49 protein-coding genes, 2 rRNA genes and 1 riboswitch (1 of these 52 only partly in view) are annotated in these 46658 nt (G+C 47.8%); of the genes, 41 read left to right on the top strand and 10 right to left on the bottom strand.

The features are described 5' to 3' along the window. The 5 genes from ACU1JV_RS09475 to ACU1JV_RS09455 all read left to right on the top strand — a co-directional run. Positions 1–212: ribosomal RNA gene (locus ACU1JV_RS09475) — 23S ribosomal RNA — on the top strand; the annotation flags it as partial. A gap of 78 nt (positions 213–290) precedes the next feature. Continuing rightward, positions 291–407, top strand: a 5S ribosomal RNA gene (rrf, locus tag ACU1JV_RS09470). 216 nt (positions 408–623) lie between these two features. Beyond that, the gene (locus tag ACU1JV_RS09465; RefSeq protein WP_013369459.1) at positions 624–1616 is read left to right on the top strand and encodes a ketoacyl-ACP synthase III; all 993 of its coding nucleotides are present in this window, start codon (positions 624–626) and stop codon (positions 1614–1616) included. 126 nt (positions 1617–1742) lie between these two features. Next, on the top strand, positions 1743–3878 hold the full coding sequence (locus ACU1JV_RS09460; RefSeq protein ID WP_413985581.1) for a DNA topoisomerase III: 2136 nt from the start codon (positions 1743–1745) through the stop codon (positions 3876–3878). 99 nt (positions 3879–3977) lie between these two features. Further along, on the top strand, positions 3978–4115 hold the full coding sequence (locus ACU1JV_RS09455) for a hypothetical protein (RefSeq protein WP_016819760.1): 138 nt from the start codon (positions 3978–3980) through the stop codon (positions 4113–4115). A gap of 185 nt (positions 4116–4300) precedes the next feature. On the opposite strand, the gene ACU1JV_RS09450 is transcribed toward ACU1JV_RS09455, so the two are convergent. Together ACU1JV_RS09450 and ACU1JV_RS09445 are read right to left on the bottom strand one after the other, a co-directional pair. Next, positions 4301–5461, bottom strand: coding sequence for a type II asparaginase (locus tag ACU1JV_RS09450; protein ID WP_413985582.1), 1161 nt, complete (start codon positions 5459–5461; stop codon positions 4301–4303). Positions 5462–5826: 365 nt separating this feature from the next. Beyond that, complete coding sequence (locus tag ACU1JV_RS09445; RefSeq protein ID WP_013369463.1) at positions 5827–5955, bottom strand: DUF4023 family protein; 129 nt, start codon at positions 5953–5955, stop codon at positions 5827–5829. A gap of 194 nt (positions 5956–6149) precedes the next feature. On the opposite strand from ACU1JV_RS09445, the gene ACU1JV_RS09440 reads away from it, so the two are divergent. The 21 genes from ACU1JV_RS09440 to ACU1JV_RS09340 all read left to right on the top strand — a co-directional run bounded on the left by ACU1JV_RS09440 (position 6150) and on the right by ACU1JV_RS09340 (position 25674). Next, positions 6150–6413: a DUF1294 domain-containing protein gene (locus tag ACU1JV_RS09440; RefSeq protein WP_013369464.1), complete on the top strand. Its 264-nt coding sequence runs from the start codon at positions 6150–6152 to the stop codon at positions 6411–6413. Positions 6414–6563: 150 nt separating this feature from the next. Next, on the top strand, positions 6564–6998 hold the full coding sequence (locus ACU1JV_RS09435) for a universal stress protein (protein WP_013369465.1): 435 nt from the start codon (positions 6564–6566) through the stop codon (positions 6996–6998). Between the two features lie 350 nt (positions 6999–7348). Further along, positions 7349–7450, top strand: a riboswitch (purine riboswitch). Between the two features lie 148 nt (positions 7451–7598). Next, the gene (gene purE / locus ACU1JV_RS09430; protein ID WP_013369467.1) at positions 7599–8084 is read left to right on the top strand and encodes a 5-(carboxyamino)imidazole ribonucleotide mutase; all 486 of its coding nucleotides are present in this window, start codon (positions 7599–7601) and stop codon (positions 8082–8084) included. Then, positions 8081–9256, top strand: coding sequence for a 5-(carboxyamino)imidazole ribonucleotide synthase (purK, locus tag ACU1JV_RS09425; RefSeq protein ID WP_413985583.1), 1176 nt, complete (start codon positions 8081–8083; stop codon positions 9254–9256). The genes purE and purK overlap by 4 nt, the downstream gene beginning before the upstream one ends. A 2-nt stretch (positions 9257–9258) precedes the next feature. Next, positions 9259–10557, top strand: coding sequence for an adenylosuccinate lyase (gene purB / locus ACU1JV_RS09420; protein ID WP_137077873.1), 1299 nt, complete (start codon positions 9259–9261; stop codon positions 10555–10557). A 35-nt stretch (positions 10558–10592) separates the two neighbouring features. Continuing rightward, positions 10593–10772, top strand: coding sequence for a hypothetical protein (locus ACU1JV_RS09415; protein WP_446724541.1), 180 nt, complete (start codon positions 10593–10595; stop codon positions 10770–10772). A gap of 18 nt (positions 10773–10790) precedes the next feature. Continuing rightward, positions 10791–11036, top strand: coding sequence for a hypothetical protein (locus ACU1JV_RS09410; RefSeq protein WP_413985584.1), 246 nt, complete (start codon positions 10791–10793; stop codon positions 11034–11036). 118 nt (positions 11037–11154) lie between these two features. Next, positions 11155–12036: a phosphoribosylaminoimidazolesuccinocarboxamide synthase gene (locus tag ACU1JV_RS09405; protein ID WP_040102117.1), complete on the top strand. Its 882-nt coding sequence runs from the start codon at positions 11155–11157 to the stop codon at positions 12034–12036. 58 nt (positions 12037–12094) lie between these two features. Further along, positions 12095–12340: a phosphoribosylformylglycinamidine synthase subunit PurS gene (gene purS, locus ACU1JV_RS09400; protein WP_013308797.1), complete on the top strand. Its 246-nt coding sequence runs from the start codon at positions 12095–12097 to the stop codon at positions 12338–12340. A 4-nt stretch (positions 12341–12344) separates the two neighbouring features. Beyond that, positions 12345–13034 carry a phosphoribosylformylglycinamidine synthase subunit PurQ gene (gene purQ, locus ACU1JV_RS09395; protein ID WP_413985585.1) on the top strand — a complete coding sequence of 230 codons (690 nt, stop codon included), beginning with the start codon at positions 12345–12347 and terminating at the stop codon, positions 13032–13034. Next, positions 13012–15255: a phosphoribosylformylglycinamidine synthase subunit PurL gene (gene purL / locus ACU1JV_RS09390; protein WP_413985586.1), complete on the top strand. Its 2244-nt coding sequence runs from the start codon at positions 13012–13014 to the stop codon at positions 15253–15255. Before purQ ends, purL begins: the two co-directional genes overlap by 23 nt. Next, on the top strand, positions 15240–16721 hold the full coding sequence (gene purF, locus ACU1JV_RS09385) for an amidophosphoribosyltransferase (protein WP_013369475.1): 1482 nt from the start codon (positions 15240–15242) through the stop codon (positions 16719–16721). The genes purL and purF overlap by 16 nt, the downstream gene beginning before the upstream one ends. 558 nt (positions 16722–17279) lie before the next feature. After that, complete coding sequence (purM, locus tag ACU1JV_RS09380) at positions 17280–18320, top strand: phosphoribosylformylglycinamidine cyclo-ligase (protein WP_025675375.1); 1041 nt, start codon at positions 17280–17282, stop codon at positions 18318–18320. Continuing rightward, on the top strand, positions 18320–18934 hold the full coding sequence (gene purN / locus ACU1JV_RS09375; protein WP_413985587.1) for a phosphoribosylglycinamide formyltransferase: 615 nt from the start codon (positions 18320–18322) through the stop codon (positions 18932–18934). The genes purM and purN overlap by 1 nt, the downstream gene beginning before the upstream one ends. 130 nt (positions 18935–19064) lie before the next feature. Beyond that, on the top strand, positions 19065–20609 hold the full coding sequence (gene purH / locus ACU1JV_RS09370; protein WP_013369480.1) for a bifunctional phosphoribosylaminoimidazolecarboxamide formyltransferase/IMP cyclohydrolase: 1545 nt from the start codon (positions 19065–19067) through the stop codon (positions 20607–20609). 64 nt (positions 20610–20673) lie between these two features. Continuing rightward, complete coding sequence (gene purD / locus ACU1JV_RS09365; RefSeq protein WP_013369481.1) at positions 20674–21939, top strand: phosphoribosylamine--glycine ligase; 1266 nt, start codon at positions 20674–20676, stop codon at positions 21937–21939. 125 nt (positions 21940–22064) lie between these two features. Then, positions 22065–22742 (top strand): TetR/AcrR family transcriptional regulator, encoded by a 678-nt coding sequence (locus ACU1JV_RS09360; RefSeq protein ID WP_413985588.1) that lies wholly within the window; start codon positions 22065–22067, stop codon positions 22740–22742. Between the two features lie 97 nt (positions 22743–22839). Further along, complete coding sequence (locus ACU1JV_RS09355) at positions 22840–23697, top strand: transporter substrate-binding domain-containing protein (RefSeq protein WP_040102110.1); 858 nt, start codon at positions 22840–22842, stop codon at positions 23695–23697. An 85-nt stretch (positions 23698–23782) separates the two neighbouring features. Next, positions 23783–24430 (top strand): amino acid ABC transporter permease, encoded by a 648-nt coding sequence (locus ACU1JV_RS09350; RefSeq protein ID WP_069291124.1) that lies wholly within the window; start codon positions 23783–23785, stop codon positions 24428–24430. A 14-nt stretch (positions 24431–24444) separates the two neighbouring features. Continuing rightward, positions 24445–25194, top strand: a complete 750-nt coding sequence (locus ACU1JV_RS09345) for an amino acid ABC transporter ATP-binding protein (RefSeq protein WP_013308809.1) — start codon at positions 24445–24447, stop codon at positions 25192–25194. Between the two features lie 54 nt (positions 25195–25248). After that, positions 25249–25674: an OsmC family protein gene (locus ACU1JV_RS09340; protein ID WP_023987060.1), complete on the top strand. Its 426-nt coding sequence runs from the start codon at positions 25249–25251 to the stop codon at positions 25672–25674. 149 nt (positions 25675–25823) lie between these two features. Here ACU1JV_RS09340 and ACU1JV_RS09335 read toward each other — a convergent pair whose 3' ends face one another. The 5 genes from ACU1JV_RS09335 to ACU1JV_RS09315 all read right to left on the bottom strand — a co-directional run bounded on the left by ACU1JV_RS09335 (position 25824) and on the right by ACU1JV_RS09315 (position 31390). Beyond that, on the bottom strand, positions 25824–26801 hold the full coding sequence (locus ACU1JV_RS09335) for a FecCD family ABC transporter permease (protein ID WP_413985589.1): 978 nt from the start codon (positions 26799–26801) through the stop codon (positions 25824–25826). Beyond that, positions 26798–27802, bottom strand: a complete 1005-nt coding sequence (locus ACU1JV_RS09330) for a FecCD family ABC transporter permease (RefSeq protein WP_413985590.1) — start codon at positions 27800–27802, stop codon at positions 26798–26800. Before ACU1JV_RS09330 ends, ACU1JV_RS09335 begins: the two co-directional genes overlap by 4 nt. Continuing rightward, positions 27799–28785 carry an ABC transporter substrate-binding protein gene (locus ACU1JV_RS09325; protein ID WP_064962587.1) on the bottom strand — a complete coding sequence of 329 codons (987 nt, stop codon included), beginning with the start codon at positions 28783–28785 and terminating at the stop codon, positions 27799–27801. Before ACU1JV_RS09325 ends, ACU1JV_RS09330 begins: the two co-directional genes overlap by 4 nt. A 207-nt stretch (positions 28786–28992) precedes the next feature. After that, complete coding sequence (locus ACU1JV_RS09320; protein ID WP_013369490.1) at positions 28993–29721, bottom strand: response regulator; 729 nt, start codon at positions 29719–29721, stop codon at positions 28993–28995. Then, positions 29714–31390, bottom strand: a complete 1677-nt coding sequence (locus tag ACU1JV_RS09315; protein ID WP_413985591.1) for an ATP-binding protein — start codon at positions 31388–31390, stop codon at positions 29714–29716. Before ACU1JV_RS09315 ends, ACU1JV_RS09320 begins: the two co-directional genes overlap by 8 nt. A 161-nt stretch (positions 31391–31551) precedes the next feature. On the opposite strand from ACU1JV_RS09315, the gene ACU1JV_RS09310 reads away from it, so the two are divergent. Together ACU1JV_RS09310 and ACU1JV_RS09305 are read left to right on the top strand one after the other, a co-directional pair. Continuing rightward, the gene (locus ACU1JV_RS09310) at positions 31552–31845 is read left to right on the top strand and encodes a putative quinol monooxygenase (protein WP_058710748.1); all 294 of its coding nucleotides are present in this window, start codon (positions 31552–31554) and stop codon (positions 31843–31845) included. 45 nt (positions 31846–31890) lie between these two features. Continuing rightward, entirely contained in the window at positions 31891–32715 is an 825-nt protein-coding gene (locus tag ACU1JV_RS09305) for an aldo/keto reductase (RefSeq protein ID WP_013369493.1), read from the top strand. A gap of 91 nt (positions 32716–32806) precedes the next feature. Here ACU1JV_RS09305 and ACU1JV_RS09300 read toward each other — a convergent pair whose 3' ends face one another. Together ACU1JV_RS09300 and ACU1JV_RS09295 are read right to left on the bottom strand one after the other, a co-directional pair. Beyond that, a complete protein-coding gene (locus ACU1JV_RS09300; protein ID WP_064962584.1) occupies positions 32807–33460 on the bottom strand; it encodes an SdpI family protein in 654 nt (217 codons plus the stop codon). After that, a complete protein-coding gene (locus ACU1JV_RS09295) occupies positions 33457–33768 on the bottom strand; it encodes an autorepressor SdpR family transcription factor (protein WP_025676831.1) in 312 nt (103 codons plus the stop codon). The genes ACU1JV_RS09300 and ACU1JV_RS09295 overlap by 4 nt, the downstream gene beginning before the upstream one ends. A 213-nt stretch (positions 33769–33981) precedes the next feature. Here ACU1JV_RS09295 and ACU1JV_RS09290 point away from each other — a divergent pair, with 213 nt between their 5' ends. The 10 genes from ACU1JV_RS09290 (at position 33982) to ACU1JV_RS09245 (ending at position 44311) form a co-directional block, all read left to right on the top strand. Continuing rightward, positions 33982–34593: an alpha/beta hydrolase gene (locus ACU1JV_RS09290; RefSeq protein WP_413985592.1), complete on the top strand. Its 612-nt coding sequence runs from the start codon at positions 33982–33984 to the stop codon at positions 34591–34593. A gap of 73 nt (positions 34594–34666) precedes the next feature. Further along, positions 34667–34891 carry a small acid-soluble spore protein Tlp gene (gene tlp / locus ACU1JV_RS09285; protein ID WP_013369497.1) on the top strand — a complete coding sequence of 75 codons (225 nt, stop codon included), beginning with the start codon at positions 34667–34669 and terminating at the stop codon, positions 34889–34891. A 237-nt stretch (positions 34892–35128) separates the two neighbouring features. Further along, complete coding sequence (locus ACU1JV_RS09280) at positions 35129–36421, top strand: ABC transporter substrate-binding protein (protein ID WP_413985593.1); 1293 nt, start codon at positions 35129–35131, stop codon at positions 36419–36421. A gap of 27 nt (positions 36422–36448) precedes the next feature. Beyond that, positions 36449–37411, top strand: coding sequence for a carbohydrate ABC transporter permease (locus tag ACU1JV_RS09275; protein ID WP_013369499.1), 963 nt, complete (start codon positions 36449–36451; stop codon positions 37409–37411). A 3-nt stretch (positions 37412–37414) separates the two neighbouring features. Beyond that, positions 37415–38254, top strand: a complete 840-nt coding sequence (locus ACU1JV_RS09270) for a carbohydrate ABC transporter permease (RefSeq protein ID WP_013369500.1) — start codon at positions 37415–37417, stop codon at positions 38252–38254. Between the two features lie 211 nt (positions 38255–38465). After that, a complete protein-coding gene (gene ilvA / locus ACU1JV_RS09265; RefSeq protein ID WP_413985594.1) occupies positions 38466–39752 on the top strand; it encodes a threonine ammonia-lyase IlvA in 1287 nt (428 codons plus the stop codon). A gap of 196 nt (positions 39753–39948) precedes the next feature. After that, positions 39949–40923: a glycoside hydrolase family 43 protein gene (locus tag ACU1JV_RS09260; RefSeq protein ID WP_040102102.1), complete on the top strand. Its 975-nt coding sequence runs from the start codon at positions 39949–39951 to the stop codon at positions 40921–40923. 201 nt (positions 40924–41124) lie between these two features. Beyond that, complete coding sequence (locus ACU1JV_RS09255) at positions 41125–42210, top strand: FecCD family ABC transporter permease (RefSeq protein ID WP_013369504.1); 1086 nt, start codon at positions 41125–41127, stop codon at positions 42208–42210. Continuing rightward, positions 42210–43235, top strand: coding sequence for a FecCD family ABC transporter permease (locus ACU1JV_RS09250; protein WP_058710745.1), 1026 nt, complete (start codon positions 42210–42212; stop codon positions 43233–43235). The genes ACU1JV_RS09255 and ACU1JV_RS09250 overlap by 1 nt, the downstream gene beginning before the upstream one ends. Before the next feature lie 128 nt (positions 43236–43363). Further along, positions 43364–44311 carry an ABC transporter substrate-binding protein gene (locus ACU1JV_RS09245; protein ID WP_413985595.1) on the top strand — a complete coding sequence of 316 codons (948 nt, stop codon included), beginning with the start codon at positions 43364–43366 and terminating at the stop codon, positions 44309–44311. Positions 44312–44473: 162 nt separating this feature from the next. Here ACU1JV_RS09245 and ACU1JV_RS09240 read toward each other — a convergent pair whose 3' ends face one another. Beyond that, on the bottom strand, positions 44474–44905 hold the full coding sequence (locus ACU1JV_RS09240) for a hypothetical protein (RefSeq protein ID WP_029514841.1): 432 nt from the start codon (positions 44903–44905) through the stop codon (positions 44474–44476). Positions 44906–45100: 195 nt separating this feature from the next. Between ACU1JV_RS09240 and ACU1JV_RS09235 the strand changes: the two genes are divergently transcribed. The 3 genes from ACU1JV_RS09235 to ACU1JV_RS09225 all read left to right on the top strand — a co-directional run. Beyond that, on the top strand, positions 45101–45400 hold the full coding sequence (locus tag ACU1JV_RS09235) for a hypothetical protein (RefSeq protein ID WP_025364061.1): 300 nt from the start codon (positions 45101–45103) through the stop codon (positions 45398–45400). A 274-nt stretch (positions 45401–45674) separates the two neighbouring features. Beyond that, positions 45675–46499 (top strand): alpha/beta hydrolase, encoded by an 825-nt coding sequence (locus tag ACU1JV_RS09230; protein ID WP_016819801.1) that lies wholly within the window; start codon positions 45675–45677, stop codon positions 46497–46499. Positions 46500–46591: 92 nt separating this feature from the next. After that, positions 46592–46658 carry the start of a dioxygenase family protein gene (locus ACU1JV_RS09225; protein ID WP_013369511.1) on the top strand. It continues 725 nt past the right edge of the window, so the window shows 67 of its 792 coding nt (coding positions 1–67); the start codon lies at positions 46592–46594; its stop codon lies off the right edge, out of view.

Here is a 46658-nt window from a genome sequence, read left to right as displayed (position 1 = left end):
CCGCTGGTGTACCAGTTGTTCCGCCAGGAGCACCGCTGGGTAGCTATGTACGGAAGGGATAAGCGCTGAAAGCATCTAAGCGTGAAGCCCCCCTCAAGATGAGATTTCCCAGTATGTAAGACCCCTTGAAGACGACGAGGTAGATAGGTTGGGGGTGGAAGTGCAGTAATGCATGGAGCTGACCAATACTAATCGGTCGAGGGCTTATCCTAAAGATAAGACGCAAGGAAGTTTCGGATCCAGTTTTCAGGGTGTAACCTTGAAGTTAGAATTTGCGAGGCAAATTCATGTTTGGTGGCGATAGCGGAGGGGTTCCACACGTACCCATCCCGAACACGACCGTTAAGCCCTCCAGCGCCGATGGTACTTGGACCGCAGGGTCCTGGGAGAGTAGGACGTTGCCAAGCAACAAGTAAAAAAGATCATGATCTCACTGAGATCATGATCTTTTTTTTGTGTTAAATTTCAGTAGTATTTTTTATTAGAGTAAGTTAGTTATAAGTTCGACTGAATCTGTGGATATTAGCTAGTAAATAGATAGACATTTTTTTAAGAAAATTAGTACCAGGTATTAGTATCTGGTGTTATAATATGAATAAGGATTATAAAGGAGAGTGATCAGAATGTTGAATTCAAAAGCAAAGTTAACGGCCCTTGGCACTTATGTACCTGAACGGATTTTAACGAACGCCGACTTGGAGAAGCTTGTGGAAACTAGTGACGAGTGGATTGTACAACGAACGGGTATGCGGGAACGACGAATCGCGGCTGAAGATCAGTACGTATCTGATTTATGTATACAAGCTATTAAACGTATGGTTAACCTTTATAACGTAAATGTGAACGATGTTGACATGATCATTGTAGCGACAAGTACACCTGATTACTATTTTCCAAGTACGGCTTCCCGTATTCAGGCTTATTTTAATATTCCAAATACAGGATCAATGGATGTTAGTGCTGCATGCGCAGGCTTTGCCTATGGACTTCATTTGGCAAATGGTCTTATTACGGGTGGTCTACATCGTAAGGTTCTAGTGATTGGAGCAGAGACATTATCCAAAATTACAGATTATACCGACCGGACGACATGTGTTCTTTTTGGAGATGGAGCAGGAGTCGCACTTGTTGAATATGACGAGGATGAAGGATCATTTTTGACCGCAGATATAGGAACCTTTGGGCAAGGTGGAGCACATCTTTACCGCGCAGGATTATCTAACTATTTGGATGGAGAGAAGCTGCAAGATAATGGTTTTATTGCTCAAAATGGACGTGAGGTTTATAAATGGGCTGTACGCTCTGTTCCAGCTGGCATCGAAAGATTAATGGATAAGGCAAATATGGAGAAGGAAGATCTTGACTGGTTTGTACCTCATAGCGCTAATCTGAGAATGATTGAGTCCATATGTGAAAAAAGTACAGTACCTTTAGAAAAGACGCTGACAAGTGTAGAGTTTTATGGCAATACCTCGGCGGCGTCCATTCCGTTGGCTTTACAGTGTGGATTGGATGATGGGCGTTTAAGATATGGACAACATGTGGTGTTATATGGATTCGGGGGAGGCCTGACGTATGCGGGTCTGCTAATAAAATGGAGTGTGCCTGATTTGTAAGTTGGTCTAATTAACGCATAAGAAATAGTAATAGTAAGGAAAGATCATGTAAATAGACGTTCGCATTAGATTTATCGTAAGATGGCAGGATGGTATAATTAACATTAAGAGAGAAAGGAGCGTAACATGAAGGTATTGGTATTGGCAGAAAAACCATCCGTGGCCAGAGAGATTGCACGAGTGATGGGCAGCCGTGAGAAACATAAAAGTTATATAGAAGGCCCAAAGTATGTAGTGACATGGGCACTGGGTCATTTGGTCGGCTTAGCAGAGCCTGAGGATTACGATTCTAAGTATGCGAATTGGAACTTGGAGGACTTGCCCATTCTTCCGAAGAACGCCAAGTTAAAGGTATTACGGGAGAGCAATCATCAGTTCAAAGCTGTACAACAGCTGATGAAACGACAGGATATCGGGGAACTTATCGTGGCAACAGATGCTGCTCGTGAAGGCGAACTGTTGGCGCGTTGGATTATACAAATGGCAAACTGGAGAAAGCCTTTCCGACGCTTATGGATTTCCTCGCAGACGGATAAGGCTATCAAGGCAGGTTTTGCAAAATTATTGCCTGGTCAGCAGTTTGATCGTCTATATGAATCGGCTCGCTGTAGGGCTGAAGCAGATTGGATGATTGGTCTCAATGTAACTCGTGCGTTGACGGTTCGTTACAACGCCCAGCTTTCTGCTGGAAGGGTACAGACACCAACACTGGGAATGATCATGGAACGTGAGAAGGAGATCACCCAGTTTCGTTCTCAGGAATATGATACTTTGACGGCGGATTTTGGCCATTTTCAAGCAACTTGGCGGGCAGAAAACGGGGATTCGCGCATGTTTGACCGTACTCAGGCAGAGACTTTGCGCCACAGGCTTGAGGGGGCCAAAGGTACAGTTGTGAGTGTTAAAAAGAGTGAAAAAAACGAGCCTCACCCGCTGGCGTATGACTTAACTGAGCTGCAACGAGATGCTAACCAGCGCTACGGCTTCTCAGCCAAACAGACGTCCAATGTTCTTCAGCGTCTGTATGAGCAGCATAAGCTGGTGACCTATCCGCGTACAGATAGCCGTTATCTTACCTCCGATATGGTGGATTCACTTAAGGAAAGACTCAGTAGCGTAGCAGTGGGTCCGTATGCTTCCTTAGCACGTCCGCTATTGCGTAACAAATTGCCAATCACAAAGCGAGTTGTGGATGATAGTAAAGTCACAGATCACCATGCGATTATACCTACTGAGCAGACATTATTGCTTAATCAGTTAAGCCCAGAGGAACGTAAGCTGTATGATCTGATTGCACGCCGTTTTATCAGTCTGTTCTACCCACCTGCACGTTATGATGCTGTAGCTGTATCGGTCATGGTGGGGCAGGAAACATTTCAGGTCAAAGGTACAACCATAAAAGATAGCGGTTGGCGTGCTGTATATGACGAAAGTCATTATGAATTGGACGATGAAGAGATAGATGATCGTGAAAATAATGGACGGGGCGTTATTTTGCCTGAGCTGAAAAAAGGAGACTCCGTCCAATTGCAGCGTTGTATTGTACGAGCTGGACGAACGTTGCCGCCGAAGCGTTATACAGAAGCAGCCCTGCTCGCTCAGATGGAAAAGCATGGCTTGGGTACACCAGCTACTCGTGCAGATCTGATCGAGAAACTCGTCAGCTCTGATACGATAGAGCGCCAGGGGAACGTGATGCATCCAACTGGCAAAGGCAAGCAACTGATCGAATTGGCGGCTCCACAGCTACGAACGCCCGAATTGACGGCACGTTGGGAAGCGGAGTTGGAACGGATTGCCCGTGGTCAAGGACAACCTGAGCCATTTTTGAATTCTATCCGTGCTATGGCGAAAGAATTGGTTTCTACTGTGAAAAATAGCAGCGCGGAGTACAAACCCCATAACGTAACGAATAGCCATTGTCCGGATTGTGGTACAAAGTTGTTGGAGAAAAAAGGGAAGAAAGGCAAGTTCCTTGTATGTCCAAGTGCGGATTGTGGTTACCGTCGTTCAGGGGAAAAACGCTTGTCCAATCGACGTTGTCCACAGTGTCATAAAAAAATGGAAATGAAAGAGGGCAAAGCAGGTCTGTATGTAAGATGCTTACCCTGCGGCATTACGGAGACGCTGGATAAGGACAAGCAACGGGTAAACAAATGGGAACAGCAAAAGCTAGTAAAACAGTTTGAAAAGAAGGATTCCTTTGGCTCCAGTTTGGGGGATTTGTTAAAAGCAGCAATGGAGCAAAAGCAGGGCGAATAAAGATTGGCCAGAACGTGCTATAAGCTACACAATTAGCAGGCGTATGTCGGTATAAAAAAGCTTACTCCTTGGCATGGTAATCCGAGGAGGTGAGTATTTATGCCCAAGCATAAGCCGCTTAAAATCAATAATCAGCAAAATAAATCAAGTATACTGGAGGAAGAAATCGCTGCTCATCCAGAGAAGCAAGCTAAATATCCTCCAAGCTTGAATGGGATTCCCAAACAGCAGTCTTGATGCTGCCTGTAAGGGAAAACGAATGGCTGTATAAGACCAGAACGATTGGAAACCAGATAAATTAGTTATCGGTCCCAGACTCTATTTTCTTGCATAAAAGAAGCAGCAGTACGGCGGTCAACCGTAACTGCTGCTTCTTTTTCATAATAAGGAAGTTGTATTTATTTGACTTGGAATGACTGCTCTTAGTATTCATTAAAGAAAGATTGAATTTGGTTCACATCGTGCGTTTGGGTCAAAGCGAGCATGAGCAAAATCCGTGCTTTTTGCGGATTGAGCGAATCAGTGGACACAAAGTTCGAAGCTGCGTCTTTTGTCGACGGGGACACAACTCCACTTCCTACGCGGGTAGAGCGGGCAATAATAACTCCTTTTTTACCTGCGGCCTCTGCGCCTTCTGAGGAGGTTTTGGACAAGGAGCCATTACCGGAACCAGCGACCACTATGCCCTTGGCACCAGCTGCTACGGCTGCATCATACAGGTAGCGACCGTTGTTTTGATATTCGTATAAAATATCTACTTGTGGTAGCTGGGTGAGATTAGAGATATCGAATACAGAAGAAGTCGTGTGCTTATGAGTAGATTTGTTGTAGTAGTATACCTGATCGCCTACTACAGCTCCAAGGTATCCCTGCTCTACAGACTTGAACGTATCGACTGCTGTTGTATTCGTTTTTGTGATATATCTTGCTGCACCGATGCGATCGTTCAGCCATACGAGTACACCCTGGCCTTTGGAGGCCGAAGCTCCGGCAACTTTTACAGCATTATAAAGGTTGAATGGACCATCGGCACTGATGGCAGTAGCGGGGCGCATAGAGCCAACAACAACTACAGGCTTATCGCTCTTAACGACAAGATTGAGGAAGTATGCCGTTTCTTCCAATGTATCTGTACCATGGGTAATGACAATACCGTCCACATCGTCTCTGGCAAGCAGTTCGTTGGTGCGTTTGGCAAGTTTTAAGAGGATTTCATTATTAACATCGGGGCTACCTACGTTAACCACTTGCTCACCACTGACATTTGCAATACTTTTCATCTCAGGAACGGCATTGATCAAGGTTTCAACACCTAATGCACCTGCTTTGTAGCCGGTTGTATCTGTGTTGACGGAGGATGACCCTGCAATGGTTCCTCCTGTGGCCAGTATTTTAATATTGGGCAAGTGATTAGTTTGTGGCTTATCAGATTTGTCCAAAGTTGTAGTGCTAGAAGTAGATAACGTTGTACTGGTTGTAGCTGCTGACGCTACGTTGGCGGTAACTCCACCACTCCATAAGGTACTTCCGAGAATAAAGCTGGCCAACAGGGGAATCATTGTCATTTTTTTCATGTTAGTCATATAAAGCTCCTCTCCAATCTGAAACCTCAAAATATTAATGATAGATTAGCTGACAAATATTTTGTCGAATAACGTTAATATCACGCATTATAGAGTGCTAAATCACCTTTAGTCAATATATATGTTAGATAATATGACTCTAAAACTCATCTTTATTATATGTAATCGCTTTAATTATACCTGGATGGAAAAGATTTGAAAACAAAAGCAACAAGCAGAAATCTCATAAGGAGTCTGCTTGTTGCTTTTGATAAAAGGTGAACAACTGAGTTTACCTACCTTTAATTTCATTGAATGAGAGTGACACGGTGAGTTGATGTCTTACGGTATTTACATGGTTCTACAGTTGAATACAGATCTCATGATCAGGGGTTTTTGCTATGCTGTTTTGTTGGCAAGCTGGCGCTGGGAGTTCCTTTTCCTTGTTTACGGTTACGTTCTGCCTTTTTTGCATTTTCTCGCAGCTTTTCAACGTACTCATGGGTGCTTTCCATCGTAGTTCCTCCTTTAAGACAAAATAGATGCACTCGGGAATTGCCCTCATACACCGTTACTATTTCCGCAAAAACGTTTTCCCAGTCAGGGAAGGCGTTGTTTCTATAAAAGGGGTGAGGTTATAATGAAGGAGAGAGCTCTATATAAGTCCTAATACCTGAAACTGGTACGGTGTGCAAAAGGAGGGGAGACATTGCAGACAGGCTTGTTGGTATGGCTGCTGTTCATCAATGCAGTAGGCTATCTGGTAATGTCGGAAGATAAAAAGAGAGCACGTAAACACCGTGATCGTGTACCTGAACGGACGTTGTTTTTGCTGGCCCTGATCGGGGGCGCATTGGGTGTACTCATTGCGATGTACCGCAAGCGCCATAAAACACGGCATATGACCTTCAGATTAGGTATTCCTGCGTTGCTATTCATTAACGCATTGCTCTATGGGTATTTTTTACGGTAAGGCTGGAAGTTTAGCTTCCCATAGGGAAGTTTAATGATGATTGAGAAGACTATTCTCAGCCATTACATGGTGTAATGAAAGTGAACAACTACAGGAATACATAATTTCAGGCTTTGATTTAACAAACTGAATTCGGAAGAGGTGCGTATTATGCTATTTTCAAAAGTATTGCTTGCTTATGACGGTTCGGATGCATCCAACAAAGCTTTATTGAAGGCGGCTGAATTGGTGAAGGCATCACCCTCCTCGAAGCTTGAGGTCGTAACAGCATTCGATTTCCCGCGGATTTTTATGGGCGAAGGCTTGGCTCCAATTCCAGCTTCGGTGAATAAAGAGTATTATGATTTGGCTGAGCAAACTACGGATGAAGTTAAAAAGCGGCTTGCTGAGCAAGGTGTAGATGCCAAGGTGGAACTGATTCAAGGTTCGCCGGCCGAAGTCATTTTGGATTATGCCAATGAGAATGGCTTCGATGTGATTGTGATCGGCAGTCGCGGTTTGGGTGGTATTCGTGAATTTGTCTTAGGTAGCGTAAGTCACAATGTGGTGCAGCATGCACGTATCCCCGTGCTGGTCGTAAAATAACGAAATAAAAAAAGTAAAAGTCGGATCACTACCTGTACAGGTAGTGCCGGCTTTTTATTTTTGTTGGTAAGATGTATTGCTGGCCGTTATCAGTGTAGGTAGAGAGATAGCTAAATGTAATACAATAGTCCCGAGGTGTGCATATAAAGGGCTTGGTTTTTGTTAAACACGAACATTAAATTGTATCATTATGACAATGTTCGTTTTCAAGTTGACACAGGGTGTAGGGAATTGTTAAACTATGAAGTGTATTGTCGATAAAAAATGAACTTTAGGTACAATTTAATTAGGTACACATGTTGGAGCCGAAACTCACCACGATTACGCTAGGAAAGTATATCGTTGGGTATGGAGTAAGCACAATCCTGACTCGTATAATGCCGGGGATACGGCCCGGAAGTTTCTACCTGGAAACCTTAAATTTCCGGACTACGGGAGACATACGGCTGAAGCCGCATTGGATGCGGTGGAACAGGCTTGCTTTTGGCATGCCTTTAAGAGGCTCTGTCGTTTGTTTTTTCGTAGTCCGGTGTCTTGAAAATAACGTTATTTTCGAGTGCCGGATTTTTGGCGCTTATTGATAAACAGGGAGTGAAGGACATGTCAGTGCAGGTCGCTGTCATTATGGGCAGCACATCAGACTGGGACACCATGCAACATGCATGTGCTGTGCTGGACGAGCTTGAAATCGGATATGAGAAAAAAGTAGTTTCAGCCCATCGTACACCGGATTTAATGTTTCGTTTTGCAGAAGAGGCCGCCGGGCGCGGATTAAAAGTCATTATTGCTGGAGCGGGCGGGGCTGCACATCTGCCGGGAATGGTGGCTGCGAAGACATCCTTGCCAGTAATTGGCGTGCCTGTCCAGTCGAAGGCTCTGAATGGTCTGGACTCCCTGCTCTCCATTGTGCAGATGCCGGGTGGTATTCCAGTCGCCACTGTGGCGATCGGTAAGGCGGGCTCTACCAACGCAGGGCTGCTGGCTGCACAAATATTAGGTGCTTTTGACGAAAAGATAAGTCAGCGGGTTGTGGCAAGACGCGACCGTATCCGTGACGAGGTACTGGAAGGTAGTGACTCACTATGAATGAAGCATGTGAACCCGCAGGCCGAATCCGTCCTCCTGGCACAGTGATTGGGCTTTTGGGAGGCGGACAACTAGGAAGAATGCTTGTACTGGCAGGAACAAACTTAGGCTATCGCTTCGTAACACTGGACCCTGCACCGGATAGTCCGTGTGGACAGGTGTCCGAACAAATCCGTGCTGCCTATGATGATGAACACGCGGCCAGAGAACTGGCTGCACGGTGTGATGTGATCACGTATGAGTTCGAAAATGTGGATGCAGGTGTAGCCGCGCTTTTGGAACAGGAATCCAGTGTGCCACAGGGCAGTAGTCTTTTGTACACGACACAGCATCGTCTGCGTGAAAAACGTTCTATTGAAGCAGCTGGTGTTCCTGTCGCTCCATATCGTGAAATTAGCAGTTCTGCCGATATGGTTCAAGCGGTAGCCGAACTGGGTGTACCGTGTGTGCTCAAAACAGCAGTCGGCGGTTATGATGGCAAGGGCCAAGTGGTCGTTCGCCAATCGGAGGAAGCCACGAATGCCTACGAGCAACTGGCTGGAAGCGGTTCGGAACTGGTGTTGGAACAGTTCATCCGTTTTCGCTGCGAAATCTCGGTGATTGTAGCTCGCAGCACGAACGGTGAAGCTAGAGCCTTTCCACCTGCGGAAAACATTCACGTAAACAACATTTTGCACACGTCGATTGTACCCGCACGCGTACCTGAACCTGTCCAGGAAGAAGCACGCAAATTGGCGCTGGCTGTGGCGGAGTCATTGGATGCGGTGGGGCTGCTCGCTGTGGAGATGTTTGTCACCGAAGATGGACAATTGTACGTTAATGAGTTGGCACCACGTCCCCATAACTCCGGCCACTACACGATGGAGGGATGCGCCACATCGCAATTTGAGCAGCATATACGTGCGATTTGTGGTTTGCCACTAGGCAACACGAAGCTTCTGACTCCGGTCGTGATGGTCAATGTACTAGGTGAGCATTTGGAGAACGTAATTCGGCGGTTCGGACAAACAGATGCTGAAGCTGAAAGATTGAGTGTTGTACCGAAGCTGCATTTGTATGGAAAAAGTGAAGCCAAGCCAGGCCGGAAGATGGGACATATTAATCTGTTGTGCCAGGATACGGAACAAGCGCTGGAATGGATTGATCAAACCAATATTTGGGGGGATAAATAGTCATGATCGAACGCTATAGCAGACCGGAAATGAGAGCGATTTGGACGGAAGAAAATAAATTCAAAGCTTGGCTGGAAGTAGAACTGTGTGCCTGTGAAGCATGGGCTGAGTTAGGTGTTATCCCAAAAGAAGATACCGTGGCTCTGCGCAAAAATGCAAGCTTTGATATTGAACGGATCTATGAAATTGAGCAGGAAACAAGACACGATGTCATTGCTTTTACCCGCACGGTATCCGAAAGTCTTGGCGACGAGCGCAAATGGGTGCATTACGGTCTAACCTCCACAGACGTGGTTGATACAGCACTGGGCTATTTGTTAAAACAGGCGAATGAAATTCTGGAACGAGATATTCTGAATTTTATTGATATTTTGAAGGAAAAAGCATTGGCTTACAAGCACACACCGATGATGGGACGTACACATGGAGTGCACGCTGAGCCGACCACATTCGGACTGAAAATGGGCCTGTGGTACGAGGAAATGAAGCGCAATCTGGAACGTTTCCGCTATGCTGCTGACCAGGTACAATACGGTAAAATGTCCGGTGCAGTCGGAACATATGCCAACATTGACCCAGCTGTGGAAGAATTCGTATGCCGCAAGCTGGGCACCAAGCCTGCTCCGATTTCTACACAAACGCTTCAGCGTGATCGTCATGCTGAATATATGGCCACGCTGGCGTTGATCGCCACATCGTTGGACAAGTTTGCTACAGAAGTCCGTGCATTGCAAAAGAGTGAATTCCGCGAGGTGGAAGAAGCTTTTGCCAAGGGTCAAAAAGGATCTTCCGCAATGCCGCATAAACGCAATCCGATCGGAAGTGAAAACATCTCCGGCCTGGCACGTGTGATTCGCGGGCATATGGTATCGGCGTATGAGAACGTTACGCTGTGGCATGAGCGCGACATTTCGCATTCTTCTGTAGAACGCATCATTCTGCCAGATGCAACAATGCTGTTGAACTACATGCTGAACCGTTTTGGCAATATCGTGAAAAATCTGACGGTCTTCCCTGAAAATATGAAGCGCAATATGGCGCGTACGTATGGTGTACCATTCTCTGGCCGTATTATGACGAAGCTGATCGACAAGGGCTTTAGTCGTGAAAAAGCTTACGATACCGTGCAGCCGCGTGCTATGCAGGCATGGGAAGAACAACGCCAGTTCCGCGAAATCGTCGAGGCGACTCCGGAAATTACTGCCGTGCTCAGTCCAGATGAAATCAAGGATGCGTTCAACCCAGCTTGGCATTTGAAAAACGTGGATACGATCTTTAAAAAGCTGGGATTAGGGGAGTAAGAGGGAAGGTTGGCGCTTGGGAGAGGATCAGGAGCGTGATGAGACCGCTGCGCGAACGGATCGTTCTTCCGATTGCTGTTGCCCCTGGATTCCTGAATTGGAAAACCTGCAAAGGTTGGAATCCAGGGGCAAAGGCAAACGCTAACGCTTCTACAGAACGATTCCGTCTGCTCCGCTGCTTCCAGCACCACCCCTCATGTGGGAGCAGAACTTGAAAAGGTGCGGCACATAAGATGCCGCACCTTCCCAAGAGCGATGGAAAAGCAGTGGAACACGCTTTTCTATCACAAGCAACGTTTCTGGAAGGACTGCCGAATTTGCACAGCAAACAGCCCGCAGTCCTTCCAGAAACGCACAGGCTCAAGAAGCGAAGCCTTGAGCCAGCCGTTCGCACCGACGTAAAAGCGTTGCTGGATGAGGCTTGTGCCAACAAGCTTCATCCAGCGGAGCGCGCTCACCCGACCGTAGCTACAAAATAGACGCCCTCACCCGGCTCACCAGCCAACTCTTGCGGGAGTCCCGAGGGCAGCAGCCCTGGGGGTCCTCCCCGAGGGGAGGATTTAGGAGGGGCAACTTCTATGAAAGAGGTGTAATGAAATGTCATTGTCTACCGCCGAAGGTCTGATTCATGCGCCGCTCTTGTACAAAGGCAAAGTGCGTGAGTTGTATGATCTCGGAGAACATTTTCTGATTGTCGTGACGGACCGGATTTCGGCTTTTGATTATGTGTTGGAGCCGCCCGTACCGGAAAAAGGAAATGTATTGAACAAGCTCAGTGCTTTCTGGTTTGAACAGACGAAAGACCTGCTGGAAAACCATGTCGTGCATACCGATGTAGACAAGCTCGGACATGTCATCGACGAACAGCATAAAGAGCTGCTAAAGGACCGGATCATGGTTACGCTGAAGGCTGAACGCATCGACATCGAGTGTGTGGTGCGCGGATATATTACCGGAGGTGGCTGGCGTCAGTATGAGCAGACCGGCGAGGTAAACGGTATTCCATTGCCCAAGGGGCTACGTAAGAATGAACGCTTTCCCAAGCCTCTATTTACACCGGCTGCAAAAAATGATGTCGGTCACGACGAGGACATTTCCCTTCACCAAATGAAAGAGCTTGTCGGGGCCCAGCTAACCGGTGAGCTTGAGGAAAAAAGCTTGGCATTGTACGAATTTGCGCGTGCTTTCTGCGAAAAGCGAGGAATCATTTTAGCGGATTGCAAGTTTGAGTTTGGTCTTGTTGATGGCAAGGTGATTTTGATTGATGAAATTTTCACCCCGGACTCATCCCGTTTTTGGGCGCAGGAAAAGTATGAGCTGGATGTGGAGATTGACAGCATGGACAAGGAGCCGGTACGAAGCTATTTGGCATCATCCGGTTGGGACAAGAACAGCAAGCCCGATCCGTTGCCTGCTGAGGTCGTAGAAGAAACAACTGCAAGATATACGGATATTTGGCGGCGTCTGACGGCACAGTAAATAGTAATCATAATTCAACCAATAGGATTCACTCATTCGGAGGAGGAACTGAAGGAACATGATGAAAGCAACAGTCTATGTCACGATTAAGCAAAGCGTTTTGGACCCGCAGGGGGTTGCGGTGCAGGGCGCACTGCATTCTATGGGTTTCGGAGAAGTGGACAGCGTCAGAATTGGTAAGTATATGGAACTGAATCTGGATACAACAGACCGCGAGAGTGCAGAGAAACGCATCATCGAGATGTGTGAAAAGCTGTTGGCCAACACGGTCATTGAAGACTACCGCTACGAACTGGAGGGCTGATTCCATGAAATTTGCAGTTCTGGTTTTTCCGGGCTCCAACTGTGATATTGACTGCTATAAGGCGATAGAGGACACGGTCGGTGAACCTGTCGATTATGTTTGGCATACGGCAACGGATCTGTCACCTTACGATTGTATTCTTGTTCCGGGAGGCTTCTCCTACGGGGATTATCTGCGGTGTGGTGCGATTTCCAGGTTTGCTCCGGTGATGAAGGAAGTAGCCAAAGCGGCTGCCGAGGGCAAATATATTTTGGGGATTTGCAACGGTTTTCAAATTTTGACCGAAGCCGGGCTATTGCCAGGAGCTTTGCGCCGTAATCTGTCGATGAAATTCCTTTGCCGTGATACGGTGTTGCAGGTTGCGAATAACCAAACGCCTTTTACAAGAGATTATGCTGCTGGTGAAGAGATCATTATTCCGATCGCACATGGTGAAGGCAACTATTACTGTGATGATGAGACGCTGGCTCGTTTGCAGGCGAACAATCAGATCGTATTTACGTATAAAGATAATCCCAATGGTTCCATGACGGATATTGCAGGGATTTGTAATGAAGAAGGTAACGTGCTGGGCATGATGCCCCACCCGGAACGCGCGGTGGACGCATTGCTTGGAACGGATGACGGCAAACGTATGTTTACATCTATTTTGAATGCTTGGAGGGATCGTCATGGCGCAGCAAGTGTCCGCTAAGGAACCGACGGCAGAGCAGGTTGCCGAACATAAACTGTATCAGCAGATGGGTGTGTCGGACAGTGAATATGCGCTGATCTGCCAATTCATGGGGCGTCAGCCGAATTATACGGAGATTGGCGTGTTCAGTGTTATGTGGTCAGAGCATTGTGCTTACAAAAACTCCAAGCCGTTGCTGAGACGTTTCCCGACGAGCGGACCGCGAGTTCTGATGGGACCCGGTGAAGGAGCAGGGATTGTTGATATTGGAGACAACCAAGCGGTTGTATTTAAAATCGAAAGTCATAACCATCCATCCGCTGTAGAGCCTTTCCAAGGGGCAGCAACTGGGGTAGGCGGCATCATCCGTGATATTTTTTCCATGGGCGCAAGACCTGTTGCCGTTTTGAACTCGCTGCGTTTTGGCAAGCTGGAGAGCGACCGTGTGAAATATTTGTTCGAGCATGTGGTATCGGGTATTGCGGGCTACGGGAACTGTATTGGTATTCCGACCGTGGGTGGAGAGGTTGTATTTGACGAAAGCTACGAAGGCAATCCGCTGGTTAATGCAATGTGTGTTGGACTGATTGACCATGATAAAATCCAACGTGGTGTGGCAAAAGGGGTTGGTAACCCGGTGTTCTACGTAGGCCCACCAACAGGACGTGACGGGATTCATGGAGCAACTTTCGCATCCGTTGAGCTGACAGAGGAATCCGAAGCAAATCGGACTGCGGTTCAAGTAGGCGATCCATTCATGGAAAAGCTGGTTATGGAATCATGTCTGGAACTGATCGACAGCGGTATTGTACTGGGTATTCAGGATATGGGCGCAGCGGGACTTACCTGCTCCAGTGCCGAAATGGCAAGTAAGGCGGGCAACGGTCTTGAGCTGTATCTGGATCAGGTACCGCAGCGTGAAGAGGGCATGACACCTTATGAAATGATGCTGTCCGAATCACAGGAGCGTATGCTGTTCGTTGTTGAGCCAAAGGACGAAGCACAGGCACTTGAAATTTTTGAGCGTTGGGGCGTCATTTGTGCCAAGGTCGGCAAAGTGACGGATGACGGGCGTTTGCGTTTGTTCCATCACGGTGAAGTGGTGGGGGATATGCCAGTGACGGCGCTAGTAGACGAGTGTCCGATCTATGACAAGCCTTCCGAAGTTCCTGCTTATTATGAGCAAAATGCTGCTGTTGACACATTGCGTTACCCAGAAGTGACTGATTTGAACGGTGCGCTGAAAAAGGTGCTGTCTTCACCAAGTGTAGCCAGCAAGAAATGGGTATACGAGCAATATGATTACATGGTTCGCACCAGTACGGCCGTTCGTCCGGGCTCGGATGCGGCTGTAGTGACTGTACGCGGCACCCGCAAGGGACTTGCGATGACTACAGATTGTAACGGACGTTATGTATACCTGGATCCAGAGGTAGGCGGACGAATTGCAGTCAGCGAAGCAGCTCGTAACATTGTATGCTCCGGCGGAGAACCTTTGGCGATTACGGACAACCTCAACTTCGGTAACCCTGAAAAGCCGGATATTTTCTGGCAAATGGAAAAAGCCGTGGACGGTATGGCAGAAGCTTGTCGTGTACTGGATACACCTGTTATCGGGGGTAACGTTAGCTTGTACAACGAAAATGCCAAAGGTGCGATCTATCCGACGCCTGTAGTCGGTATGGTCGGTCTGGTACATGATACAGATCATATTACGACACAAGGCTTCAAAGCTGAAGGCGACGTCATTTTCCTAGTGGGGGAGACGAAGGCTGAGCTAGGAGGTAGTGAGTTCCAGGCTGTCATGCACGGTGTATCCGAAGGACGTCCGCCTGAGCTAAATTTGAACGTAGAGAAAAAACTGCTGACCGCAGTACTGGGAGCGATACAAGCCGGATTGGTACAATCCGCGCATGATCTCGCAGAGGGCGGATTGGCTGTGGCGCTTGCCGAATCTGGAATTAGCGGCGGATTGGGAGCACAGGTTAACGTAGAGACGTCTTTGCGTCCTGACCATGCTTTATTCAGCGAAAGTCAATCCCGCATTTTGTTGTCCGCATCGCCGGATAAAGCGTCTGCGCTGGAAGCACATTTGCGTGGATTGGAAGTGCCAGTTACCGTATTGGGAAAAGTTGAAGGATCACAATTGACAGTTGAGGTGAACGGACAACCCGCTTTGAACGAGGCAGTCGCCAGTTTGAAGCAAATCTGGGAGGATGTCATTCCATGTCTGATGAAATAACAGCACGGACGTTGTGGACTGGAGATTATTATAATGAAGGCTCGGGTAAAGAGGGGCTGTTTGATAAATTAAAAGAGGAATGCGGCGTATTCGGGGTATACAGACACTCCGATGCCGCTTCCCTAGCCTATTACGGCTTACACGCGCTTCAGCATCGTGGTGAGGAAAGCGCAGGGATCTGTGTGAGCAGTGGCGACGAGTTCCATTATCATCGTGGAATGGGGCTTGTCAAAGAAGTATTTAATAAAGACTTAATGGCTTCGTTGACAGGCGATATTGCTATAGGACATGTGCGCTACTCGACAAGTGGAGACAGTAAGCTGACAAATGCACAGCCTTTGGTGTTCAAGTATCGTGATGGTGATCTGGCGGTAGCGACGAACGGAAATATCGTAAATGCTTTGCAAATCCGGCATGAGTTGGAGCAGGGTGGGTCTATTTTTCAAACGACCAGCGATACCGAAGTAGTAGCTCATTTGATCGCCCGATCGTCCAAGGATTTGGTGGAGGCTGCCAAGGATGCATTGAAGCGTATTGTCGGTGGGTTTGCTTTCCTTATTATGACCAATGACAAGCTGCTTGTGGCTTCTGACCCCAACGGCTTGCGTCCATTGACGATGGGCAGATTGGGAGATGCTTATTTGTTTGCATCCGAATCCTGTGCTCTGGAAACGATTGGTGCAGAACTGTTGCGCGATATCGAGCCAGGTGAGCTGTTGATACTGGATAAAAATGGACTGCACGAAGACCGCTATACGGAAGATAAGCAGCGTAAAGCGCTGTGTGCGATGGAGTATATTTATTTTGCTCGTCCTGACAGTGATTTGAACGGAGCTAATCTTCATGCTGCACGCAAACGGATGGGCAGCCAACTGGCGCTGGAGGCTTTTGTCGATGCTGATTTGGTGACCGGTGTACCGGATTCCAGTATTTCGGCTGCAATTGGTTATGCAGAGCAAACAGGTATTCCTTATGAGCTGGGCATGATTAAAAATAAATATACCGGTCGTACCTTCATTCAACCGAGTCAGGAGCTGCGCGAGCAGGGTGTGAAAATGAAGCTGAGCGCCGTACGCCGTGTGGTTGAAGGTAAACGGGTCATTATGATCGACGACTCTATCGTTCGTGGCACCACGTCTCGTCGAATCGTAAATATGCTGCGGGATGCAGGCGCGTTGGAAGTACATGTACGTATTACCTCGCCGCCTTTCAAAAACCCGTGCTTCTACGGTATCGACACGCCGGACCGTCGGGAACTGATCGCTTCGTCCAAAACCGTAGAGGAAATTCGGCAAGAGATTAACGCTGATTCGCTCTTCTTTATGAGCGCCGAAGGGTTGATTGCCGCAGTGGGCGGACATAACGAACAGGATTACAAGGGCGGTTTGTGTCTGGCTTGTTTCGATAACGATTATCCGACACAGGTAGATTTCAAAGGCGAAGAAAAGTTCGGGTGTAGTTGTTAGTATAGGGAACAAAAGAGGCACAGAGGTGCATGGGGATGGTGGTTCTAAGGGGGCCACTCCGCGTTGGAAGGTTCTTACGATCGCTGCGTTCCTCAGGTGTGCAGCATTTTGCAGCAGTGCCTGTACCTCTTCTGTTCCCACAGGGAAGAGGATAGGTAAGGCCGTTAAAAACTCATGGCATAACTATTTCATGCCATGAGTTTTTAACAGGCAGGGCGCAGCTGCCTGCCTCAAGGGTCAAAGAAGTAAGCCGCCCGTTGGCGCTGCTCACTTCTTTGACCGGCACGTCCCCGACTTTGCAAAGCAAACAGCCCGGGACGTGCCCCTGCCGCCGTCACTACCAAAGGCGGCCACGCATCAAAGCGTGTCCTTGTGAATTGCGGGAAGACCCGCAACTCACAAAGGAAAACACGCGACTCACAGCACGAACCACCACCAAGCAGCACCCAATCCTACGCATCTGACCGACTCTTGAGGGGTCCAGGGGGAGTAGCCCCATGGAATCCTCCCTGCTAGGGAGGACTTAGGAGGGTCAATCATTTGAAGGAGTGTTCATGAATGTCCGAAGCATACAAAAACGCAGGGGTAGATATCGCTGCTGGTAATGAAGCAGTAGAACGGATGAAAAAGCACGTTAAACGTACCTTCCGTCCGGAAGTGCTCACGGACTTGGGCGGATTCGGTGCATTGTTCGGCCTGAATAAAGATAAGTACGAGGAGCCTGTACTTGTGTCTGGTACTGACGGTGTCGGCACGAAGCTGAAGCTTGCTTTCGCAATGGATCGTCATGACACCATCGGCATTGATGCAGTTGCGATGTGCGTAAACGACATTGTCGTAGGGGGCGCGGAGCCACTCTTTTTTCTCGATTATCTCGCCTGTGACAAGGTTATACCTGAGAAAATCGAAGCGATTGTCGCCGGTATTGCCGAGGGCTGTCACCAGTCAGGTTGTGCGTTGGTCGGCGGTGAAACCGCAGAAATGCCGGGGATGTACAGCGAGGGCGAATATGATATTGCCGGATTCACGGTAGGGATTGTAGATAAAAGCAAAATCATTAACGGCAGTTCCATTGCTCCTGGAGATACCGTAATCGGACTAGCTTCCAGTGGCGTTCACAGTAATGGTTTCTCCCTAGTTCGCAAGCTGTTATTGGAACAGCAAGGTTATGATTTGCATGATGAAATCGAAGGCTTGAATGGCAAACTGGGCGATGTACTGCTGGAGCCTACGAAAATTTATGTGAAATCTGTGTTGGCATTGCTGGATAAGGTAAAAGTAAAAGGCATGGCGCATATCACTGGTGGCGGTTTTATTGAAAATATCCCTAGAGTGTTACCGGATCACGTCAATGTGGATATACAATACGGCACTTGGCCGATTCTTCCGATCTTCCAGCTCATGCAGGAAAAAGGCGAAATCTCCAACAAAGACATGTTCACGACTTTCAATATGGGGATTGGAATGGTGATCGTTGTCGGTGCAGAGCACGCACAGACCGCACTGGAAGTTCTGAAGGAACAGGGTGAAGCTGCGTATGTGATCGGAAAAGTAACGGAAGGCAGCTCTATCGTGACCTTTACAGGAGCCGAGGTGTAATGAACGAGTACCGGATTGCTGTTTTTGCATCAGGCGAAGGGACGAACTTTCAGTCTTTGGTGGATGCGGCCGCGCGGGGTGAACTGGGCGGCGCCTCGGTAGAACTGCTCATCTGTGACAAGCCTGCGGCTCCTGCTGTAGCTAGAGCACAAAAAGCTGGAATTGCCTGTCATACTTTTCGTCCTAAAGATTATCCTGCCCGAGAAGACTATGAGCGTGAATTAGTGGCTTTGCTGGAGCAGAAATCGATTGATCTCATCGTGTTAGCAGGCTATATGCGTTTGCTATCAAGTGTCATGGTTGATGCGTACGCTGGGAAAATCATTAATATTCATCCGTCGCTGCTTCCGGCATTTCCAGGGAAAGATGCTATTGGACAGGCATTAGCCTATGGGGTCAAGGTAAGTGGGGTCACCGTCCATTTTGTGGACGGGGGGATGGATACTGGTGCGATTATTGCCCAACGTGTCGTGGAAGTTCACGATCATGATACAGCGGAATCCTTATCCGCAGCTATTCAATCCGTGGAACGTCAGCTATATCCTGAGGTAGTTGGCAGACTGGCCCAAGGCAAAATACAATTGAATGGCCGCAAGGTGAACTCACTTCTCTAAAGATAACTGTAATTTGTCATATCATTGTCCTAACAAGGATACTGTACAGGCATTTTCCGATATTTCTCGGGAAATAAATTGATAGAAGAGAAATTTGCAAAATTCTGAAAGAGCTAAAGGAGGAGACAGGGTGAGTATTAAAAGAGCGCTCGTCAGCGTATCAGATAAACGGGGAATCGTAGAGTTTTGCCGTGAGTTGTCCAAATTGGGTGTGGAGATCGTTTCGACAGGAGGAACGAGCAGTTTGCTGTCGAAGGAGGGCATTCCTGTTATCGGTATTTCAGAGGTAACGGGATTTCCAGAAATTATGGATGGACGTGTTAAAACACTCCACCCTGCGGTACACAGCGGTTTGCTGGCTGTTCGGGATAATGAAGAGCATCAGCGCCAGATGAAGGAGCTTGGATTGGATTATATCGATCTGGTCGTTGTGAACCTGTATCCTTTTGCGGAAACGATCGCCAAACCCGGTGTAACCTATGAGGACGCGATTGAAAATATCGACATCGGCGGTCCAACGATGCTTCGTTCTGCGGCAAAAAACCATGCTTTTGTCAGTGTAGTGGTCGATGCTGATGACTATAGCACTGTACTGGAGGAAATACGTAAGGATGGCGACACGGAACTGAATACTCGTAAGCGTTTGGCTGCAAAAGTGTTCCGTCATACGGCGTCATACGACGCTTTGATTTCCGATTATTTGTCGAATGTGACAGGTGATCCGCTGCCTGAGCGTTACACTGTAACCTATGAAAAAATTCAGGATTTGCGTTATGGCGAAAATCCTCATCAACAGGCTGCGTTTTACCGTGAGCCATTGGCGGTCAAGGGTACACTGACAACAGCAAAGCAACTTCACGGTAAAGAGTTGTCTTACAATAATATCAATGATGCTAATGCAGCCCTGCAAATCGTCAAAGAATTCAGCGAGCCTACAGTAGTTGCAGTTAAGCATATGAATCCTTGCGGTGTGGGAATTGGCGGCAGTATTTATGAAGCGTACAGCAAAGCTTACGCAGCAGATCCAACTTCGATTTTTGGCGGCATCGTCGCGGCTAACCGGATTATTGATGGTGATACAGCGAACAAGCTGAGTGAAATCTTTCTGGAAATTATATTGGCACCGGGCTTCACGAAAGAAGCATTGGAGATTTTAACGAAAAAGAAAAATATCCGTTTGCTTGATCTGGGTGAGCTTTCCCCGTCTGAGGCGAAGAGCCGTTTCGTCGTGACTTCCATTGAAGGTGGCATGGTTGTTCAGCAAAATGACGTTCATGCTGTAGACCCGGATGCACTTACGGTTGTAACAGAGCGTGCGCCATCCGAGGAGGAACTGAAACAACTTTTGTTTAGCTGGAAAGTGGTTAAGCATGTGAAATCCAACGCCATTGTATTGGCGGCAGATAATATGACCGTTGGCGTAGGCGCAGGACAAATGAACCGTGTCGGAGCAGCCAAGATTGCAATCGAGCAGGCCGGTGACAAAGCAAAAGGTGCCGTACTGGCATCGGATGCATATTTCCCGATGGGCGATACGCTGGAGTTGGCAGCTAAAGCAGGTATCACGGCAGTCATTCAGCCGGGTGGCTCTATCAAAGACGAAGAATCCATCAAGGTTGCTAACGAATATGGCATTGCTATGGTCTTTACGGGCGTACGTCATTTCAAGCACTAAGTTGCGTGAGTTGTGGATGCAGCACACCTGAACGATCATACTGGGAGCGGGAGGAATCACCTGAATGGATATTTTGGTTATCGGAGGGGGCGGTCGCGAACATGCAATTGTGTGGGCGCTGAAGAAAAGCCCCAAGGCCGGACAAATCTATTGTGCGCCAGGTAATGCTGGTATTGGACAATTAGCGGAGTGTGTGCCGATTCCGGTGAGTGAGTTTGACGCGCTGACAGAACTGGCGGAATCCAAAAAAGTCGGACTGGTCGTGGTAGGCCCCGATGATCCGCTGGCAGACGGCATTGTGGATGCCTTTGAAGCCAAAGGCATCCCAGTATTCGGACCGCGTAAAAATGCAGCGGAAATTGAAGGTAGCAAAATCTTTATGAAAGATTTGCTGCATAAATATCAAATTCCGACAGCAACCTATCGCAAATTTTATACCTATGAGGAAGCACATGCCTACTTAAAGGAACAGCCTATTCCGGTGGTCATTAAGGCCGACGGACTGGCAGCAGGCAAAGGCGTGACAGTCGCTTACTCGATGGAGGAAGCGGAAAAGGCGCTGTCCGATATTATGGTGGCAAAGGTATTTGGAGAAGCGGGCGCACAGGTCGTGATCGAGGAGTTCCTCGCTGGACAGGAAATGTCGATTCTTTCCTTTGTTGACGGTGAAACGGTACGGCCGATGGCAGCGGCGCAAGATCACAAGCCGGTTTTTGATGGTGACAAAGGACCGAACACAGGTGGCATGGGAACATATTCCCCGCTGCCTCACATAGCCAATTCCATTATTGAGGAAGCCATTGAGACGATTATTAAGCCGACGGCCAAGGCTATGGTTGCTGAAGGACGCCCGTTCCGTGGTGTTTTATTTGCTGGACTGATGATTTCGCCGGACGGCAAGCCGAAGACCATTGAGTTTAATGCACGTTTTGGTGATCCAGAAACACAAGTCGTATTGCCTCGACTACAATCCGATTTGCTCGATATTTTTCTCGCTGCTGTGAACGGCACGCTGGATCAGGTAGAGATCGAGTGGAAGGATGAAGCTGCGGTGTGTGTGGTACTGGCATCCGGAGGTTATCCTGCAGCTTACGCCAAAGGAGTACCTATCCACGGACTGGACCAGGCAAACGAAGCTATCGTCTTCCATGCCGGAACAGGCATCAACGAACAGGGTGAGTGGGTAACGAACGGCGGACGCGTGTTAGGCGTGGTTGGTTTGGGACGTGACATTGCCGAGGCACGGGACAAAGCTTACGAACAGGCTGCTCATATTACCTTTGAAGGCAAGCAAAACCGTACAGACATTGCGGCAAAAGCATTGCTATAACAGCAATATATAGGATACAGAGGACCTCTTTGGAGGTCCTCTTTTTTCGTTTGACAAAAGTATACTTATCCTATAGGATTAAAAATACAAAACTGACTGACTGATCAATCGGGAGGAGGAAACCCATGCAGCCACGCAAGGCGAAGCAGCCCAAAACCCTTTCGAATGACTCACCTGTTGACCACGGGGGAGAAGAAACAGACCGCAGAACACAGCTTCTTCACATTGCGTTAAAGCGGTTCGCTGAGCAGGGTTATCACCAAACGAAGATTTCAGATATCGTGGTGGAGGCAGGAGTAGCTCAAGGCACATTTTATTGGCATTTTAAAAGTAAAGAGGCCTTGGCGCTGGAGATTATCGCTACAGGTCGTGAACAGCTTTTGTCAGCGATCGGGCAGGGGTATCGCCGTGAAGCGGGAACACTGGCTGATATGGTTAAGGCATCGGAAGCGCTGTTTGTTCGGCTATTTCATTTTGCATTCGAGAACCGTTATCTGATGGGTTTGCTGCTGATCGGCAGTGGTGTCGATGAACCAGTGAGGCAGAGCATCCGTGAAACAAGGACTGCGATGGAGCTTGCATTCCGGCGCAATATGGAGCGAGCGATCGAGCTGAACATGTTGCCTGCCGAATTAGATGTCGAATTAAGGGCAGCACTACTCATGAGCATGATTGAAGGTGTCATTATACGCTGGCTATTCGGTTCAGAGGGAACACATGACCACATCAAGCAGGTATCCGCTACAAGATTGGCAGAAGAGGCTGCTAATTTTGAATTTTACGGGCTATTAGGCCAAAGCTAGACGTCAACATCGCATGAATGAGTATGGGCAACAAATAATATAGCCCAATTACACATACAAACTTAAACATTTACATCTAGACAGGAGAGAACGATACATGAAAACACGTAAAAAAGGATTCTTGGTGACCACACTCATGGCTCTGGCATTGTTTAGCCTTGTGCTGAGCGCTTGCGGTACAAAGCCAGAAGCTTCGAATACTAGCAATGGAGCAGGCAGCAGTAACGAGGCAGCCGCCAATCAGCTCGAAGCCATCAAGAAGGCTGGTGTAATGAAGGTAGGCATGATGGGTACTTACCCGCCGTACAATTTCTTGAACGACAACAAGGAGTTGGACGGGTTTGATGTGGATATTGCCAAAGAATTGGCGAAACGGATTGGAGTAAAAGCGGAGTTCACGGCACAAGAATTTTCGGGACTGATTCCAAGTTTGCAAAAGAAAAAATTCGATGCAGTGGTTAGCCAGGTGGCGATTACAGAGGATCGTAAGAAGGCCATTGACTTCACAGATCCCTATATCACCAATAATGTGAATATTATCGTGAACAGTAAAACCAATGACATTACGACGTTGGAAGACTTTAAAGGCAAAACGATTGGTGTCGGCTTGGGAACAAATGATGAGTCTTATCTGCGCAACGAAGTGCTGCCAAAGGTAGGCGATTTTGAGATCAAAACATATGATGATGTCATTACTTCATTGAAGGATCTAAACTCTGGTCGTATTGATGCAACCATTAACAATCTGTATGCTCTTAAGCCCATTATCGACAAAAACGGATTTCAAATTAAAGCTGTAGGCGAGCCGATTAAATCGGATCAGGCGGCTGTAGCTATTAACCAGAAAACTCCTGAGCTGAAGGAAGCCTTGAACAAGGCTCTGAAGGAAATGAAGGAAGACGGCACTTACAAAACAATTTTCAAAAAATGGTTTGGCGAGGAGCCAAAAGAATAACGTAAGCCTGTTACAGGCGTCTGGCTCCAGTCTTGGCTTTTATGCTGACATGGGGCCACTCGTCTGAAAGAAGGGAATATAACCGATGCTTGAATTAATGTGGGAGAACGTGCCTTTTTTATTGAAGGGCGCTTATTATACGCTATATATTACGATTGTCTCTATGTTTTTTGGCCTAATCATTGGTTTGATTGTTGCTGTGGCCCGGTTGAAGGGGAATCGACCTGTTCGATGGCTGGCGCGCATGTATGTATCGATCATTCGGGGGACGCCGGTTTTGGTGCAGATTGCAGTCATTTATTATGGACTGGATGATTATGGAATATCATTTGGATCGCTTACAGCTGCTTGTCTGGCACTTAGCATTAATACAGGGGCGTACTTATCGGAGACGTTCCGTGGAGCTATTTTAGCTGTACCCCAGGGACAGACCGAGGCAGCTTATGCAACGGGAATGTCGCCCGGTCAAACGATGTGGCGTATTATTCTTCCTCAGGCGGTACGGATCGCAATTGCACCGATGGGGAATACATTTGTAGGTATGCTTAAAGAAACGTCGCTGGTGTCGTTTATCGGGGTCAGTGAATTGATGCGGCAGGCACAGCTTTTACAGGCGCAGTATTTGCTTTACATGCCGTTTCTGCTCGAAATTGGCCTGATGTACTGGATTATGAGCATTGGATTCTCCGCTATACTGGAGCGGGTGGAAAAGCGTCTGGCTCGAGCTTATTAAGGTGGAGATGATAGATGATGATAACAACTAACGGATTAGGTAAACGATTCGGACAGGTAGAGGTTCTGAAAAGCATTGATTTTCAGGTTGCCGCTCGTGAAATCGTCGTATTACTCGGCCCGAGCGGTTCAGGTAAAAGTACCTTGCTGCGCTGCCTGAACGGTCTGGAAGAGCTGTCTTCCGGCAAGTTTGAGGTGAATGGGATTGAGGTCGATGCTACGGCTCCCGTTCGTGTCCGCCAAGCAGCCATTCGTGAGATTCGCAAACAGACAGGGATGGTGTTCCAGCAATTCAATCTGTATCCGCACAAAACCGCAATCGGCAATGTCATTGAAGGACTGCTGACAGTAAAAAAAATGCCGCGCGACAAGGCTATGTCCATCGGACAACGGTTGTTGGAGCGGGTGGGGTTATCGGACAAGCAGGATGTACATCCTTCACGTCTGTCTGGTGGACAACAGCAACGAGTAGCCATTGCGCGTGCGCTGGCGATGGACCCGGCGATTATGCTGTTCGACGAGCCGACATCGGCGCTTGATCCCGAGCTGGTAGGGGAAGTGCTGGGTGTTATGCGAGAGTTGGCTCAAGACGGAATGACAATGGTCGTCGTTACTCATGAGATGAAATTTGCTCGCGAGGTGGCGGACAAGGTCGTATTTATGGCAGATGGTATCATTTTGGAGGAGGCAGCGCCACAGGCGTTTTTTGACACTCCCCAGCATGAGAGAACACAGAAATTTTTACGCCAAATCAGTGAATTTTAAAGTAAGATCGAGGATAAATCATAGATTATTAAGAGGGAAAGAAGGCAATTGAACATGAAAGTATCTACAACTTGGCACGGCAAACGCGCGTTTACTTCGGAGGGACCATCCGGTTATTCCGTTGGGATGGATGCTACGGCGGCTTATGGCGGTGATGGTAAAGGGATGACACCGATGGAACTGCTGTTGGCGGGTCTGGCGGGATGTATGGGCATTGATATTACGATGATTTTGGATCGTTTCTTGTCGGACATTACTCGCATCGATATTGACGCAGAAGGTACGCGCAAGGAAGAAATGCCGACAGGCTTTACAGCGATTGATCTGACATTCCACGTAGATGGAGATATTCCAGATTACCGCGTATGGAAAGCGATTCAGATGGGGAAGGAAAAATATTGTGCAGTATCCGACTCCTTAAAAGCGGAAATTCGGATGCATCTCATTTTGAATGGAACAGAAGTACCCTATCCAGCGTAAGTGGTGAGGGGTGAGGAGAGTCAGCCTGTGTTATATACAGGAGGGCTCTTTTTTTTTATGTTATCTGAGATCGGTGTACAGGTGGGGAGGTAATGCAGCTAAACGCTACGTTATCGTGCAGCGTTTAGCTGTACTGAATAATTTGTCCTTTATCCGCTGCCTTTTTGCTTGCGTTCCCGCAGCAAGAGATACAGGAAATAAGGCGCACCAATCACGGCTGTCACGATGCCAGCGGGAATCTCGAGCGGAGGCTTCAGCCCCCGTCCGAGCGCATCGGCAAGGACGAGAATCAGGGCACCGATCATCGCTGCGCCGGGCAATAGATAACGGTGGCGATTACCAAACAACCGCCGTGCCAGATGTGGTGCCAGCAGTCCTAAAAAGCCGATGGAGCCGATGGCAGCGACACAGGAAGCAGCTAAGGCCACGGATACGGCCAGCAGTCCTGTGCGCATACGCTTCACGCTAAGTCCCAAGCCAGCGGAGCTTTCCTCATCCAGGCCCATAATATCCAGCTTGCGCTGTAGCGTATAGGCGAGAGGTAGCAATACAATTAACCACGGCAAAAGTCCATATACTTCATCCCAGCCTTTGCCCCACAGACTTCCAGCTAGCCAAGTCAGCGTATCGCTGGCTTCAAGTGGATATTTGACCAGAATATAATCGGTTGCAGCCTGAAAAATAGCACCTACCGCCAGCCCGGTTAAGGCTAGCATGTTAGGACGCATGCCTCCCTTCATCGAAAGCTGTACGAGCAGTAGTGCAGCTAATCCGGCACCGACAAAGGCAGCTACAGGCAGTAGCGCCACGGGGGAGGAGGGGAGCAGCACGATGACGAGAACCGCTGCAAAGCCGGCTCCCTTGGACACACCCACCACGTCCGGCGAAGCCAGAGGATTGCGGATCATACCTTGCAGCAGCACGCCAGCTACTGCAAGACCAGCACCAGCCATGACGGCCAGCAGGCCACGAGGCAGGCGATAATGGTGAACGATGAACCAGGAAGAGGCATTTCGGTCAGTCAGCGCCGTGATCAGCTCAGAGGGTGTAATGTAGGTGCTACCCATGCCAATAGCAATAAAAGAAACACCCAACATAAGCACAAGTAAAATCCATAGCCTTTTCATCGTGAAACCCTCCCGTTCTTGTGAGCCAGATATAAAAAGAAGGGCGCGCCCACCAGCGCAGTTACAATACCGACAGGCGATTCATAAGGGAAGGCAATAAACCGCCCAAGCACGTCTGCATATGTCAGCAGCAGAGCTCCGCAGATTGCAGACAAGGGGATGACCCGTTTGTAATTATCGCCTGTAAACACCTTGATGATATTCGGCACCATTAAGCCCACGAAGCCGATGGACCCGGCTACCGCTACAGCAGAGCCTGCCAGCATAATAACTGAGGCTGAGGCCAATAAGCGGACAAGACGTACGTTTTGTCCCAATCCCTGTGCCACCTCTGTACCGAGGCTAAGCACAGATAGCGAGGGGGCCAGCGCCAGCGCAAGGATCATACCCATGGCGAACCATGGCAGTACCAGCCGCGTATCGGCCCAAGTGGACCCGTCGATGGCTCCGGCGAGCCAATACAGTACATCGGATATTTGCTCGTTAAACACGAGCAGTCCCTGAGTGACAGAGGCCAGCAGCAGATGCACTGCCATCCCAGCAAGGGCCAACTTGACTGGCGTCATGCCCGCCGTTCCGGCCAGCGCATATACGAAGGAGCCGCCTGCGATCGCTCCGGCAAAAGCAAAATAAATGCTGCCGGACGACCCGATATTCGGCAGCAGCACGACCGACAGAACGACAGCCAGCGAAGCACCAGAGCTGACTCCAAAAACCTGCGGCGAAGCCAGCGGATTGCGTGTGATAGCCTGCATCAGCGCTCCGGCCACGGCAAGCCCGGCGCCGACGATCAGGCCAATGACGGCACGTGGTAGGCGTATCGTCAAGATAATGAGCTGATCCTTGGACGGATGCTCGGTGAACAGCGCAGTCAGCATGGTGGGGATATCCATCCTGACTGGGCCAATTGCCACGCTCAGCAGCAGTCCAGCCAGCAGCGCGAATAGAAGTGCAAAGACGACCGGCTTATTTAGCCGGTCGCGTAAGGCTTGTCCGATCAACGGGAGCCGTCTCCTTTATTTTGCGCGGGATACAGAAGCGAAATCGCTTGCTCCAGTATTTTCTCGGCAGAGCCGAGTCCACGGTACCGGGTCCACAGTGCCCGGTTTACTTCGTAAACTTCCCCTTTTTTCACGGCCGTAATGTTTTGCCATAACGGATTTTGCTTCCATTCCGCAAGCAGCTTCTCATCGGCTTCCACCAAGAAGATCACATCTGGATCAGCTTGTGCAATCTGCTCCAGTGTCAGCTTGACTGTAGGCTCGCTTGTATTTTGAAGCGCATTGTGGATGCCTGCTTGCTCCAGCAGTTGTCCATCAAAAGATGAAGCGCCGTGAGCCGATAGTGAATCCGAACGGAATACCCCAAGCAATACGCTACGTGACTCACCAGCTTGGATGCCTTCTTTCAGCTTTGCCATGGTAGCTTTATGTGCTGCGAGAATTTGCTCACCCTTTTCCTTCTCACCCAACGCGTCAGCGATAACGCCGAAGGATGCCAGGTTTTGTTCATAAGAGGAATTGCGGCTCTTAAGAACAATGGTAGGAGCAATTTCACTTAGTTCTTTGTATATGCTCTTATGACGGTTTAGATCAGCAATAATCAAATCGGGTTTCAAGGAGCTGATCGTTTCCAGGTTCGGCTGTTTGCGTGTGCCGACAGGTGTAAAGTCGATTTTTTTGCCAAGCAGACCATCGATATCATCATCATTTTCCTGAGCAATGCCGACAGGTGTGATGCCCAGTCGAGTAGTGGCATCGACAAAAGAGAACTCCAGCGTTACGATTCTTTTGGGTTTACCTGTAACTTTGGTTTCTCCCATCTCATGTTTAATGATTCGAGTATCGCCTGTGGCTTGAGGAGCTGCTGCGTTATTATTTTGTGATTGGCCTCCACATCCCGCCATAACGGCTGTCAGTAGTACCAGAATCGCTGCAAGCAGCATGCCTGTGCGTAGTGGTAGTGGCTGTTTTGGTGTTGCCATGTATTGTCCCCCGTTCCAAATATGCTTACCAGAGAAACTGATAATCATTATCAATTAACTAACTGTTGACCATTCTAGCAACCGGGAAGAGGGACGTAAATAATGTGATCATTTAAACCATTTTAGTCTATTAAATGAATTAAGTTCATAAAAGTCACAAGCAACGAGGAGCGCGGAAAGGACAGACCTGGCAGCAAAATTCGGGGATTATGCATTTTCCTGCCGTCTGCGATAGATACGCTCCGGTCTGCCGACGGTCCCGTATACCTGATCATGGTGCGCATCGCCACTTTCCACTAAGTACTCCAGATACCTTCTAGCGGTAGATCGGCTCATACCTAGCTCAATTCCCACTGTACCCGTAGTAACCTCACCTTGTCGATTCAGGAGATCAAGCACCTTTTCGCAAGTGACTTTATCAATGCCTTTGGCCCATAGCTCTCCGACTCCGTTACCCGTCATCCGACCCGTGCCTGCGCTTTGTAGTAGACGGTCAATTTCCGATTGCTCCACCGTAGATTGTTCCTCTTGCCATGTTGTGACTTGGCGGCGAAAACGGGCATATTCCTCTAAGGTCGCTCGCAATCTTTCGAATACGAGCGGCTTTACGATAAAATCAAATACGCCTGCGCGAACCGCTTGTACCACAGTTTCAGCTTCTTTGGCGGCAGTCAGCATAATGACATCTGTACCCGGATAGTGTTGCTTGATGAACGATAGCAGGGTTAGACCATTCGTATCGGGAAAATAAACATCCAGCACGGCTAAAGACGGGCGCAGAACATCTAGTTGAAGCTTTGCCTCAAATTCGTTCGTTGCTATTGCACATACAGTGAACCCGTCCACCTTTTCAATAAATCGTCGGTTAATCTCCGCAATTCGCGGATCATCTTCAATAATAAGAACCTCAATGTCCGATAAAACCCGCTCATTCATGGACGTAACCTCCTTTTGCATTATTGCTCCCCGTGTCTGACCTATTTAAAGGAATGTATACTTCAAAAATGCTACCACCACCAGGCCGTTCATGTACTTTTATGGAGCCACTCATTCGTTCGGTGTACTCCTGCACGAGAGCGAGGCCATATCCGTGTCCTGCCTCTGCTTTGGTTGATGCTCCCTTAACGAACAGTTTTTCCCGGATATCCTCTGAAATACCCGATCCATTATCTGCAACTTCGACGATGATGGCTTCAGTCATTTCTTCTAGCCGGAACCATACCTGTCCGTCAGGTATAGAGCCTATTGCAACTGCTTCCATAGCATTGTCCAGCAGGTTTCCGGCAATGGCAGCAAGAAGCGACCACTCCAACGTAGGAGACGGAGTTGAAAATGCTCCTTTAATATATGAATGGAGTACAATCCCTTTTTCCAACGCCTGTTTTTTCTTGCTGATCAGCAGGCTGGCGATGATTGAATCAGGTGAAAGAGAAGAGGAAACGAAACGATGTACACGATACTCCTCCGATTCCTGAGTAATAAAGTCCACTGCTTCGTCATAACACTCCAACTGAATCAGACCGGATATGAGATATAGCCGATTGGTATATTCATGTGTTTGTGATCGCAGCACATCCACATAATCCTTGACCTCCGTCAACTGCCGCGTCATGCGAAGCAGCTCTGTTTTGTCGCGCAGACTGGCAACCGTGCCCAGCATTCGTCCAAATCGATCCTTGATCGGCACACGGCTGACGACTACGACTCGTTGTTGGATCTCAATTTCTTCATTGAATACGTTCTGTTCCTGATCGGGCTTCATGCTTGGATTCTTCTCGATAAAATCTGTAGCAAGCACATCTGCCAGCTGATCTGCGGCGCCCGCCAAGTGACGAAGCTCGCATCCATAGAGGCTAGTTTCCGGGGGAAGGCCCAGCAAACGAACGGCTTGTGGATTGGCAAGTGTGACTTGTCCACTGCTATTAACCGCGATAATCCCTTCGCCTATGGATTCGAGAATGGCTTGCTTTTCCTGATACAACCGTCCAATCTCTACTGGCTCCAGCCCATGCAGTTCGCGCCGTACCCGTCGTGCTATAACCAAACTTCCTAATATGCCGATCATCAGCGCGCCTATCATGAACCATAGCCATGTATATGTGTATGTACGAATATTTTGCGCCACATCTGTCATCAGAAAACCTACAGAAACGAGTCCGATAGCTTGGCCTTGTTCATTATAGACTGCGGTTTTGGCTCGCAGTGACGGTCCGAGAGAGCCGGTGGATTCCGTAATAAAGGACTGCCCTTGCAGCACCTTAGTATTCAGCGGGTCCATCATAGGCTGTCCGATGCGTTCCAGGTTAACATGCCATTGACGAATGAGATGACGATCTGCAATTGTAATAAAATCAGCCCCGCTGCTGGCTTGAACGGGCTTCACTGCCTCGTTGATCCGCGCACGTAGTTGCGTTGTATCGGTCTGTTCTAGAGCATCCCTGACCTGTGCATCTACCGCAAGCGTATTGGCTACGGTCAGCGCCCTTTTCCCAATCTCTTCATACAAGGCGGAGGTAATCATATAGCGCAAGGATAATCCCAACAGTCCGGTAACGACTAGCACTAGAAGGGATATGAATACCATTAATTTTGTCTGAAAACGCACATGCCTTCACCGCCACTAAACAAAATATAGGAGCAGTTGATCAGCCGATCAACTCCCCAATACGATTCATTTTACTGTATTTCAGAAACGGCCGCACTTTTAATCTATCGAAAGAATGGTCTATAATAGAAATAGTTACATAATGCGAGGAGGAAAATATTATGATTATTATTCATGCTGATATGAAAGTTTTACCAGAAAAAAGAGAAACATTTCTGCAACAAACCCAAGGATTGATCAGCGCATCACAAGCTGAAGAAGGCAACGTGCGCTATACGCTGATGCAGGATTTGAATGATCCCAATGCATTTACGATGGTGGAAGAGTGGAAGGATGCTGCTGCTGTGGATTTCCATAACAATTCTGCCCATTTCCAGGCATTTGTTGCTGCAGCGAAAGAACTGTTGGCTGCTCCGCTTGAAGTGAATGCTTTTCAGGATGCGACCAAACTATAATCATCCCGTTGAATAATTTATAACTAAGAATAGGAGGAGATAGACATGGGGAACATTGCGGATACAGCTTTACTAAATAACGGAGTTCAGATGCCTTGGCTTGGTTTTGGTACGTACAAGGCGGAAGGTAATGAGGTCTACGAAGCAGTCAAAACAGCCATTGAAGTCGGTTACCGTCACATTGATACGGCGGCGATCTACGGCAATGAGGAACTGGTCGGACAAGCCATTCGTGACAGTGGAGCAGCCAGAGAAAATCTGTTTGTGACCACTAAGCTATGGAATCAAGATCAGGGCTACGATTCAACACTGCGTGCCTTCGAGGAAAGCCGCAAACGGCTGGGCCTGGACATTATTGATCTGTATCTCATTCATTGGCCTGGCAAGGACAAGTACAAGGAAACTTGGAAGGCGTTCGAGCGGCTGTATGAAGAAGGAAGCGTACGCGCAATTGGAGTAAGCAACTTCCAAATTCACCATCTCGAAGACCTCCTGAAAGACAGCAATATTGTGCCTGTTATTAATCAGGTAGAGCTTCACCCGCGTCTGACACAGCAAGAGCTGCATCAATACTGCCGGGAGCACCAGATCCAGCTTGAATCGTGGAGTCCTCTGATGAAGGGGAAACTGACGGAGCAGGCAGACATTGTTGAGATTGCTGCTAAATACGGCAAAACGACTTCTCAGGTTATTTTGCGTTGGCATCTGGATCGGGGGATTGTGACGATTCCCAAATCGGTTACCGCGCATCGTATCCGCGAAAATGCCGATTTGTTCGATTTTGAACTGACGACTGAGGATATTGACCGAATCAATGGTCTTCATCTGGATGAGCGTGTAGGCACCCATCCCGATAAACTGTTGTTTTAATTGAATATGTAGATGTAAAAAGAACCTCCTATTCTGCTTTTATCGCGGTTTGGGAGGTTCCTTTTTTAGGTTCAGGTGTGGCTTTGTTTATTTACTTGTTTAGCTTACGATACAACAAGTAAGAATAGAGTACAGGAGAGATAACGGATATGATCAGTACGGTTAGGAAAATGACTACTCCCGCCATTCCACCGATCCATGCCGCCACCAACGCTGAAGCACCGCCAAGCATCATCATAGGCCCCCCGAAACGGTGCGTTTTACGCCATACCTCGGGATTAGACAGAGTCCACGGCGTGCGGATACCGAACGTATAGTTCGGCTGTACCTGAGTCATATAATTCCCCATCACCATCAGCATCAGGCCTATTAACCCTAAAATTATAGCATTCATTTGCAGTCGTATATTCAGGTTATACAGCAGCATTCCCCATCCAGCTACAGCGAGAACTACAGAAACACCTGCACGCGTAACTTCATAGGCTTTTGAAAATTTCTCATAATTAGCTCTGTTGGGGTCCATGTGGCGTGCCAATCGAATGACCAGCGGGACTAGGCCCAACAACACGAGCATGATAATAGAACCACTTTTGCTCGTATACCCGTCTGCTGTATTGTTAAAGTTAATATGCGAGGCTAGAACATTGGGAAGTCGGTCGTACAGCAGTATAGCGCCTATGGCGGGTGATAAGGCAATCAAAGTTGTCAAAACATCCGTCAAGCTCCAAGGTGTTCGAAATTTCATTCAGATTCCTCCCCATCCTTAATATGATTCCTATTTTTTTTCGCAGGGGTATCGGAGTGGGCGATACTGAACATCCAACCGATCACATCCGCTACAACCGTTGTATGCAGGGTGTAGATAATGTTTTGCCCCTGTCGTTCATCCAGCACCAGCCCAGCCTGCTTCAGGATATTGAGATGGTGGGAGATGCTGGGTTTGCTAATTTGAAAATGTTCAGCTACTTCGCCTGCGCTCATGCTTTTTTCCTTTAAAAGCTGCAAGATTGTACGCCGGGTCGGATCAGCCAAAGCTTTGAAGGCATCGTTCAAAATACATTTCCTCCTTTAGATATTTAGATAATATTCTAAATATCTAACACCATAGTAAAATACAGCTATACTACATGTCAATGGAATAAGACATCATTTTAGAAAAAATGAACGAGGTCAATTATGTTTGTATAAAGCAGTGAAATGGGCTATAATCAATTTATACAAAAAATAAGATTCTTAATTTAAAGTTAATTAGAGGAGGGAATAGATATGAAACACGTCTTTCGTAAAGGAAATGATCCGCTAGCCCCGGTTATTTTGCTGTTGCATGGTACCGGCGGGAATGAACAAGATTTGCTACCCTTGGCTGATATGGTAGCACCGGGAGCGTCTGTGCTGGGCGTGAGAGGTAATGTATTGGAAAATGGGATGCCGCGCTTCTTTCGCCGTTTGGCTGAGGGGGTATTCGATATTGAGGATCTCGTATTTCGTACCAAAGAACTAAGCGAATTTGTAGATTCAGCTGCAGAGCAATATGATTTTGACCGTAACAACGTGGTGGCTCTGGGCTATTCCAATGGAGCCAACATAGCGGCCAGTATGCTCTTTCATGATGCAAAAGCGTTACGTGGGGCCATTCTCCATCATGCCATGGTGCCATTGCGAGGGCTGCAACTGCCGGACTTGAACGGTGTCCCTGTATTTCTGTCTTCTGGTGAAAATGACCCGATTGTTCCAGCGGCGGAATCTCAGGAGCTGCAAGCCCTGCTGGAGGGGGCCGGAGCGCAGGTGGAAGCCTACTTGGAACGCAATGGTCATCAATTGACTCGCACTGAAGCCGAAGCAGCAGGCCAATGGTTTGGAAAGCATTTTAATGTATAAAATAACTCGATAACGATCAAGCTACGGTTTAGCGCTCTAGTGAGCGATTCTATGATTAGGAGGCGTTAAACCGATGGCAAAACCGGATAATCGAGCAGATAATGTGGAGCATTTGCAACAAAATATTCAGAATACATTGCAGAATCTTCATGAGGCTGAAGGATACCTAAACGAATTTTCCTCTGAAATCAGCAATGAGGAGCGTAAGCAGATCGAAGAAAAAAATAATCGTCGTAAACAAAGTATTAGATCATTTCGAGAAGAAGTGAAAGACGAAGCAGCACATTCGCAAGAGTAGTTAACATAGCGCGACCCAACTCCGAGTTTCAATTGAAGTTGGGTCGTTTTTTTATGCAGAAATCATCATATTCCCATCCAATTCATTTTCCCCCTATAATGCAATGAGATCTGTTTTACACAAAAACGAATTTTTTTTGAATAATGTTGTTGTAAACTAATTTGTATTGATGTTAAATAATAAAAGAAAGCGCAATCATTTACGAATTAGGATTTCATCATGCGAAGGGGGAAGGATATGCTGCTGCAAAGAAAAAGCATGGCTTTGATGCTTATGGCGGTGGTTTTGATGGCTGGACTGCTGCAAGGTTGTTCTTTCAAGAGCGATGAAAAGGATGGGCCGGGAACAGAACTTGTATTGTGGACTTTCAATGAACTGCATGAGAAGTTTTTTCTGCAAATGGCTGACCAATGGAACCAACAGCACCCTGATGAATTGATTAATTTGAAAGCGAATACATTTCCTTATGACAACCACCACAGCAAGCTCTCGATTGCGTTGCAATCAGGGGTGGGAGCGCCGGATATCGCGGATATTGAGGTGAACAAGATTGGTAATTTCCTCAAAGGAATACCGCAACTGGTCCCGCTCAATCCGGTGATTGACCCTGAGATCAATAACATTGTGCCTTCCAGAGTACAGATTTACGGCAAAGACGGTAAGTATTACGGCATTGACTTCCACGTTGGAGCCGAAGTGATGTATTACAATAAAGAGATTATGGATCAGGCGGGGGTAGACCCGGATTCCATCGTTACCTGGGCAGACTATGCTGCTGCTGGCAAGCAAGTGCTGGCAAAAACGGGCAAGCCGATGGCAACCTTGGAGACCAATGACCTGTGGAGCTACTGGCCGATGATCTCACAGCAAAATTCAGATTTTTTGGATGACAAGGGCGAGTTGACGCTGGATAACGAAACCAATATTAAAACACTCGAGTTTCTCCAACAGATGATAAAAGACAAAATCGCTATTCCCGCACCGGGCGGCGGGCATCATATGGAGGAATACTACGGGTTTATGAACAAAGGCGGGGCCGCTTCGGTGTGGATGCCGATGTGGTATATGGGACGTTTTACGGATTACATGCCTGACTTGAAAGAGAAAATCATCATTAGACCGATGCCGGCGTGGGAAAAAGGCGGCTATCGCTCAGCAGGTATGGGCGGGACCGGAACGGTAGTCACGAACCAGTCAAAGCACCAGGATTTGGCGATGCGTTTTCTAGCCTTTGCCAAGCTGTCCAAGCAAGGGAATGTGGAGATTTGGAAGCAGCTAGGGTTTGATCCCATCCGCAGTGAAGTGTGGACCATGCCGGAAGCCAAAGCCAAAAATAAATTTACGGAGTATTTCGGAACGAATATTTTTGACACGCTGATCGAAGTCAAAGATGAGATCAATGCGGTGCATATCGGACCGAAAACGCCTGACATCGCCAGTGCTGTACGCAATAAAATACTTTATCGGACACTACAGAGTGGCGAAGATCCAGCCACGGTGCTGCATGAGCTAGCAGATGAACTGAGATAGACCCCAACAGGAAAGGGAGTGAGATTCATGGCAACGCCCGTTCATACGAACGCTAATGTACCGACAGGTCAGCCGCCAAAAACTCAGCGTCCGACCAGAAGTCAATGGAGCCGATTTATTCATTCCAGTCGTACGGCACCGTATGTATTTGTCCTTCCATTTTTACTGTCCTTTGCACTGTTTTTTGCGTATCCGGTCATCTCGACGGTCATTATGAGCTTTCAGGAAGTTCTGCCGGGGATAACAACTTACGTGGGCCTGGAAAATTATAAGGATTTAATGAATCCTACATTTGGAAAAGCGATATTGAACAGCGTCCTGTACACGTTGCTTACACTGGTCGTGCTGATTCCTCTGCCACTGGTACTGGCGGTATTGCTGAATTCGCCTAAAATGCCGGGCAGAGGGCTGTTTCGCTCCGTGATGTTTATACCCGCACTAACCTCAGTGGTGGTAGCAGGAACAATCTTCCGACTCATGTTCGGGGAATTGGACGGCTCGCTGATGAACTCCCTGTTGGGGCTATTCGGTCTTGAGCCTTACAAATGGCTAATGAACGCGAACACCGGCTTTTTAGCGTTGATCGTGCTGGCCTTATGGAGATGGCTAGGCGTAAATATGCTGTACTACATGTCGGGACTCCAGAATATTCCTCCCGAGTTGTATGAAGCTGCACAGATTGATGGAGCCAGTCGTTTCGATTCATTTTGGCGGATTACGATTCCTATGCTGAAACCCGTGACGATCTACGTATTTACGATTAGTATTTATGCCGGGTTATCCATGTTCACCGAGAGCTATATGTTGTGGAACGGAAATAACTCCCCGAATGATATTGGATTAACGATTGTTGGCTATCTCTATCGCCAAGGTCTGGAACAGAATAGTATGGGCTTTGGAGCGGCGGTGGGCATTGTATTGCTCGTATTCACATTAGTACTGAACCTGATCCAGCTCAAATTTTTTGGCATGTTTCGGAAGGAGGATTAAGCGATGGCTCAGAAACAAAAAGGCCCGTTATCCGCATTTCTCGTTGTCCTGTTCATTCTGTTTGCCGGGTTCGCCCTGTTTCCGCTATTTGCCGTGACGCTTGCCTCATTCAAGCCATCAACGGAGCTGCTGCGCTACGGCTTGAATCTCAAGCTGGAGTGGGCCATCATGTCCTTGAAAAACTATGCGTTCATCTTTCAGGGGACGACGGATTATTTTCAATGGTACTGGAATAGTCTTGTCATTACCGTCTTGTTTACGGTGTTATGTCTGATATTGTCCGCGATGGTCGGGTATGGCCTGGAGATGTATCGTTTTAGACTGAAAAATGTGATTTTTACATTGGTGCTGGTCGTGATGATGATCCCGGTAGAAATTATCATGCTGCCACTTTACAAACTCATGATCGGTATGAAGCTGATCAATACGGTATGGGGTGTAATTTTGCCGTTTGTCGTCGCACCGATTCCGATCTTTTTCTTCCGTCAATATTTGAGCGGAGTACCCAAGGATTTTATGGATGCTGCACGAGTTGACGGCTGTTCAGAGTATGGTATTTTTGTGCGGATTATGATGCCTCTGATGGCACCTGCCTTTGCGGCAATGGCTATTTTACAGGCTATGAACAGTTGGAATAACTTCCTGTGGCCGATGATCGTATTGCGTACTAACGACATGCTGACACTGCCAATTGGTCTGTCCAGTCTGCTGACGCCATATGGCAACAATTATGATGTGTTGATTGCCGGATCAGTCCTGGCTATTCTGCCGATTCTCGTTGTGTTTCTGTTCTTCCAGCGTTACTTTATTGAAGGGATGACTGCAGGCGGGGTAAAAGGGTAATCATTACGGTGCTGAATGAGTCGATTGATTACAAGAAATGTATAGAGTCAGGAAAGGCGGGTCGGGCATTGTCTCGACCTGCTTTTTTTATGGATTCAATGATTTTCATTCTCATTTTCATGGCTATCAACTGCACAAGCTATAGGTAAACGTGGTATGATGTTTGAAAGATTTCAAATACAGAAATATTCAGGCGGAGCGTGGAGAACCTATGGAACCAACAGAAACCCAGAAAACTGAACCGGCCACGGCGTCAACCGTTGGCATGGAGGATATTGTACGGGCGCATCATATGCTGCGTGAGGTGATTGTTCGTACACCTTTACAGAGGGATGCCGTCCTATCGGCCAAATATAACTGTAATGTGTATCTGAAGCGAGAGGATCTCCAAGTTGTGCGGTCCTTTAAAATCCGTGGAGCTTACAACATGATCCGCAGCTTGACTCCTGAGCAGATAGAGAAAGGGATCGTGTGTGCGAGTGCGGGTAATCATGCACAAGGCGTGGCTTTTTCATGTAACGCGCTCGGCATCCACGGTAAAATATTCATGCCGAGCACAACGCCTAATCAGAAGGTGAAGCAGGTACGTCGCTTTGGCGGAGACAGTGTAGAGGTTATTTTGACCGGAGATACATTTGACGATGCTTATGACGAGGCTATGAAGGTGTGTAGCGAGCAGGGAATGACCTTCATCCATCCGTTCGATCAGCCGAAAATTATCGCGGGTAATGGTACGATTGCGATGGAAGTGATGGAGAGTCTGGATACACCTGCGGACTATATGTTCGTGACGATTGGCGGCGGCGGTTTGGCGGCAGGCGTAAGCACATATGTTAAAACTGTGAGTCCGACCACCAAAGTAATCGGCGTAGAGCCCCTGGGCGCAGCATCAATGACGGAAGCGATGCGTTTGAACAAGGTCGTTACACTGGAGCAAATAGACAAGTTTGTTGACGGAGCTGCGGTGAAGCGAGTGGGTCAGTTAACGTATGACATTTGTAAACATACCTTGGATGATATTGTGAAGGTACCGGAGGGCAAGGCATGTACAGCGATTCTGGCGCTGTATAATGAAAATGCGATTGTTGTGGAGCCTGCGGGCTCGCTGCCTGTAGCAGCACTTGATCTGTATCGTGAGCAGATTCAAGGCAAAACAGTAGTCTGTATCGTCAGTGGTGGCAATAACGATATTGATCGTATGCAGGAGATTAAGGAACGCTCCCTGATATACGAAGGGCTAAAACATTATTTCATGGTGAATTTCCCGCAAAGAGCAGGGGCACTGCGTGAGTTTCTTCAGGAAGTGCTTGGACCGGACGATGACATTACTAGGTTTGAGTATACGAAAAAGAATGATAAAGAAAATGGCCCGGCGCTGGTCGGTATTGAATTGTTACACAAGGAAGACTATCTTCCTTTAATTGAACGAATGAATCGCAAAGGGCTTAACTATACGGAATTGAACAAAAATGAGAATTTGTTTAATATGCTTATCTGACAAGGAGCCTACGGGCTCTTTTTTTGTATATGCAATGTTATGCGTAGTTTATAAATTTCTTTTTATTTGAAATAAAGCGTTTACAAAACTGAAGTTGATAGGTTAATATATGGGTAACTTCATAAGTATAAACACTAATGTAATAAGCGTATCACCTGATTTTCATCATAAAATATTAATTCGGAGGTGCGAAAGAATGTTGAAAGCATGGAAAAAATCAGTACAGGGTAAATTCGCCCGAACAGCATTTGCTGCCGTAACTTCGGCTGCTTTGTTGCTGTCCGTGGTGCCGTCCACATCGGCCGAGCATTGGGCGTTAACAGGCGATGTGGCAGTACATGATCCGTCCATCACCAAGGAAGGCAATGCATGGTATATTTTCTCCACAGGGCAGGGGATACAGGTTCAAAGATCGGATGACGGACGCAATTTTTACAGATTGCCGCAAATCTTCTTGTCGCCACCATCTTGGTGGAAATCGTATGTACCTAAGCAAAAGACTAATGATGTATGGGCACCGGATGCTCAAAAGTACAATGGACGTGTCTGGGTTTACTATTCCATTTCTACGTTTGGATCGCGCACTTCGGCCATTGGCTTAACTTCAGCAACGAGCATCGGCGCGGGAAGCTGGAGAGATGATGGACTAGTGCTGCGTACGACGGATTCTGACGATTATAATGCTATTGACCCGAATCTGGTTATTGATGCTTCCGGTAACCCATGGCTTTCCTTCGGTTCATGGAATTCGGGCTTGAAAGTGACTCGACTGGATAAGAATACGATGAAGCCTACAGGCCAGATTTATTCTATTGCTAGACGTACGGCTGGTGGTTTGGAAGCACCGCATGTTACATACCGCAACGGCTATTACTATCTGTTTGCTTCCATCGATAACTGCTGCAAAGGCGTAGACAGTAATTACAAAATCATTTATGGTCGCTCCACCAGTATTACCGGGCCGTATGTGGATAAGAGCGGAAAAAGTCTGATGGACGGCGGTGGAACAATACTGGATGCGGGGAATGACCGCTGGAGGGGACCAGGTGGACAATCTGTCTATAACAACAGTGTGATTGCGCGTCATGCCTATGATGCCACTGATGGCGGAAATCCAAAGCTTCTGATTAGTGATTTGAAATGGGATTCGGCAGGTTGGCCTACGTATTAAAGAGAGGGTTAATTGAAACTATACCTGTAACGATCTCACATAGATATATCCAAAAACTGTTCCTCCCACGGGGGAACAGTTTTTGGCTTGCAATGTCATAGAAACATGCTATTATGAATCAAGTTGATAATCATTATCATTGGCGTTTATTGTAATGAAAGTCGTAATGGCTTTCAGGTATGGAGGGAGTGACCTCACCGAATGCAGTCTAAAGACAGCATGGACAAACATACAGCTTCGACAGAGAGGAACGCTCCTAAAGTAGCCTTTATAGCCCGACCGGTGCTCCGAGCGGGCAGGATTCGGCAGGCGTTGTTGTTCACAGCTTCGGCTGTATTATTGGCTTTGGCCATGTTCGCTGCCATTTCCTTAGGAGCCAAGGATCTGACCATAAGCACGGTGTGGTCAGCAGTGTTTCACTATGATCGTTCGCTGACGACCCATCAGATCATTCATGAACTTCGATTGCCGCGTGTGCTCGGTGCAGCTGTCATTGGGGCTGCGCTGGCGGTTGCAGGCTCTCTGATTCAAGGAATCACGCGCAACCCGCTAGGGGATACAGGTGTGCTGGGCATTAACGCAGGAGCGATGTTTGTAGTTGCAGTGAGCTTTGCTTTTTTCCCTGATCTACCTTATGGGACGTTAATTGTTTTGTCGTTCCTGGGGGCACTGATGAGTACCTTACTGGTATTCGGACTAGGAGCTTCCGCGCCGGGAGGATTGACACCCATGAGACTAACGGTGTCTGGAGCTGTGACAGCAGCCTTGTTAGGTTCCATGACTTCGGGAATTGCGATTTATTTTGATCTAAGTCAGGATCTAGCCTACTGGTATGCGGGTGGTGTTGCCGGAATCAAATGGTCGCAGCTCGAGATTCTTGCACCGATTTTGCTTATTGTGATCGCTTGGTCTATGGGGCTCGCACGCTCCATTTCATTGATTTCAATGGGCGATGAGGTAGCGCTGAATCTGGGATTAAATCTCCGGCGTATCCGGCTGCTGGGGCTACTGACTGTGGTGGTCCTAGCTGGACTTTCTGTATCGGCTGCCGGGGCCATCGGCTTTGTAGGTTTGGTCGTGCCACATATTGCTCGCAAGCTGATCGGTGTGGATTATCGCCAGATCGTACCATTGTCTGCATTATTGGGAGCCGTGCTGCTAGTGCTGGCTGATTTGGGAGCGAGAATGGCGAATCCGCCAGAGGAGCTAGCTATTGGAATTATGGTGTCTTTTATCGGAGTACCTTTTTTCCTCTTTCTCGCCCGTAAGGAAAGGAGGGAATTATAGTGAGACGCTCTCTAGGGGCAGGGGATACAAGAACGACCAAGGCTTGGCTCGTTTGCTTCGTATTGGCTGGAATCAGTTTTGCTGTCCTTGTTCTGGGTCTGAATACCGGAACGATTCGTATTCCACCGCTACGCGTGCTGGATACACTTTTTGGCGGAGGCAGCGGACGTGATCATATGGTCCTGTTTGAATACCGGCTGCCGCGGATGGTTGTAACGGTACTGGCTGGAGCGGGACTGGGTGCAGCCGGGGCGGTCATGCAGGGCTTATCGCGAAACGCACTCGCAGATCCGGGAGTGCTGGGCCTTCATGCGGGAGCTGCTTTAGGACTGGTGATGTATGTCAGCTTTTTTCGCGATCTGGAAGGATCAGCAGCCTTGTTCATCCCCTTGTTTACCTTTGCAGGAGGTGTCGTCGCAGCGGTGCTGATAGTTATGCTGTCCTATAGTGGCAGCAGAGGAATCGTGCCTGTGCGGCTGATCCTGTCCGGTATCGGTGTAGCCTCAGGGCTCAGCGCCATAACGCTGTATTGGTCGTTGCGGCTGGATGAAGATACGTACGCATTTACCGCACGTTGGTTGGCTGGCAGCGTATGGGGACGGGACTGGATACATGCAGTGGCTTTACTGCCCTGGATTGTCATTGTATTGCCCTACGTTCTATCGCAGACACGTAGCCTGAATAATCTGTCGCTGGGTGATGAGACCGCAGCTGGAATCGGTACAAGTGTAAAACGCCAGCGCTTGATACTACTGGGTGCAGCAGTGGCTTTATCGAGCGCCAGCGTATCCATGGCTGGAGGCATCGGTTTTATTGGGCTGATTGCGCCTCATCTGGCTCGCCGTTTGGTTGGACCGATGTATCAGCATTTGTTGCCAGTAGCCGCTTTGGTTGGAGTCGTCATTCTGGTCACGGCAGATACGATTGGTCGTTCGGTATTTCAGCCGAATGCGATTCCAGCAGGTGTAGTGGTTGCTGTGGTAGGAGCTCCGTATTTTTTATTCTTGTTGTCCCGAACCAAATGACAATAGGATTAGGTTACATATGAAACCCAAAGCTGCACATGATGCAGCATGCTAAACAACAACGAAATAGAAGCGTTGAGGATTGAACATTATAAAATAGAGCTTCTATAGTATAGGAGAGAATATTCATGAGAAAAAATAGATTTGAGGGTTCAGGGTTTAAACGTTCGTGGATAGCCCTGTCTCTTGTTGCATGCATGATCATGCTGTCTGCTTGTGGGCAAACAGCAGACAAACAAGCTAGTAGTACGAAAGCAGCCGATAGTGCCCAAACCACCATTAATGCGGATTCGCGTATTGCTTCCATGTCTATTCATTTGACGAACAATCTGCTAGCATTGGGCATTACTCCAGCGGGTTCGGTTATTGGTGGAGATGTGAAGGATTTTTTGCCCCATGTAAAAGATCGTCTTCAAAATACTCGTAAGCTGGGGGTTGTCACAGACCCCGATATGGAAGCGGTACTGGAGCTTCAACCTGATCATATTTTTCTCGACAAAAAATATTCGGGAACCGATGTGGCCAAGTTTGAAAAAATTGCACCGACCGAGGTTTTTGATTTGGATGAAGGTACATGGAAAGATCAATTGAAAAAAATAGCTGCTATGGTTAAACATGAAGCACAGGCAGACACTTTTCTGAAAGATTATGATATACAGAGGGAACGGGTCAAAAAGCTCATTCATTCCAAAATCGGAGACGGGACTGTCATGGCTGTACGTGTCACAGCGAAAGAAGTTCGTGTCATGGGGATGAAGCGTCCAGTAGGACCGCTATTGTATCAGGATTTGGGCTTGAAGCCAGCTAAAGGTGTGGAAAAGATTAATAAGGCCTACCAGGTTGTGTCTCAAGAGGTTTTGCCAGATTACGATGCTGATGCCATCCTGGTGATTATCAGTAAAGGTGCGGATGCCCAAAAGGTATATAAGCAGCTGGAGGGAAATTCAGTATGGCAAGGACTCAAAGCTGTGAAGCAAGGTCATGTCTACATGTTGGACGGACAGCCTTGGCTGGACTATTCCGCGATGGGGCACAAAATTGCATTGGATAATGCAGAACAACTATTTTCCAAATAAATGCTAAAGTACAGCAAGCCGTATTCCCCATGCATCTTCTTGCAGGTGGGGATACGGTTTTTCTGACGATCCCAAGCTTCAAGTGAGGTGGCTGATTGCAAATAAAAAGGAGCTGCTACGATTCCGTTATGAGGCAGCTCCAGCACTGTGAGAATTGCGAGGTTATGAATGTTTTTTACGCAAAAAAATCGGTTTGAGTCCAATAAAGCCAATAGCCGCCAGCACTAAATTCATCCATGGTGAGATTTTGAATACCGGCAGCACACTGCGCAGCGCAAGTCCGGCGACAAGAATGACAACAACCAGTACTACATACATCAAGATGGATTTGAAATTCATTTGGGGCTTCACGGGAGCATGGTCTGGTTGTTGTGTCTCCTCGCCTTCTTCCGGACGATCCATGAAATTCATCAGTGCTTCAACCAGCAGAATGGCACCTGCGGCGATGATGATGAGGGTGGAAAGGCTAATTTTTTCAAAAGGTTTGATATCCCCGCCTGTAAATGTGATAAACCAACCGATAATCGCCTGTGTCAAGAAAAACATGGACAAGGCAACCCATGCAATAAGCGTATAATTTTTTGCTTTATTCATTGCTTCCTCCTGCTTTATGATCGTATTCCAAGCTGATGGAATCGCCATTTTGTAACAAAGACAGTATACGTGAGGAAACGCCGGATGGCAAAAGGCTTATCCATTATGTATATTACCGCCGCATTCTCCTCAAACTGGATACAGGGTGAGCGCATGGAGCAACCTGAATATAAAACGTTGAGAGGATGTGGCATCATGGAACTGGAGAACCAGGCAGATTATTCGGTCCAAAAACGACTGACAGGTGCTCCGAACGGGAACAGTGGGGGAGCCTTGCTTGCAAACGTGAGTCACCGGAGCGTTCAAGGGACATCTCCAACGTACCGTATATTGGACGATACTGAATTGGCTGAGGATACAGAATTTGCAGGTGAACTGGGTGAACAGAGCTACCGCAGCCTATGGCATGAGGATCAAAATAACGGCGCCTCTTGTAAACTGGAGTGGGAGGGACGAGTCGAAACCCACCAAATGTTCAGGCACAGCTACGAATAGCAAGTCGTCTACTTTAATGTAGAGATTGCACTCTAATAAGCGAGTAGTATGGCGTTCTCCGGCAAGCATTGGGGAGCGCCATTTGTTTACTTCCATATCGGTATGAACTGACAGGTTGACAAGGAAGCAGGGCGATGATAGACTGATTTTACTATAAAACTTATTAAACTTATCGGAATTAAAGTGAATGAATATTCTGGATGGATATTCCACGTTACTATATGAGCTTGAATGATGAAATGCTGTAATGAAGCTTGAAACAGGGGGAATCAGGATGGAACGGCAAATTGGAATTCGTTTTGAAAATGAGGAACTGGCCGCTACAATTCATTATCCAAACCGTACAAATGAGGGAGAGCGTCAAAGACGAGTTCCGCTCGTTGTCATTTGTCACGGTTTTGTGGGCAATCGTATCGGAGTCGATCGATTGTTCGTCAAGACTGCGCGTGAACTGGCTGAAGGGGGGTATTTTGTACTGCGCTTTGATTTTGCCGGTTGTGGAGAAAGCACTGGTGAATACGGCAAGCAGGGGCTCGAATCCATGATCAATCAGACACGCACCGTGTTGGATTACGCCGTGAATTGCGCGGACATTGACCCGACCAAGGTGACGCTGATCGGTCACAGTTTGGGGGGCGCAGTTGCCCTTCTCACAGCTGTTCGGGACAAGAGAGTACAGAACCTGGTCCTTTGGTCAGCTGTCGGCTATCCGTTCAACGACATTGTCAAAATTACGGAGCGAAGCGTGTACGACGAGTCTGTTAAAACCGGTCATGCAGACTACTTGGGCTATAAGTTCACACCAGCTTATTTTGAGTCATTAGCTCAATTCCAACCGTTCCAAGAGGCCGTTAAATTTAACGGTGATGTGCTCGTTATTCATGGCACCTCGGATGATATCATTCCTGTGGATTATGCATTTCTGTTTCAAAAGGTATTCTGGATGCGTCCAGAGGGACGCTGTGATAAGGAAATTATTTTCCAGGGAGATCACACTTTCTCGTCAGGTAAAGAGCGGCAACAGCTGATTGACCGCACACTGGAATGGCTGGATGAACAGGAAAATATTCAACGGGATTGGCAGCACTGGATGATCTGATTTCAGGGTGTAACGGATTGTATTGGAAATTGCGCCTCCGCCGGAGTAAAATGAAAGAGTAACACTATACTGGCGTGTGGAGGTTGGCAGCGATGACATTACCCTCAATTTTTGTTGCGCATGGTTCACCGACACTGGCTGTAGAAAATAACGCATATA

This window comes from Paenibacillus sp. T2-29, from assembly GCF_052921365.1.
Note: the sequence above shows the minus strand (reverse complement) of the source record. Positions and strands in the feature narration are given on the sequence as shown.

What these genes read in the sequence shown, in the direction of transcription:
- purE (WP_013369467.1), top strand. Translation starts at nt 7,599, where the DNA reads ATGTCAGTGCAGGTCGCTGTCATTATGGGCAGCACATCAGACTGGGAC.
- ACU1JV_RS09235 (WP_025364061.1), top strand. Translation starts at nt 45,101, where the DNA reads ATGGAACTGGAGAACCAGGCAGATTATTCGGTCCAAAAACGACTGACA.
- ACU1JV_RS09270 (WP_013369500.1), top strand. Translation starts at nt 37,415, where the DNA reads ATGGCTCAGAAACAAAAAGGCCCGTTATCCGCATTTCTCGTTGTCCTG.
- ACU1JV_RS09325 (WP_064962587.1), bottom strand. Translation starts at nt 28,785, where the DNA reads ATGGCAACACCAAAACAGCCACTACCACTACGCACAGGCATGCTGCTT.
- purM (WP_025675375.1), top strand. Translation starts at nt 17,280, where the DNA reads ATGTCCGAAGCATACAAAAACGCAGGGGTAGATATCGCTGCTGGTAAT.
- ACU1JV_RS09410 (WP_413985584.1), top strand. Translation starts at nt 10,791, where the DNA reads ATGCCGCACCTTCCCAAGAGCGATGGAAAAGCAGTGGAACACGCTTTT.
- ACU1JV_RS09245 (WP_413985595.1), top strand. Translation starts at nt 43,364, where the DNA reads ATGAGAAAAAATAGATTTGAGGGTTCAGGGTTTAAACGTTCGTGGATA.
- ACU1JV_RS09465 (WP_013369459.1), top strand. Translation starts at nt 624, where the DNA reads ATGTTGAATTCAAAAGCAAAGTTAACGGCCCTTGGCACTTATGTACCT.
- ACU1JV_RS09305 (WP_013369493.1), top strand. Translation starts at nt 31,891, where the DNA reads ATGGGGAACATTGCGGATACAGCTTTACTAAATAACGGAGTTCAGATG.
- purS (WP_013308797.1), top strand. Translation starts at nt 12,095, where the DNA reads ATGATGAAAGCAACAGTCTATGTCACGATTAAGCAAAGCGTTTTGGAC.
- purL (WP_413985586.1), top strand. Translation starts at nt 13,012, where the DNA reads ATGGCGCAGCAAGTGTCCGCTAAGGAACCGACGGCAGAGCAGGTTGCC.
- ACU1JV_RS09230 (WP_016819801.1), top strand. Translation starts at nt 45,675, where the DNA reads ATGGAACGGCAAATTGGAATTCGTTTTGAAAATGAGGAACTGGCCGCT.
- ACU1JV_RS09275 (WP_013369499.1), top strand. Translation starts at nt 36,449, where the DNA reads ATGGCAACGCCCGTTCATACGAACGCTAATGTACCGACAGGTCAGCCG.
- purK (WP_413985583.1), top strand. Translation starts at nt 8,081, where the DNA reads ATGAATGAAGCATGTGAACCCGCAGGCCGAATCCGTCCTCCTGGCACA.
- purD (WP_013369481.1), top strand. Translation starts at nt 20,674, where the DNA reads ATGGATATTTTGGTTATCGGAGGGGGCGGTCGCGAACATGCAATTGTG.
- ACU1JV_RS09455 (WP_016819760.1), top strand. Translation starts at nt 3,978, where the DNA reads ATGCCCAAGCATAAGCCGCTTAAAATCAATAATCAGCAAAATAAATCA.
- ACU1JV_RS09435 (WP_013369465.1), top strand. Translation starts at nt 6,564, where the DNA reads ATGCTATTTTCAAAAGTATTGCTTGCTTATGACGGTTCGGATGCATCC.
- ilvA (WP_413985594.1), top strand. Translation starts at nt 38,466, where the DNA reads ATGGAACCAACAGAAACCCAGAAAACTGAACCGGCCACGGCGTCAACC.
- ACU1JV_RS09280 (WP_413985593.1), top strand. Translation starts at nt 35,129, where the DNA reads ATGCTGCTGCAAAGAAAAAGCATGGCTTTGATGCTTATGGCGGTGGTT.
- ACU1JV_RS09405 (WP_040102117.1), top strand. Translation starts at nt 11,155, where the DNA reads ATGTCATTGTCTACCGCCGAAGGTCTGATTCATGCGCCGCTCTTGTAC.
- ACU1JV_RS09350 (WP_069291124.1), top strand. Translation starts at nt 23,783, where the DNA reads ATGCTTGAATTAATGTGGGAGAACGTGCCTTTTTTATTGAAGGGCGCT.
- ACU1JV_RS09355 (WP_040102110.1), top strand. Translation starts at nt 22,840, where the DNA reads ATGAAAACACGTAAAAAAGGATTCTTGGTGACCACACTCATGGCTCTG.
- ACU1JV_RS09290 (WP_413985592.1), top strand. Translation starts at nt 33,982, where the DNA reads ATGAAACACGTCTTTCGTAAAGGAAATGATCCGCTAGCCCCGGTTATT.
- ACU1JV_RS09255 (WP_013369504.1), top strand. Translation starts at nt 41,125, where the DNA reads ATGCAGTCTAAAGACAGCATGGACAAACATACAGCTTCGACAGAGAGG.
- ACU1JV_RS09345 (WP_013308809.1), top strand. Translation starts at nt 24,445, where the DNA reads ATGATGATAACAACTAACGGATTAGGTAAACGATTCGGACAGGTAGAG.
- ACU1JV_RS09320 (WP_013369490.1), bottom strand. Translation starts at nt 29,721, where the DNA reads ATGAATGAGCGGGTTTTATCGGACATTGAGGTTCTTATTATTGAAGAT.
- ACU1JV_RS09445 (WP_013369463.1), bottom strand. Translation starts at nt 5,955, where the DNA reads ATGGAAAGCACCCATGAGTACGTTGAAAAGCTGCGAGAAAATGCAAAA.
- ACU1JV_RS09310 (WP_058710748.1), top strand. Translation starts at nt 31,552, where the DNA reads ATGATTATTATTCATGCTGATATGAAAGTTTTACCAGAAAAAAGAGAA.
- ACU1JV_RS09340 (WP_023987060.1), top strand. Translation starts at nt 25,249, where the DNA reads ATGAAAGTATCTACAACTTGGCACGGCAAACGCGCGTTTACTTCGGAG.
- purQ (WP_413985585.1), top strand. Translation starts at nt 12,345, where the DNA reads ATGAAATTTGCAGTTCTGGTTTTTCCGGGCTCCAACTGTGATATTGAC.
- ACU1JV_RS09335 (WP_413985589.1), bottom strand. Translation starts at nt 26,801, where the DNA reads ATGAAAAGGCTATGGATTTTACTTGTGCTTATGTTGGGTGTTTCTTTT.
- purB (WP_137077873.1), top strand. Translation starts at nt 9,259, where the DNA reads ATGATCGAACGCTATAGCAGACCGGAAATGAGAGCGATTTGGACGGAA.
- tlp (WP_013369497.1), top strand. Translation starts at nt 34,667, where the DNA reads ATGGCAAAACCGGATAATCGAGCAGATAATGTGGAGCATTTGCAACAA.
- ACU1JV_RS09240 (WP_029514841.1), bottom strand. Translation starts at nt 44,905, where the DNA reads ATGAATAAAGCAAAAAATTATACGCTTATTGCATGGGTTGCCTTGTCC.
- ACU1JV_RS09460 (WP_413985581.1), top strand. Translation starts at nt 1,743, where the DNA reads ATGAAGGTATTGGTATTGGCAGAAAAACCATCCGTGGCCAGAGAGATT.
- ACU1JV_RS09300 (WP_064962584.1), bottom strand. Translation starts at nt 33,460, where the DNA reads ATGAAATTTCGAACACCTTGGAGCTTGACGGATGTTTTGACAACTTTG.
- purF (WP_013369475.1), top strand. Translation starts at nt 15,240, where the DNA reads ATGTCTGATGAAATAACAGCACGGACGTTGTGGACTGGAGATTATTAT.
- ACU1JV_RS09360 (WP_413985588.1), top strand. Translation starts at nt 22,065, where the DNA reads ATGCAGCCACGCAAGGCGAAGCAGCCCAAAACCCTTTCGAATGACTCA.
- purN (WP_413985587.1), top strand. Translation starts at nt 18,320, where the DNA reads ATGAACGAGTACCGGATTGCTGTTTTTGCATCAGGCGAAGGGACGAAC.
- ACU1JV_RS09260 (WP_040102102.1), top strand. Translation starts at nt 39,949, where the DNA reads ATGTTGAAAGCATGGAAAAAATCAGTACAGGGTAAATTCGCCCGAACA.
- ACU1JV_RS09450 (WP_413985582.1), bottom strand. Translation starts at nt 5,461, where the DNA reads ATGACTAACATGAAAAAAATGACAATGATTCCCCTGTTGGCCAGCTTT.